Source organism: Fictibacillus fluitans, assembly GCF_030418125.1.
Taxonomy (GTDB): Bacteria; Bacillota; Bacilli; order Bacillales; family Fictibacillaceae; genus Fictibacillus_C; species Fictibacillus_C fluitans.
Genome location: NZ_JAUHTR010000019.1, coordinates 1 through 55,628, shown reverse-complemented (window position 1 = coordinate 55,628; position 55,628 = coordinate 1). Strand labels below are relative to the sequence as shown.

General features: G+C 45.6%; 73 protein-coding genes and 2 other annotated features (1 of these 75 running past the window's edge). Of the genes, 71 read left to right on the top strand and 2 right to left on the bottom strand.

Annotated features, from left to right (window positions below; all coding sequences use genetic code 11):
• The 69 genes from clpC to QYB97_RS21970 all read left to right on the top strand — a co-directional run.
• A protein-coding gene (gene clpC / locus QYB97_RS22310) for an ATP-dependent protease ATP-binding subunit ClpC (RefSeq protein WP_301168221.1) crosses the window boundary here: on the top strand, positions 1–1,124 show its final stretch. It extends 1,315 nt beyond the left edge of the window; the window shows 1,124 of its 2,439 coding nt (coding positions 1,316–2,439); its start codon lies off the left edge, out of view; its stop codon occupies positions 1,122–1,124.
• A gap of 185 nt (positions 1,125–1,309) precedes the next feature.
• A complete protein-coding gene (gene radA / locus QYB97_RS22305; RefSeq protein WP_301168220.1) occupies positions 1,310–2,686 on the top strand; it encodes a DNA repair protein RadA in 1,377 nt (458 codons plus the stop codon).
• Between the two features lie 3 nt (positions 2,687–2,689).
• Positions 2,690–3,763, top strand: coding sequence for a DNA integrity scanning diadenylate cyclase DisA (gene disA, locus QYB97_RS22300; protein ID WP_301168219.1), 1,074 nt, complete (start codon positions 2,690–2,692; stop codon positions 3,761–3,763).
• An 84-nt stretch (positions 3,764–3,847) separates the two neighbouring features.
• Positions 3,848–4,939, top strand: coding sequence for a PIN/TRAM domain-containing protein (locus QYB97_RS22295; RefSeq protein WP_301168218.1), 1,092 nt, complete (start codon positions 3,848–3,850; stop codon positions 4,937–4,939).
• 62 nt (positions 4,940–5,001) lie between these two features.
• Complete coding sequence (gene ispD, locus QYB97_RS22290; RefSeq protein WP_301168217.1) at positions 5,002–5,715, top strand: 2-C-methyl-D-erythritol 4-phosphate cytidylyltransferase; 714 nt, start codon at positions 5,002–5,004, stop codon at positions 5,713–5,715.
• A complete protein-coding gene (gene ispF, locus QYB97_RS22285) occupies positions 5,690–6,166 on the top strand; it encodes a 2-C-methyl-D-erythritol 2,4-cyclodiphosphate synthase (RefSeq protein WP_301168216.1) in 477 nt (158 codons plus the stop codon). The genes ispD and ispF overlap by 26 nt, the downstream gene beginning before the upstream one ends.
• 52 nt (positions 6,167–6,218) lie before the next feature.
• Entirely contained in the window at positions 6,219–7,685 is a 1,467-nt protein-coding gene (gltX, locus tag QYB97_RS22280) for a glutamate--tRNA ligase (RefSeq protein WP_301168215.1), read from the top strand.
• 64 nt (positions 7,686–7,749) lie between these two features.
• Positions 7,750–7,995 (top strand) — a binding site (T-box leader).
• 179 nt (positions 7,996–8,174) lie between these two features.
• Positions 8,175–8,825, top strand: a complete 651-nt coding sequence (gene epsC / locus QYB97_RS22275) for a serine O-acetyltransferase EpsC (protein ID WP_301168214.1) — start codon at positions 8,175–8,177, stop codon at positions 8,823–8,825.
• Positions 8,822–10,222: a cysteine--tRNA ligase gene (cysS, locus tag QYB97_RS22270; RefSeq protein WP_301168213.1), complete on the top strand. Its 1,401-nt coding sequence runs from the start codon at positions 8,822–8,824 to the stop codon at positions 10,220–10,222. Before epsC ends, cysS begins: the two co-directional genes overlap by 4 nt.
• On the top strand, positions 10,223–10,648 hold the full coding sequence (locus tag QYB97_RS22265) for a Mini-ribonuclease 3 (RefSeq protein WP_301168212.1): 426 nt from the start codon (positions 10,223–10,225) through the stop codon (positions 10,646–10,648).
• Entirely contained in the window at positions 10,645–11,391 is a 747-nt protein-coding gene (rlmB, locus tag QYB97_RS22260) for a 23S rRNA (guanosine(2251)-2'-O)-methyltransferase RlmB (protein ID WP_301168211.1), read from the top strand. The genes QYB97_RS22265 and rlmB overlap by 4 nt, the downstream gene beginning before the upstream one ends.
• Complete coding sequence (locus QYB97_RS22255) at positions 11,391–11,900, top strand: NYN domain-containing protein (RefSeq protein WP_301168210.1); 510 nt, start codon at positions 11,391–11,393, stop codon at positions 11,898–11,900. The genes rlmB and QYB97_RS22255 overlap by 1 nt, the downstream gene beginning before the upstream one ends.
• Before the next feature lie 83 nt (positions 11,901–11,983).
• Complete coding sequence (gene sigH, locus QYB97_RS22250) at positions 11,984–12,634, top strand: RNA polymerase sporulation sigma factor SigH (RefSeq protein WP_301168209.1); 651 nt, start codon at positions 11,984–11,986, stop codon at positions 12,632–12,634.
• A gap of 151 nt (positions 12,635–12,785) precedes the next feature.
• Positions 12,786–12,935: a 50S ribosomal protein L33 gene (gene rpmG / locus QYB97_RS22245; RefSeq protein WP_301168208.1), complete on the top strand. Its 150-nt coding sequence runs from the start codon at positions 12,786–12,788 to the stop codon at positions 12,933–12,935.
• Between the two features lie 56 nt (positions 12,936–12,991).
• The gene (gene secE / locus QYB97_RS22240) at positions 12,992–13,201 is read left to right on the top strand and encodes a preprotein translocase subunit SecE (RefSeq protein WP_356948202.1); all 210 of its coding nucleotides are present in this window, start codon (positions 12,992–12,994) and stop codon (positions 13,199–13,201) included.
• Between the two features lie 84 nt (positions 13,202–13,285).
• Positions 13,286–13,819, top strand: coding sequence for a transcription termination/antitermination protein NusG (gene nusG / locus QYB97_RS22235; protein ID WP_301168207.1), 534 nt, complete (start codon positions 13,286–13,288; stop codon positions 13,817–13,819).
• A gap of 169 nt (positions 13,820–13,988) precedes the next feature.
• Positions 13,989–14,414: a 50S ribosomal protein L11 gene (gene rplK, locus QYB97_RS22230; protein ID WP_053356210.1), complete on the top strand. Its 426-nt coding sequence runs from the start codon at positions 13,989–13,991 to the stop codon at positions 14,412–14,414.
• A 198-nt stretch (positions 14,415–14,612) separates the two neighbouring features.
• Complete coding sequence (gene rplA / locus QYB97_RS22225) at positions 14,613–15,314, top strand: 50S ribosomal protein L1 (protein ID WP_301168206.1); 702 nt, start codon at positions 14,613–14,615, stop codon at positions 15,312–15,314.
• Between the two features lie 43 nt (positions 15,315–15,357).
• Positions 15,358–15,504 (top strand) — a sequence feature (ribosomal protein L10 leader region).
• Positions 15,505–15,544: 40 nt separating this feature from the next.
• Positions 15,545–16,045 (top strand): 50S ribosomal protein L10, encoded by a 501-nt coding sequence (gene rplJ / locus QYB97_RS22220; protein WP_301168205.1) that lies wholly within the window; start codon positions 15,545–15,547, stop codon positions 16,043–16,045.
• A gap of 51 nt (positions 16,046–16,096) precedes the next feature.
• Complete coding sequence (gene rplL, locus QYB97_RS22215) at positions 16,097–16,459, top strand: 50S ribosomal protein L7/L12 (protein WP_301168204.1); 363 nt, start codon at positions 16,097–16,099, stop codon at positions 16,457–16,459.
• Between the two features lie 102 nt (positions 16,460–16,561).
• A complete protein-coding gene (locus QYB97_RS22210) occupies positions 16,562–17,164 on the top strand; it encodes a class I SAM-dependent methyltransferase (protein ID WP_301168203.1) in 603 nt (200 codons plus the stop codon).
• 267 nt (positions 17,165–17,431) lie between these two features.
• Complete coding sequence (gene rpoB, locus QYB97_RS22205) at positions 17,432–20,974, top strand: DNA-directed RNA polymerase subunit beta (RefSeq protein ID WP_301168202.1); 3,543 nt, start codon at positions 17,432–17,434, stop codon at positions 20,972–20,974.
• A gap of 30 nt (positions 20,975–21,004) precedes the next feature.
• Entirely contained in the window at positions 21,005–24,625 is a 3,621-nt protein-coding gene (gene rpoC, locus QYB97_RS22200; protein WP_301168201.1) for a DNA-directed RNA polymerase subunit beta', read from the top strand.
• Between the two features lie 83 nt (positions 24,626–24,708).
• Positions 24,709–24,957 (top strand): 50S ribosomal protein L7ae-like protein, encoded by a 249-nt coding sequence (locus tag QYB97_RS22195; protein ID WP_061975660.1) that lies wholly within the window; start codon positions 24,709–24,711, stop codon positions 24,955–24,957.
• Between the two features lie 118 nt (positions 24,958–25,075).
• Positions 25,076–25,498, top strand: a complete 423-nt coding sequence (gene rpsL / locus QYB97_RS22190; RefSeq protein WP_053356202.1) for a 30S ribosomal protein S12 — start codon at positions 25,076–25,078, stop codon at positions 25,496–25,498.
• A 44-nt stretch (positions 25,499–25,542) separates the two neighbouring features.
• Positions 25,543–26,013: a 30S ribosomal protein S7 gene (rpsG, locus tag QYB97_RS22185; RefSeq protein WP_301168200.1), complete on the top strand. Its 471-nt coding sequence runs from the start codon at positions 25,543–25,545 to the stop codon at positions 26,011–26,013.
• Positions 26,014–26,093: 80 nt separating this feature from the next.
• The gene (gene fusA / locus QYB97_RS22180; RefSeq protein ID WP_301168199.1) at positions 26,094–28,172 is read left to right on the top strand and encodes an elongation factor G; all 2,079 of its coding nucleotides are present in this window, start codon (positions 26,094–26,096) and stop codon (positions 28,170–28,172) included.
• A 115-nt stretch (positions 28,173–28,287) separates the two neighbouring features.
• Entirely contained in the window at positions 28,288–29,478 is a 1,191-nt protein-coding gene (gene tuf, locus QYB97_RS22175) for an elongation factor Tu (RefSeq protein WP_301168198.1), read from the top strand.
• Positions 29,479–29,927: 449 nt separating this feature from the next.
• A complete protein-coding gene (gene rpsJ / locus QYB97_RS22170) occupies positions 29,928–30,236 on the top strand; it encodes a 30S ribosomal protein S10 (RefSeq protein WP_007203552.1) in 309 nt (102 codons plus the stop codon).
• A 59-nt stretch (positions 30,237–30,295) separates the two neighbouring features.
• Positions 30,296–30,934 carry a 50S ribosomal protein L3 gene (gene rplC / locus QYB97_RS22165; RefSeq protein WP_301168197.1) on the top strand — a complete coding sequence of 213 codons (639 nt, stop codon included), beginning with the start codon at positions 30,296–30,298 and terminating at the stop codon, positions 30,932–30,934.
• Between the two features lie 17 nt (positions 30,935–30,951).
• On the top strand, positions 30,952–31,575 hold the full coding sequence (gene rplD, locus QYB97_RS22160; RefSeq protein WP_301168196.1) for a 50S ribosomal protein L4: 624 nt from the start codon (positions 30,952–30,954) through the stop codon (positions 31,573–31,575).
• Entirely contained in the window at positions 31,575–31,862 is a 288-nt protein-coding gene (gene rplW / locus QYB97_RS22155; RefSeq protein WP_301168195.1) for a 50S ribosomal protein L23, read from the top strand. Before rplD ends, rplW begins: the two co-directional genes overlap by 1 nt.
• A gap of 31 nt (positions 31,863–31,893) precedes the next feature.
• Positions 31,894–32,724: a 50S ribosomal protein L2 gene (gene rplB / locus QYB97_RS22150; RefSeq protein WP_301168194.1), complete on the top strand. Its 831-nt coding sequence runs from the start codon at positions 31,894–31,896 to the stop codon at positions 32,722–32,724.
• Positions 32,725–32,781: 57 nt separating this feature from the next.
• Positions 32,782–33,060, top strand: a complete 279-nt coding sequence (gene rpsS, locus QYB97_RS22145; protein WP_301168193.1) for a 30S ribosomal protein S19 — start codon at positions 32,782–32,784, stop codon at positions 33,058–33,060.
• Between the two features lie 19 nt (positions 33,061–33,079).
• Positions 33,080–33,421: a 50S ribosomal protein L22 gene (rplV, locus tag QYB97_RS22140; RefSeq protein ID WP_301168192.1), complete on the top strand. Its 342-nt coding sequence runs from the start codon at positions 33,080–33,082 to the stop codon at positions 33,419–33,421.
• Positions 33,422–33,424: 3 nt separating this feature from the next.
• Positions 33,425–34,084 carry a 30S ribosomal protein S3 gene (gene rpsC, locus QYB97_RS22135; protein WP_301168191.1) on the top strand — a complete coding sequence of 220 codons (660 nt, stop codon included), beginning with the start codon at positions 33,425–33,427 and terminating at the stop codon, positions 34,082–34,084.
• Position 34,085: 1 nt separating this feature from the next.
• Positions 34,086–34,520: a 50S ribosomal protein L16 gene (gene rplP, locus QYB97_RS22130; protein WP_283891880.1), complete on the top strand. Its 435-nt coding sequence runs from the start codon at positions 34,086–34,088 to the stop codon at positions 34,518–34,520.
• Positions 34,510–34,713, top strand: coding sequence for a 50S ribosomal protein L29 (rpmC, locus tag QYB97_RS22125; RefSeq protein ID WP_061975685.1), 204 nt, complete (start codon positions 34,510–34,512; stop codon positions 34,711–34,713). The genes rplP and rpmC overlap by 11 nt, the downstream gene beginning before the upstream one ends.
• Positions 34,714–34,734: 21 nt before the next feature.
• Positions 34,735–34,998, top strand: a complete 264-nt coding sequence (rpsQ, locus tag QYB97_RS22120) for a 30S ribosomal protein S17 (protein WP_301168190.1) — start codon at positions 34,735–34,737, stop codon at positions 34,996–34,998.
• A 44-nt stretch (positions 34,999–35,042) separates the two neighbouring features.
• Complete coding sequence (rplN, locus tag QYB97_RS22115; RefSeq protein WP_061975689.1) at positions 35,043–35,411, top strand: 50S ribosomal protein L14; 369 nt, start codon at positions 35,043–35,045, stop codon at positions 35,409–35,411.
• A gap of 62 nt (positions 35,412–35,473) precedes the next feature.
• Entirely contained in the window at positions 35,474–35,782 is a 309-nt protein-coding gene (rplX, locus tag QYB97_RS22110; RefSeq protein ID WP_301168228.1) for a 50S ribosomal protein L24, read from the top strand.
• Positions 35,783–35,806: 24 nt separating this feature from the next.
• Positions 35,807–36,346 carry a 50S ribosomal protein L5 gene (rplE, locus tag QYB97_RS22105; RefSeq protein ID WP_301168189.1) on the top strand — a complete coding sequence of 180 codons (540 nt, stop codon included), beginning with the start codon at positions 35,807–35,809 and terminating at the stop codon, positions 36,344–36,346.
• 25 nt (positions 36,347–36,371) lie between these two features.
• Positions 36,372–36,557, top strand: a complete 186-nt coding sequence (gene rpsN / locus QYB97_RS22100; RefSeq protein ID WP_007203538.1) for a 30S ribosomal protein S14 — start codon at positions 36,372–36,374, stop codon at positions 36,555–36,557.
• Between the two features lie 31 nt (positions 36,558–36,588).
• The gene (rpsH, locus tag QYB97_RS22095; RefSeq protein WP_061975693.1) at positions 36,589–36,987 is read left to right on the top strand and encodes a 30S ribosomal protein S8; all 399 of its coding nucleotides are present in this window, start codon (positions 36,589–36,591) and stop codon (positions 36,985–36,987) included.
• Between the two features lie 28 nt (positions 36,988–37,015).
• Positions 37,016–37,552 carry a 50S ribosomal protein L6 gene (rplF, locus tag QYB97_RS22090; RefSeq protein WP_301168188.1) on the top strand — a complete coding sequence of 179 codons (537 nt, stop codon included), beginning with the start codon at positions 37,016–37,018 and terminating at the stop codon, positions 37,550–37,552.
• Positions 37,553–37,587: 35 nt separating this feature from the next.
• Positions 37,588–37,950, top strand: a complete 363-nt coding sequence (rplR, locus tag QYB97_RS22085; protein ID WP_301168187.1) for a 50S ribosomal protein L18 — start codon at positions 37,588–37,590, stop codon at positions 37,948–37,950.
• Between the two features lie 14 nt (positions 37,951–37,964).
• Positions 37,965–38,465 carry a 30S ribosomal protein S5 gene (gene rpsE / locus QYB97_RS22080; protein WP_074440648.1) on the top strand — a complete coding sequence of 167 codons (501 nt, stop codon included), beginning with the start codon at positions 37,965–37,967 and terminating at the stop codon, positions 38,463–38,465.
• Positions 38,466–38,478: 13 nt separating this feature from the next.
• Entirely contained in the window at positions 38,479–38,667 is a 189-nt protein-coding gene (gene rpmD / locus QYB97_RS22075; RefSeq protein WP_061975703.1) for a 50S ribosomal protein L30, read from the top strand.
• A 31-nt stretch (positions 38,668–38,698) separates the two neighbouring features.
• The gene (rplO, locus tag QYB97_RS22070; protein ID WP_301168186.1) at positions 38,699–39,139 is read left to right on the top strand and encodes a 50S ribosomal protein L15; all 441 of its coding nucleotides are present in this window, start codon (positions 38,699–38,701) and stop codon (positions 39,137–39,139) included.
• Positions 39,139–40,440, top strand: a complete 1,302-nt coding sequence (gene secY, locus QYB97_RS22065; RefSeq protein ID WP_301168185.1) for a preprotein translocase subunit SecY — start codon at positions 39,139–39,141, stop codon at positions 40,438–40,440. The genes rplO and secY overlap by 1 nt, the downstream gene beginning before the upstream one ends.
• Positions 40,441–40,512: 72 nt before the next feature.
• Positions 40,513–41,166, top strand: a complete 654-nt coding sequence (locus QYB97_RS22060; protein WP_301168184.1) for an adenylate kinase — start codon at positions 40,513–40,515, stop codon at positions 41,164–41,166.
• Positions 41,163–41,909, top strand: a complete 747-nt coding sequence (map, locus tag QYB97_RS22055) for a type I methionyl aminopeptidase (protein ID WP_301168183.1) — start codon at positions 41,163–41,165, stop codon at positions 41,907–41,909. The genes QYB97_RS22060 and map overlap by 4 nt, the downstream gene beginning before the upstream one ends.
• Before the next feature lie 35 nt (positions 41,910–41,944).
• A complete protein-coding gene (locus tag QYB97_RS22050; RefSeq protein WP_301168182.1) occupies positions 41,945–42,247 on the top strand; it encodes a KOW domain-containing RNA-binding protein in 303 nt (100 codons plus the stop codon).
• On the top strand, positions 42,240–42,458 hold the full coding sequence (infA, locus tag QYB97_RS22045; RefSeq protein WP_007203527.1) for a translation initiation factor IF-1: 219 nt from the start codon (positions 42,240–42,242) through the stop codon (positions 42,456–42,458). Before QYB97_RS22050 ends, infA begins: the two co-directional genes overlap by 8 nt.
• A gap of 36 nt (positions 42,459–42,494) precedes the next feature.
• Positions 42,495–42,608 carry a 50S ribosomal protein L36 gene (gene rpmJ / locus QYB97_RS22040; RefSeq protein ID WP_007203526.1) on the top strand — a complete coding sequence of 38 codons (114 nt, stop codon included), beginning with the start codon at positions 42,495–42,497 and terminating at the stop codon, positions 42,606–42,608.
• A gap of 19 nt (positions 42,609–42,627) precedes the next feature.
• Positions 42,628–42,993 carry a 30S ribosomal protein S13 gene (rpsM, locus tag QYB97_RS22035; protein WP_301168181.1) on the top strand — a complete coding sequence of 122 codons (366 nt, stop codon included), beginning with the start codon at positions 42,628–42,630 and terminating at the stop codon, positions 42,991–42,993.
• Between the two features lie 19 nt (positions 42,994–43,012).
• A complete protein-coding gene (rpsK, locus tag QYB97_RS22030) occupies positions 43,013–43,411 on the top strand; it encodes a 30S ribosomal protein S11 (RefSeq protein WP_301168180.1) in 399 nt (132 codons plus the stop codon).
• A gap of 177 nt (positions 43,412–43,588) precedes the next feature.
• A complete protein-coding gene (locus QYB97_RS22025) occupies positions 43,589–44,533 on the top strand; it encodes a DNA-directed RNA polymerase subunit alpha (RefSeq protein ID WP_053356174.1) in 945 nt (314 codons plus the stop codon).
• A gap of 89 nt (positions 44,534–44,622) precedes the next feature.
• Entirely contained in the window at positions 44,623–44,985 is a 363-nt protein-coding gene (rplQ, locus tag QYB97_RS22020; RefSeq protein WP_301168179.1) for a 50S ribosomal protein L17, read from the top strand.
• Between the two features lie 103 nt (positions 44,986–45,088).
• On the top strand, positions 45,089–45,928 hold the full coding sequence (locus QYB97_RS22015; RefSeq protein WP_301168178.1) for an energy-coupling factor ABC transporter ATP-binding protein: 840 nt from the start codon (positions 45,089–45,091) through the stop codon (positions 45,926–45,928).
• Positions 45,904–46,776: an energy-coupling factor ABC transporter ATP-binding protein gene (locus QYB97_RS22010; RefSeq protein WP_301168177.1), complete on the top strand. Its 873-nt coding sequence runs from the start codon at positions 45,904–45,906 to the stop codon at positions 46,774–46,776. Before QYB97_RS22015 ends, QYB97_RS22010 begins: the two co-directional genes overlap by 25 nt.
• Positions 46,770–47,573 (top strand): energy-coupling factor transporter transmembrane component T family protein, encoded by an 804-nt coding sequence (locus QYB97_RS22005; protein WP_301168176.1) that lies wholly within the window; start codon positions 46,770–46,772, stop codon positions 47,571–47,573. The genes QYB97_RS22010 and QYB97_RS22005 overlap by 7 nt, the downstream gene beginning before the upstream one ends.
• Positions 47,574–47,589: 16 nt before the next feature.
• Positions 47,590–48,330 (top strand): tRNA pseudouridine(38-40) synthase TruA, encoded by a 741-nt coding sequence (gene truA / locus QYB97_RS22000; RefSeq protein WP_301168175.1) that lies wholly within the window; start codon positions 47,590–47,592, stop codon positions 48,328–48,330.
• A 224-nt stretch (positions 48,331–48,554) separates the two neighbouring features.
• Positions 48,555–48,992: a 50S ribosomal protein L13 gene (gene rplM, locus QYB97_RS21995; RefSeq protein ID WP_007203517.1), complete on the top strand. Its 438-nt coding sequence runs from the start codon at positions 48,555–48,557 to the stop codon at positions 48,990–48,992.
• An 18-nt stretch (positions 48,993–49,010) separates the two neighbouring features.
• Positions 49,011–49,403, top strand: a complete 393-nt coding sequence (gene rpsI, locus QYB97_RS21990) for a 30S ribosomal protein S9 (RefSeq protein WP_053356167.1) — start codon at positions 49,011–49,013, stop codon at positions 49,401–49,403.
• 121 nt (positions 49,404–49,524) lie between these two features.
• Positions 49,525–50,235, top strand: coding sequence for a DUF421 domain-containing protein (locus tag QYB97_RS21985; protein ID WP_301168174.1), 711 nt, complete (start codon positions 49,525–49,527; stop codon positions 50,233–50,235).
• A 211-nt stretch (positions 50,236–50,446) separates the two neighbouring features.
• On the top strand, positions 50,447–50,890 hold the full coding sequence (locus QYB97_RS21980; protein WP_301168173.1) for a DUF2521 family protein: 444 nt from the start codon (positions 50,447–50,449) through the stop codon (positions 50,888–50,890).
• 63 nt (positions 50,891–50,953) lie between these two features.
• Entirely contained in the window at positions 50,954–51,667 is a 714-nt protein-coding gene (gene cwlD, locus QYB97_RS21975; RefSeq protein ID WP_301168172.1) for an N-acetylmuramoyl-L-alanine amidase CwlD, read from the top strand.
• A gap of 112 nt (positions 51,668–51,779) precedes the next feature.
• Positions 51,780–52,820, top strand: coding sequence for an Mrp/NBP35 family ATP-binding protein (locus QYB97_RS21970; protein WP_301168171.1), 1,041 nt, complete (start codon positions 51,780–51,782; stop codon positions 52,818–52,820).
• 49 nt (positions 52,821–52,869) lie between these two features.
• Here the strand turns inward: QYB97_RS21970 and gerD are convergent, their stop codons facing one another.
• Entirely contained in the window at positions 52,870–53,502 is a 633-nt protein-coding gene (gene gerD, locus QYB97_RS21965) for a spore germination lipoprotein GerD (protein WP_301168170.1), read from the bottom strand.
• A gap of 153 nt (positions 53,503–53,655) precedes the next feature.
• Here gerD and QYB97_RS21960 point away from each other — a divergent pair, with 153 nt between their 5' ends.
• Positions 53,656–54,264 (top strand): KinB-signaling pathway activation protein, encoded by a 609-nt coding sequence (locus QYB97_RS21960; RefSeq protein ID WP_301168169.1) that lies wholly within the window; start codon positions 53,656–53,658, stop codon positions 54,262–54,264.
• A 29-nt stretch (positions 54,265–54,293) separates the two neighbouring features.
• On the opposite strand, the gene pdaB is transcribed toward QYB97_RS21960, so the two are convergent.
• Positions 54,294–55,055: a polysaccharide deacetylase family sporulation protein PdaB gene (gene pdaB, locus QYB97_RS21955; protein ID WP_301168168.1), complete on the bottom strand. Its 762-nt coding sequence runs from the start codon at positions 55,053–55,055 to the stop codon at positions 54,294–54,296.
• Between the two features lie 160 nt (positions 55,056–55,215).
• On the opposite strand from pdaB, the gene QYB97_RS21950 reads away from it, so the two are divergent.
• Positions 55,216–55,440 carry a hypothetical protein gene (locus QYB97_RS21950; RefSeq protein WP_425589837.1) on the top strand — a complete coding sequence of 75 codons (225 nt, stop codon included), beginning with the start codon at positions 55,216–55,218 and terminating at the stop codon, positions 55,438–55,440.
• Positions 55,441–55,628: the final 188 nt, after the last annotated feature.

The following is a 55,628-nucleotide window of genomic DNA, read 5'->3' as shown; positions in this document are numbered from 1 at the left end:
CGGCGTCCCTCCGCGATACGGAGCAGCGTTTGCGCGAAGAGCTGGAGAAAACCAAAAATGTATGGAAAGAAAAGCAGGGCCAGGAAAATACCGAAGTGACTCCGGAAGACATCGCCCAGGTGGTGTCCAGCTGGACGGGAGTACCGGTTTCCAAACTGGCTGAAGAAGAAACTGAGCGTCTGTTGAAATTGGAGGAAATCCTTCATAACCGGGTGATCGGGCAGCACGAAGCCGTTCAGTCGATTTCAAAAGCCATCCGCCGTGCGCGTGCCGGACTAAAAGATCCTAAGCGTCCGATCGGTTCATTCATTTTCCTTGGACCAACTGGTGTCGGTAAGACGGAATTGGCCCGTGCCGTGGCAGAGTCCCTGTTCGGTGATGAAGATGCGATTATCCGCATCGACATGTCTGAATATATGGAGAAACACACGACTTCCCGATTGGTTGGTTCACCTCCGGGATATGTCGGACACGAGGAAGGCGGACAGCTGACTGAAAAAGTCCGCCGCAAGCCTTACTCTGTTATCCTGCTTGATGAAATCGAAAAAGCGCATCCTGAGGTATTCAACATTTTGCTTCAAGTGCTTGAAGATGGCCGCCTAACCGACTCAAAAGGCCGTACCGTCGACTTCCGCAACACAGTCGTCATCATGACGTCCAATGTGGGTGCGAGCACGCTCAAGCGAAACAGCTCACTCGGATTCACTGTTCATACGGAAGACCAGCAATACAATGACATGAAAACGAAAGTAATGGCTGAGCTGAAAAAAGCGTTCCGTCCAGAGTTCCTGAACCGTATCGATGAGATCATCGTGTTCCATTCCCTTGAGAAAACACATCTCAAGCAGATTGTTACACTGATGGCAGATTCGTTAATCAAGCGGCTCAGGGATCAGGGCATCGAAATCGAGCTTACCGATGCTGCACTGGATAAGATTACGGAGGAAGGCTACGATCCGGACTATGGAGCACGTCCATTGCGCCGCGCCTTACAGCGTAAAATTGAAGACCGCTTATCTGAGGAACTGCTAAGAGGAAACATCAGCAAAGGCAACACGGTTAAAATCGACATCGACAATAATGACTTTGTTGTAGAGACCGTCGGAGCTTCTTCACAGTCATAAGCCGTTAACAGAACCCGGAAGACACATGTCTTCCGGGTTTTTTGTCCATCTGTTACCGATTTGTCAGAATTCCAAATGCCCCCAATGGAAAGAGAGGTATGATGTTTGCTAAAATAAAGACATAGAGATAAAAAGAAAGAATCGTTTGCTGTCAAATACGGCAGTTGAACATAGAGGAGAACGTAATGGCCAAAAGCAAATCTGTTTTTATGTGCCAGGAATGTGGTTATGAATCACCTAAATGGATGGGGAAATGCCCGGGCTGCCACCAATGGAACACCATGGTGGAAGAAGTCATCAAGAAAGACACTCCAACCAGGGGATTATCGACCTCTTCCGCTTCCGGCACACAGCAAAAGCCTCAATCCATCGTTTCTGTAAAAAGTGAGCAGGAGCCGCGGATCAATACACATACAATGGAGCTGAACCGTGTACTCGGAGGCGGCATTGTACCGGGCTCACTCGTATTGGTGGGAGGCGACCCCGGTATCGGAAAGTCTACACTTCTGCTGCAGACTTCTGCAAAATTGGCAGATCACGGGCAAAAGGTGCTGTATATTTCGGGAGAGGAATCCGTCAAGCAGACGAAGCTTCGTTCGGACCGCCTGAACATCGCGGCCCAAGAACTGTTTGTTTTGGCAGAGACGGACCTGGATCTTATTGAAAAAGCGGTGACCGAAATTAATCCGTCGGTCGTCATCATTGACTCGATCCAGACGGTTTACCGTCCCGAAGTGACAAGCGCTCCGGGAAGTGTCTCACAGGTAAGAGAGTGTACTTCGCATTTTATGCGGATTGCCAAAACAAAAGGCATCGCCATTTTTATCGTGGGCCATGTTACAAAAGAAGGCGCGATTGCCGGTCCGAGGATGCTTGAGCATATGGTGGATGCTGTGCTTTACTTTGAAGGAGAGCGCCATCATACGTACCGTATTCTACGGGCGGTTAAAAACCGTTTCGGCTCAACCAATGAAATCGGCGTATTTGAAATGAAGGAGCTGGGCCTTGCAGAGGTGCTCAATCCGTCGGAAATATTCCTGGAGGAGCGTTCCAAAGGTGTAGCCGGATCAACTGTTGTGGCCTCATTAGAAGGAACCAGGCCCATGCTTGTAGAAATACAGGCATTAGTATCTCCTACAAGTTTTGGAAATCCAAGAAGGATGGCTACCGGCATTGATCATAACCGGGTTTCACTCTTGATGGCAGTCCTTGAAAAAAGGGTTGGACTTCTGCTTCAAAATCAGGACGCCTACTTGAATGTTGCAGGCGGGGTACGGCTGGATGAGCCGGCTGTAGACCTTTCCGTGGCTGTCAGCATCGCTTCAAGCTTTCGCGATGCGCCGACACGTCCGACCGATGTGATCATTGGCGAAGTCGGATTAACAGGCGAGGTCAGGCGGGTATCGAGGATTGACCAGCGAATCCATGAAGCAGCCAAGCTTGGCTTTGAGAGGGCCATCATTCCGGATAAAAACCTTGGGGGCTGGACGATCCCTAAAGGAATTAAAGTTATCGGTGTATCTACTGTCGAAGAGACATTGCACCATACTTTGGGAGGATAACGTATGGATCATATTTTAAAAGAAGCAATCATCAGCAACATGCTGCAGCTTGTTGCGCCAGGAACGCCCCTCAGAGAGGGTATAGACAATGTGCTCCGTGCAAACACCGGCGGCCTTATCGTTGTCGGCTATAATGATAAAGTCACACAGCTCGTTGACGGGGGATTCTCCATCAACTGTAAATACTCGCCGGCTTCACTCTACGAGCTGGCAAAAATGGATGGAGCGATCATCTTGAGCGAGGATGCGTCACGCATCCTGTATGCCAATACACAGCTCGTACCGGATACCTCCATCCCTTCAACAGAAACGGGAATCCGTCACAGGACGGCTGAGCGGGTGGCGCGCCAGACCGGAAACCTTGTCATATCCATTTCACAGCGCCGGAACGTCATCACGCTGTATCAGGGCGTGATCCGCTACTCGCTGAAAGATATTGGTGTTATTTTAACGAAGGCCAATCAGGCCATCCAGACCCTTGAAAAGTACAAGGTCGTCTTTGACCAGAGCGTTACCAACCTCGGTGCCCTTGAATTTGAGGAACTGGTAACATTCCAGGAAGTATCCCAGGTCATTCATCGCATTGAAATGGTTCTAAGAATAAAGAATGAAATCATAAAATATGTTAATGAGTTAGGCGTAGAGGGAAGATTAATACGTATGCAGATGGAAGAACTTGTCGCTAACATAGAAGATGAGGCGGTTCTTTTGATCAAGGATTACGTAAAAGACAGAAAGCATGATCCGGCCCATATCCTGCGGCAGCTGAAGAAGCTGTCGAGCGATGAACTGTTTGACGAGAATGTCATCGTTAAGCTGCTGGGGCATTCGCCTTCATCCAACGTGCAGGAGGAAACGGTTCATCCGCGCGGATACAGAATACTTTCAAAGATTCCGAGACTTCCTACCCTGATTGTAGAAAATTTGATTGGCACGTTCGACAGTCTTCCCAGCATTCTCCGGGCTTCCATCAAGGAGCTGGATGAAGTGGAAGGCATCGGGGAAATCCGGGCCAAAAAAATCAAGGAAGGCTTGAAACGGATTCAGGAACAGCTTTTTGTAGACAGGCATATTTAAATGACGAAAATTTTATGGAAATTCTCACATGAACATGTTTCAAAACAGACTTTCTGTAAATAATGGTTAAGGGAGGTGAAGTGCATGCTAAAAAGATTTGTACAGCTGTTTTTTGTTGTTGTCGGCGGCATGCTTGGTTTTATCTATGTCCCTGACGTGATCCGTATACTCAATCTGGGTGATTTGCCCAGTGAATTAACGTCTTCTTATGCGGGAGCGGTTTTGGGGGCACTTATATTCTTTTTATCTACCTTTTGGGTAACAGATTACATCGTGGGGCTGATTCGTTGGGTGGAAGAAACCGTCGTTAAAGCACCGGTCACGGATGTACTCTTTGGAACAATCGGACTTATTTTTGGACTTATAGTAGCATTTTTTGTGCAGCTTCCGCTTAATAACATCAATGTCGTAGTCTTCAGTTCTATTCTTCCTATTTTTCTTACCCTTTTGCTCGGGTACCTCGGGTTTCAGGTGGGCTTTAAAAAGCGAGATGAGTTAATCGCTCTTTTTTCCATTAACCGGGCCGGCAAAGAACGTAAAAAGGATGCTGAGGAAGAGAAGCTGAAAGGAAAATACAAAATCCTCGATACCAGTGTCATCATTGACGGCAGGGTAGCGGATATTTGCCAGACCGGCTTTTTGGAAGGTCCGCTGATTATTCCCCGCTTTGTGCTTGAAGAGCTTCAGCACATTGCCGATTCCTCCGATGTCCTGAAACGGAACAGGGGCCGCCGCGGGCTGGATATTTTGAACCGCATCCAAAAAGAGCTTTCCATCAAGGTGGAAATATACGAAGGAGACTTTGAAGAGGTCAGCGAGGTTGACAGCAAATTGGTGAAGCTTGCCCAGCTGCTGTCCGGTGTTGTCGTGACCAATGATTTTAACCTGAACAAAGTCTGCGAGCTTCAAAATGTGTTAGTATTGAACATAAATGACCTTGCCAATGCAGTAAAACCTGTCGTTCTTCCAGGTGAGGAATTAATCGTTCAGGTCATTAAAGATGGCAAGGAGCACAACCAGGGAGTCGGCTATTTGGATGACGGCACCATGATCGTTGTCGAAGAAGGCAGAAACTATATCGGCAAGACCATTGACGTCTTGGTGACCAGCGTGCTGCAGACATCCGCCGGACGGATGATTTTTGCCAAGCCGAAGCTGCTGGAAAAAGCTTTATAACTACAAGCATACAGGGTAGCGGTTATTTCTCTGTACGCAGTCTAGAGTGGTGGAGAAGGTTGTTGAAGTATAGTATGGTAATCCCTGCAGCAGGACAGGGGAAAAGGATGAATGCAGGCAAGAACAAACAATGGATCGAACTGAAGGGAAAGCCTCTGATTGCCCATACTCTGTCTGTCTTCGAGGAAGACCCGTGGTGCCGTGAAATTATTCTCGTCGTCAACGAGGCGGAGAAGGAACAATTTCATGAGCTGATTGACCGCTTTTCTTTTCAAAAGGTCACCAAGGTTGTCCCTGGGGGAGCGGAGCGGCAGCACAGCGTATTTGCGGGACTGAAGGCGGTAGCAGAGACGGATCTTGCGTTGGTCCATGACGGTGCGCGTCCTTTTGTCCAGCGTGACAACATCCATGAACTCGTGGTAAAAGCAACTGAAACAGGAGCCGCTATTCTGGCGGTTCCGTTAAAAGATACGGTAAAAAAAGCAAAGGGCGAAACCGTGACGGAAACGGTAGACCGTGCGAGCTTGTGGGCTGTCCAAACACCACAAGCTTTTCGTCTGCCTGTCGTTTTACAGGCCCACCGGCAAGCGGCAGAGGCAGGCTATCTCGGCACCGATGACGCCAGCCTGGTGGAGCAGACAGGGTACCCGGTTTCCATCGTTGAGGGAGATTATTTAAATATCAAATTAACGACCGTTCACGATCTGATTTTTGCCAATGCCATTTTGGAACAAAGGGAGAGAGAAACATATGATTCGAGTGGGACAAGGCTATGATGTGCACCAGCTGGTGGAAGGGCGGCCGCTGATTATCGGGGGAATCACAATTCCTTACGAAAAAGGCCTGCTTGGACATTCTGATGCCGATGTGCTTTTGCATGCCGTGACGGATGCGTTGCTCGGTGCTGCAGGAGAAGGGGACATCGGCAAGCACTTTCCGGATACAGATGAGGCCTTTAAGGATGCCGATTCTAAAAAACTTCTTCAGGAATCCTGGGAGTTTGTGCAGAAAAAGGGATATGAACTTGGCAATGTGGATTGCACCATCATTGCCCAAAAGCCAAAAATGGCGCCATACATCGAGGAGATGCGCGGTGTCATTGCCGGCATTTTTGGAGCGGAAACCGACCAGATCAACGTAAAGGCGACGACCACCGAAAAGCTGGGCTTCGCAGGCCGCAGTGAGGGAATTGCCGCCAACGCAGTGATCCTGATTACAAAAAAGTAGACGAAAGTGTTACAATGGACGAAGCATAAAAATGAACGAGGTGGACGTTAAAATGTCAAACGACGTAAGGGTGCGGTATGCGCCAAGCCCAACAGGACATTTACATATAGGGAATGCAAGAACGGCGCTGTTTAATTATTTGTTTGCCCGCCATCATAACGGCAAACTCATCATCCGTATTGAAGATACAGACCAGAAGCGAAACATCCAGGGCGGCGTGGAAAGCCAGCTGACGTATTTAAAATGGCTCGGCATCGACTGGGATGAAAGCATTGATGTTGGCGGAGAGTACGGTCCATACACACAAATGGAGCGCCTCGACATCTATAAAGAGCATTATCAGGATCTGCTTGACCGCGGTCTTGCTTATCCATGCTACTGCACCGAGGAAGAACTTGAAGCTTCCCGTGAAGAGCAGGTGGCACGAAATGAAACGCCGCACTACTCCGGGAAATGCCGGCACCTGACCGACGGCGAGCGCAAGGCGCTTGAAGCGGAAGGACGTAAGCCGAGCGTTCGCTTTGCCGTGCCGGCTGATCACACCTATGCCTTTTCCGATATGGTAAAAGGAGATGTATCGTTCGACTCCAATGGGATTGGCGATTACGTCATTGTGAAAAAAGATGGCATCCCAACGTACAACTTTGCGGTAGCCGTCGATGATCACTTGATGGAGATTTCGCATGTGCTGCGCGGGGATGATCATATCTCCAACACGCCAAAACAGCTGATGATCTATGAAGCATTCGGCTGGGAACCGCCGGTGTTTGGCCACATGACGCTGATTTTTAACGAAAACCGCAAAAAGCTCAGCAAGCGCGACGAGTCGATCATCCAGTTTATTGAACAATATGAGCAGCTTGGCTACATTCCAGAAGCGCTGTTTAACTTCATTACGCTGCTTGGCTGGTCTCCGGTTGGAGAGGAAGAAATCTTTACGAAGGATGAGTTCATCGATATTTTTGATGCTTCCCGCCTTTCTAAAGCTCCGGCTATTTTCGATAAGCAAAAGCTGCTTTGGGTGAATAACCAGTACATGAAAAAACAAGACCTCGAAACGGTCATGGAGCTCACGCTTCCGCATCTGGTGGAAGCGGGACGCTTAAAAGAGGACATGTCAGCAGAGGAACGTGAATGGGCAGCCAAGCTTGTGGCTCTTTACCAGGAAAAACTCAGCTACGGTGCCGAAATCGTTGAACAGACTGACGTGTTTTTCAAAAAACAGATTGAGTATGAAGAAGAAGCGCTTGAAGTGCTGAAAGGCGAAACCGTTCCTGAAGTTGTTGCTTCCTTCAAAGGACATGTTGAAGCGATTACCGATTTCTCTCCGGAGGAAGTAAAGGCGGCAATTAAGGCAACCCAAAAGGAAACAAAGCAAAAAGGTAAAAATCTCTTTATGCCGATCCGCGTGGCCACAACAGGCCAAACGCACGGACCGGACCTTCCGCAGGCCATTTCCTTGTTTGGAAAAGAAGAGATTTTGAAGCGCCTGGATCACACCGCATCGCGCCTCGTTTAAATTTATAGGCAATATTAGTTAACATTTCGCACGCAATGTAATATATTAAAAGAAATTAATTACAACAACAGCAAGGATGAGGAGAGTAGGTTTCTCATTTTCATACCAGAGAGGACCACCCTGGCTGAAAGTGGTTTATGAAAAAGGAAACTGAAGTGCACCTCGGAGCCTTTTATCGAAACATACAGTAGATAAAAGCGGCCCTCCACGTTACGGAGTATAAGGGAAGAGCAAAAATACCGAATTTCTTCGTTGTTTTTCGTATTTTTGCTGTTAAACAGAGTGGAACCGCGCCAAAAGCGTCTCTGTGCATACGCACAGGGCGCTTTTTTTAATGCCCAAGCATTGCTGGGCAGGGTTTACAAGCGGAAATGAAGATTTACCGGCGGGAATTGAGAATTTACCGGCCAAAATGGAGGATTTACCCGCCGAAATCGAACATTTACCCGCCAAAACAGGATTATGGTTAACTACCAGGGGGGGATTTCCATGTGGAAGCGCATGAGGGAGGATATACAGGCAGTTTTTGATAATGATCCGGCGGCACGCAGCAAGCTGGAGGTCATTTTAACGTATTCGGGCGTGCATGCGGTGTGGGCCCACCGGGTGGCTCACAAGCTGTTCAGGAACAATTTCTTGTTTCTCGCGCGTGTGGTTTCACAGATCAGCCGCTTTTTTACAGGGATTGAAATTCATCCGGGGGCGCAGATCGGGCGCCGGTTATTTATAGATCATGGGATGGGAGTCGTTATTGGGGAAACCTGTATTATCGGCAACAATGTTACCTTGTATCAAGGAGTAACACTTGGTGGTACTGGTAAGGAAAAAGGAAAACGGCATCCAACGCTTGAAGACCACACCCTGGTTGCTTCGGGCGCCAAAGTATTGGGATCCATCACAATTGGGAAACATTCTAAGATAGGGGCCGGTTCGGTTGTGCTTCGGGATGTGCCGCCGAACTCGACGGTAGTCGGGATTCCCGGGCGGGTCGTTGTCCAGGATGGCGTGAAAGTCGGCCAGGAGCTGGATCACTGCAACCTTCCGGATCCGGTGGCTGCCCAATTCCGCGAGCTGCAGGCGGAGATTGAACGACTGCAGGAAGATATGGAACGTTTACGAAAGGGAAGTGAAGTGCGATGAGCTTAGTTATTTATAATACGTTAACCCGTCAAAAAGAGGTATTCAAACCCCTTGAGGAAGGGAAAGTAAAAATGTATGTATGCGGACCGACCGTCTACAACTACATTCATATCGGAAATGCCCGTCCGGCTATCGTATTTGATACGGTACGCCGTTATCTTGAATACCGCGGCTATGATGTGAATTTTATTTCCAACTTTACTGATGTGGACGACAAACTCATCAGGGCGGCAAAAGAGCTCGGCACGGATGTTCCCACCGTAGCAGAACGTTTTATCCAGTCGTATCATGAGGATGTTTGCGCACTTGGTGTACAGGAAGCGGACTATCACCCGCGGGTAACCGAAACCATGCCGGAAATTATTGATTTTATCAGCAAGCTGGTTGAAAAAGGCTATGCCTATGAAGCAAAAGGCGATGTGTATTTTAAAACAAGGGCATTTGAGGGATACGGGAAGCTTTCCCATCAATCCATTGACGATCTCCGATCCGGGGCACGGATTGAAGTAGGCGACATCAAAAAGGATCCGCTTGATTTTGCACTTTGGAAATCGGCAAAAGAGGGAGAAATCTCCTGGGAGAGCCCATGGGGCAAAGGCCGTCCCGGCTGGCACATTGAGTGCTCGGCCATGGCGAAAAAGTACCTTGGAGACTCCATTGATATTCATGGAGGAGGACAGGACTTGACGTTCCCTCACCACGAGAATGAAATTGCCCAGTCAGAAGCATTAAACGAAGCTCCAATGGCAAAATATTGGATGCATAACGGGTATATTAATATTAATAACGAAAAGATGTCCAAATCACTCGGGAACTTTGTGCTTGTTCACGATATGATGAAAGAGTTCGATCCGCAGGTCATCCGCTTTTTCATGATGGCCGTTCATTACCGCAACCCGATTAATTTCAGTAATGAATTGCTTGAAAGCGCACATGTCAGCTTGAACCGGATCCGGACGGCTTACGGAAATCTCAAGCACCGTCTGGAAGTCAGTGCCGATCTTGCTTCTGACAGCGATCAATGGAACGAAAAAATAGAGCAATTCAAACAAAGCTTCACCACTGCAATGGATGATGACTTCAATACCGCAAATGCGATCGCCGTTCTGTTTGATATGGCAAGAGAGGCAAATGTCTACCTGCAGTCGGAAAATACTTCAACAGCGGTGCTTGCCAAATTCATCGGTCTTTTCGAAGAGCTGGCCGGTGTGCTCGGCCTGACGATGACAGAAGAGAAAGAGCTGCTGGATGAAGACATTGAAGCACTGATTGAAGAGCGGAACACAGCAAGGAAGGAACGGAATTTCGCTCGTGCGGATGAAATTCGTGACCAGCTGCGTGACATGAATATTGTTTTGGAAGATACGCCTCAGGGTGTTCGCTGGAAGAGGCAGTAAATGAGCAGACAAATCACTGATGCTGATGTTAAACAATTAAATGGAATGACCCTTGCGTATATGGGAGATGCCGTGCTGGAGAATTTTGTGCGGCATCACCTCATTCACTCAGGGCAGGTAAAACCGAACAAGCTTCATACCCTTGCCACCAAATATGTTTCCGCAAAAGCGCAGGCGTCGGTGGTTATACGGCTGCTTGAAGAGGGCTTTTTTGACGAAGAGGAAACCGCGGTAATCATGCGGGGCAGAAACGCAAACCAGGGCTCAGTCCCCAAGAACACTGATGTCCAAACGTACCGGTACGGGACAGGCTTTGAAGCAATTATTGGCTATCACTATCTTCTGGGCCGCCAGGAGCGGCTGGATATGATTTTTGAAAAAGTAGTGTCTTTCGTTGAACAGGCGGAAGAGGGAGGAAAACAATGAGCGAAGAATTTATTATCGGAAGAAATCCTGTACTGGAAGTGCTCCGTGCAGGCAGAGATATCAATAAAATTTTTGTAGGTGAAGGCTCTCAAAAAGGGCCGGTAAGCCAGGTCGTCCACATGGCCAGGGAAAACAACGTGATCGTTCAGGTTGTTCCGAAAAAAAAGCTGGATTTGCTGAGTGATGGAGGAAACCATCAGGGTGTTATTGCAGCCGTCGCGGCCTATGAGTATTCAGAGATCGACGATTTATTTCAAAAGGCAGAAGAAAAGGGTGAAGATCCTTTTTTCATCATTCTTGATGAGATCGAGGATCCCCACAATCTTGGGTCGATCATGAGAACGGCTGACGCGGTCGGTGCCCATGGTGTTATTATTCCCAAGCGGCGGGCGGTAGGCCTTACAGCGGCTGTTGCCAAAGCGTCCACGGGAGCCATCGAATACATCCCGGTTGTCCGGGTAACCAATATTGTTCAAACGATGAAGGAATTGAAGGAGCGCGGCCTGTGGTTTGTGGGAGCTGATATGAAGGGGCAGGAAGACTACAGGGAAGCCAAGCTGGATTTGCCGATTGGCCTTGTCATTGGAAGTGAAGGCAAGGGAATGGGCCGCCTGGTAAAGGATACATGCGACTTTCTTGTACGGCTGCCGATGGAAGGGAAGGTTACTTCTCTTAATGCATCTGTGGCAGCAGGTCTGCTCTTATACGAGGTTTACCGCAAACGCCATCCGCAATCATCATAATGGAGAATATCCTGATCGTTGACGGATACAATGTGATTGGTGCCTGGCCGGAGCTGAGATCCCTGAAAGATTTGGATTTCGCGAAGGCCAGGGATATTCTCATTGAAAAAATGGCGGAATATCAGGCATTTACCGGCTACAGAGTGATCGTTGTTTTTGACGCCCACATGGTGCCCGGCATTGAAAAGAAATCGAAGAATTTTAAGGTCGAAGTCATTTTCACAAAAGAGAATGAAACGGCAGATGAACGGATTGAAAAACTGGCCTCAGAGTTTAAGAATGTGAATACCCGGATTTTCGTGGCGACTTCAGACTATACCGAACAATGGGTGGTTTTTGCCAAGGGAGCTCTTCGGAAGTCTTCAAGGGAATTGAAAATTGAAATGGAAGATATCGAGAGGCGGATTGACCGAAAAGTAAAGTCGGCCAAGGAACGCAACTTTTCGAGTATCTCTTTGTCTGAAGAAATCGCTGAAATATTCGAAAAATGGAGAAGAGGCCAAAAATAAACAATCTTGACGCTATTTCCTGTCATGCTGTATAATATTGTTATATTTTGCCTTGCATTCAGGCTCTGACCGGGGGGATTGTCGTGAGCATTTACCTCAAAGAAATGACGGTTCTGGATTATGAACAGATTGAAGACGAAAGTCTGGTAGAACATGTCCATGTAGGAGACAGTGCTGCGCTGGAATTTTTGATTAACAAATACAAGAATTTCGTGCGCGCCAAAGCAAGGTCCTATTTTTTAATTGGAGCTGACCGGGAAGATATTATCCAGGAAGGCATGATTGGCCTTTATAAAGCCATTCGAGATTATAAAGAGGACAAGCTTTCATCCTTTAAGGCTTTTGCCGAACTGTGCATCACACGGCAAATGATAACGGCCATTAAGACCGCAACAAGGCAGAAACACATACCGCTGAATTCGTATGTCTCGCTGGACAAGCCGATTTATGATGAAGAATCGGACAGGACATTGATGGATGTGATATGTGGAACAAAGGTAACCGATCCGGAGGAACTCATCATCAACCAGGAAGAGTTCGATGATATCGAGCTGAAAATGGGCGAGATATTAAGCGACCTCGAGCGGAAAGTGCTGATGCTCTATCTGGATGGAAGATCCTATCAGGAGATATCCGTTGACCTGGACAGGCACGTCAAGTCGATAGACAATGCGCTTCAGCGCGTAAAAAGAAAACTTGAACGATATCTTGAATTACGGGAAATAACATTATAAGCAGGGGGACCTCCCCTGTTTTTCTTTTTGCGTTCAAAAGGCCAGAGCGGCTTCCGACCTTTATTGACAAGCCTTTTGCCCTGTGATAATGTGGTAAAAGTAATATAGATATCGTGGATGAGTGGGTCTAAACAGCACGGAAGGTGTTTTTATGCGAAAAAAAGTTATTTTAGCCTGCGAGCAATGCAACAGCCGGAACTATACCACCATGAAAAATCAGGAAGCAAATCCTGAACGCATCGAGGTTAAGAAATTTTGCAGTCATTGCAATGCACACACTACCCACAAAGAAACGAAATAAGATGCCGGCTTGCCGGCTGTTTGCACATATATTAACTTTTAGCTAATGGGGGTAACATGATGGCTGACATTGCAGAAAAAACAAGAAAGTCGCCTGCAAAGTTTTTATCCGACGTTAAAAAGGAAATGAAGAAAGTTAGCTGGCCAAAGCGCGAGGAACTGATTCGCTATACAACGGTTACACTTGCGACTGTTATTTTGATGGCGATCTTCTTCTGGGTAATTGACCTTGGCATTTCAAAGCTTGTTGAACTCATTGTAGACTAATTTGTTTATATAGAAAGATAACTGGATACACTGCTTAGAGTATATCCGCTTAGGAGGGAAAGGACACGGGTTGTCCCGATAAATATGGAAAAAAACTGGTATGTCGTTCATACGTATTCAGGGTATGAAAACAAAGTCAAAACGAACCTGGAAAAGCGCGTGGAATCAATGGGGATGTCGGACAAGATCTTCCGTGTACTCGTTCCTGTCGAAGAAGAAACGGAAGTAAAGAACGGCAAAACAAAAACAGCCATGAAAAAGGTTTTCCCTGGTTATGTTTTGACTGAAATGGTCATGACTGACGACTCATGGTATGTGGTTCGAAATACTCCGGGTGTCACAGGATTCGTCGGATCTGCAGGAGCAGGTTCCAAGCCGACCCCGCTTTTGCCTGAAGAGGTTGAGCACATTCTTAAAGGCATGGGCATGGAAGAGCCTCGCATCGAAGTGGACTATGAGCTTAAGGAATCCGTGAAAGTGAAAGAAGGTCCGTTCGCTGACTTTGTCGGTACCATCGAAGAGATCGATCCGACCAAGCGGAAGCTTAAGGTTCATGTCAACATGTTTGGCCGTGAAACGCCGGTAGAACTGGATTTCACCCAGGTTGTTAAGCTCTAGTTTCAAAGTAATTTCAAAAACGCTTGTAATCGAGCTTGAAAAGTGATAGACTTTTTAATGTTTGATATTTCTAAACAACTGCTTTCTCCTAAGCATGGAGGAAGCGTATTTTTGAGTGGGAGGGTATTGCACCCATATACCACATCACGGACTTAAGGAGGTGTGTCGCGTGGCTAAAAAGGTTATTAAAATGGTAAAGCTTCAGATCCCTGCTGGTAAAGCAAATCCGGCACCACCGGTTGGACCTGCACTAGGACAAGCTGGTGTTAACATCATGGGATTCTGTAAAGAGTTTAACGCTCGTACTGCTGATCAAGCTGGTTTAATCATTCCGGTTGAAATCACGGTTTTCGAAGACCGTTCATTTACATTCATTACTAAAACCCCTCCAGCTGCTGTATTACTTAAAGTAGCTGCTGGTATCGAGTCTGGTTCTGGTGAGCCAAACAAGAAAAAGGTTGCAACTGTAAAACGTGATAAAGTTCGCGAAATTGCAGAATCAAAAATGCCTGACCTAAACGCTGCAAACGTTGAGTCTGCAATGCGTATGGTTGAAGGTACAGCACGCAGCATGGGAATTGTTATCGAAGACTAATCCTGATGCGTCAAACGGGTTGCGAGTAAAGGAGACATCCTACCGGTAACGGTTCGCAACCTTTATTAATGAAACAAAGCCTGGAAGCCCCGGCATTTATTCCCGCGGCAAAAAAGGCGCAGCGGCCCTTCAAAATCTCGGAGGCCGTTTAAGTGGGAGGTATATCCGCTAAACCACAAAAGGGAGGAAATTTTTACAATGGCTAAAAAAGGTAAGAAATACCAAGAGGCGTCTAAATTAGTAGACCGCCAAAAAGCTTATGAAGCTGCACAAGCGATTGAGCTTGTTAAAAAGACTGCAACAGCTAAGTTTGACGAGTCTGTTGAAGTAGCAGTACGTCTTGGGGTAGACCCTAAGAAAGCGGACCAACAAATCCGTGGTGCTGTCGTGCTTCCACACGGTACTGGTAAAACTCAACGTGTATTGGTATTCGCTAAAGGCGAAAAAGCAAAAGAAGCAGAAGCTGCTGGAGCTGATTTCGTAGGCGATACTGACTACATCAACAAAATCCAACAAGGATGGTTCGACTTTGATGTGATCGTGGCAACACCTGACATGATGGCTGAAGTTGGTCGCCTTGGACGTGTTTTAGGACCTAAAGGCTTAATGCCAAACCCTAAAACAGGTACAGTAACATTTGAAGTTGAAAAAGCAGTTAACGATATTAAAGCTGGTAAAGTGGAATACCGTGTTGACAAAGCCGGTAACATTCACGTGCCGATCGGAAAAGTTTCTTTCGAAGACAGCAAGTTGTCCGAGAACCTTGGAACTATTGTCGATACGCTTATTAAAGTTAAGCCTGCTGCTGCAAAGGGGACTTATATCCGCAACGTAGCAATCTCTTCTACAATGGGACCTGGGATTAAAGTTAACCCGTCTAACTTTTCTCTTAAAAAATAGTTGACAAACATTTTATAAGCTGATATAGTTTGGAATGTTGAAAATAAATATCTATGTCATGCCGTAGACAGCGGGGGCTTTATGCTTAATTATCCTGCCGAGGTGTGTAGCACAGAATAAATCAATTTTTAATTGCTGATTTCTGAATCTACGCCTTCATGTCTTACATGAAGGCTTTTCTTATGGCTACGGTGTGAAGATGACTAGACTATTCTACAGGAGGTGTAAAGATGAGCAGTATTCTTGATACTAAGAAGCAACTGGTTTCTGATATCGCTGGACAATTGCGCGAAAGCAAATCAACAATTCTTGTTGACTATCGCGGTTTGACAGTAGCGGCAGTAACTGAGCTTCGTAAACAACTTCGTGAAGCTGGAATCGAGTTTAAAGTTTACAAAAACTCAATGACTCGACGTGCAGCTGACGAAACTGGCTTATCTGAGCTTAACGAGCATTTGGTTGGTCCTACAGCGATTGCATTCAGCAATGACGACGTAGTGGCTCCGGCTAAAATCCTTAACGACTTTGCTAAGGATCATGAAGCTCTTGAGATCAAAGCTGGTGTAATTGAAGGCCGTATCGCAACACTTGAGGAAGTTAAAGCTCTTGCAGTACTTCCATCACGCGAAGGACTTCTTTCTATGGTACTCAGCGTGCTTCAAGCGCCAATCCGCAACTTTGCGTTGGTTACTAAAGCCGTTGCTGAACAAAAAGAAGAACAAGGCGCATAAGCCTTTCGTTTTAAATCAAATCAGATTTAACTAACTAAGGAGGAAATTATAATGTCTAAAGAAATCATTGAAAGCCTAAAAAGCATGACAGTTTTAGAACTTAACGACCTAGTTAAGGCAATTGAAGAAGAGTTTGGTGTAACTGCAGCTGCTCCTGTAGCTGTTGGTGGCGGAGCTGCTGGTGCAGACGCTGCTGCTGAGCAAACTGAATTTGATGTAGTTCTTACAAGCGCTGGCGCTTCTAAGATCAAAGTTATCAAAGTAGTTCGTGAGCTTACTGGACTTGGTCTTAAAGAAGCTAAAGAACTAGTTGACGGAGCTCCAAGCAATGTTAAAGAAGGCGTTGCTAAAGAAGAAGCTGAAGAAGTTAAAGCTAAACTTGAAGAAGCTGGTGCTTCTGTAGAAGTTAAGTAATTTTAAATCTAAAAAGGGTTCGCCAACAGGCGGACCTTTTTATTTGAAATCATTTGGGTAATACTGTTACCAGGAATTCCTTTGGATGAAAGGGAGAAAAACATGAGTGGCCATTATTATTCAGAAAATCCTGATGCAAAAAGCAATCCGAAAACCTGGACGTTTGTTCTGAGAGACCGCGAATTGAAATTCACATCGGATGCCGGTGTGTTCTCCAAAAAAGAAGTGGATTTTGGAAGCAGGCTGCTGATCGAAGAATTTGTCTTCCCGTCCATCAGTGGAGATTGTTTGGATGTGGGCTGCGGGTACGGGCCGATCGGGCTGGCGCTCGCCAAAGAAGAAGAAAGCCGTCGCTTCCTGATGGTGGATGTGAACGAACGGGCGCTCGAATTGACCCGGGAGAATGCAAAGAAAAACGGAATCACCAATGTTGAAGCACGAAAGAGCAATCTTTTTGACGGTGTTCAGGAGTCGGAATTTGCGGCTATACTCACCAATCCGCCCATACGCGCTGGGAAAAAGGTTGTCCATCAGCTTTTCGAAGATTCCTATGGGAAATTGCAAACCAATGGAGAACTGTGGATCGTGATTCAAAAGAAGCAGGGGGCTCCTTCTGCCATCGATAAACTCGAGAGTGTTTTCGATGAAGTGGAGACCGTCTCGAAAAGCAAAGGGTACTTTATCATACGCGCAAAAAAGTGTTGACTCAGCTTGGAGTCTATGCTATTATTGTAAAATGCCAATGAATTCACATTTTCTGCCTTTGTGCGCAAATGCAGAAAAAACCTCGATATAACAACCAATTTAGGTATATCAAGAGAAGAATTTGGACAAAATTATATAATCTGTTGCTCGATAGAAATTGTGGTTTTGTAAGAAAACCCTTTTTCTTTTTGTCTTTCTGACATTCGATAGTAGAATGTTAGAGTATATAGGAACAAGAAAAAACGCTGGATTTGAGGGGTGAATCAGTTGACAGGTCAACTAGTTCAGTTTGGACGCCACCGCCAACGAAGAAGTTACGCAAGAATTAGCGAAGTGCTTGAATTACCGAACTTAATCGAAATTCAAACAGCTTCGTATCAGTGGTTTCTTGATGAGGGACTGCGTGAAATGTTCCAGGACATTTCGCCGATTGAAGATTTTACAGGAAATCTAGTGCTAGAGTTTATTGACTATAGCCTGGGTGAACCAAAATATCCTGTAGAAGAATCAAAAGAGCGTGATGTAACTTATGCTGCGCCGCTTCGTGTAAAGGTGCGTCTCATTAATAAAGAGACTGGCGAAGTGAAAGAGCAAGAAGTATTTATGGGAGATTTCCCGTTAATGACAGATACAGGCACGTTTGTGATCAACGGTGCTGAACGTGTAATTGTTTCCCAGCTTGTTCGTTCACCAAGTGTCTACTACAGTGAAAAGATTGATAAAAACGGTAAAAAGGGTTTCACTGCCACTGTTATACCAAACCGGGGTGCCTGGCTTGAGTTCGAAACAGACGCCAAGGACATCGTGTATGTGCGCATTGACCGCACTAGGAAAATACCTATTACCGTATTGCTTCGTGCGTTAGGGTTTGGTTCTGATCAAGAAATCATCGACCTTCTTGGCGAAGACGAGTATTTAAGAAACACTCTTGACAAAGACAATACAGAAGGTACGGAAAAAGCACTCCTTGAAATCTATGAGCGCCTTCGCCCCGGTGAACCGCCTACTGTTGATAATGCCAAGAGTTTGTTAGACTCACGCTTCTTTGATCCAAAGCGTTATGACCTAGCAAGTGTGGGCCGTTATAAAATCAACAAAAAGCTTCATATCAAAAACCGCTTATTCAACCAAAAGCTGGCTGAAACCCTGGCAGATCCGGAAACAGGAGAAGTGCTTGCAGAAGCAGGTACTCTGCTCGACCGACGTACGCTGGACAAGGTGCTTCCGTACCTTGAAAACGGCATTGGGTTCCGTCATGTGACTCCGGCAGGCGGGGTAGCTGAAGACCAGGATATTCCGCTTCAGTCTATTAACATTTATGCGCCGGACGATCCAGACGGTGAGCGCGTCATCAAAGTAATTGGTAATGCGTACGTGGAGAAAACTGTAAAGAACATTACAGTCTCTGACATTATCGCTTCTATTAATTACTTCTTCAACCTGCTTCACAGTGTGGGTAACACCGACGATATTGACCACCTTGGAAACCGCCGCTTGCGTTCTGTAGGCGAACTTCTCCAAAACCAGTTCCGTATTGGTCTTTCACGTATGGAGCGTGTGGTTCGTGAGCGTATGTCCATTCAGGATACCAACGCCATTACACCACAGGCATTAATCAATATCCGTCCTGTGATCGCAGCTATCAAAGAGTTCTTCGGAAGCTCTCAGCTATCTCAATTTATGGACCAAACCAACCCGCTGGCAGAACTTACACATAAGCGCCGTCTATCCGCATTAGGACCCGGCGGACTTACGCGTGAGCGTGCAGGATTTGAGGTTCGTGACGTTCACTATTCCCACTATGGGCGTATGTGTCCGATTGAAACACCTGAGGGACCGAACATTGGTTTGATCAACTCCCTTTCCAGCTATGCGAAGGTAAACGAGTATGGATTCATTGAAACACCATACCGCCGAGTCGACCCTGAAACTGGTAAAGTAACAGGCCGAATCGACTACCTTACTGCGGATGAGGAAGATAACTATGTGGTTGCACAGGCGAATTCACTTCTTGGTGATGACGGTTCGTTCCTGAACGAAGATGTTATTGCCCGTTTCCGCGGTGAAAACACGATTGTCCGCCGTGATCGAATTGATTACATGGACGTTTCTCCGAAGCAGGTTGTATCCGCTGCTACAGCGTGTATCCCGTTCCTTGAAAACGATGACTCCAACCGTGCCCTCATGGGTGCGAACATGCAGCGTCAAGCGGTTCCTTTGATGGTTCCGGAAGCGCCGGTCGTCGGAACAGGAATGGAGCACGTGTCTGCAAAAGACTCTGGTGCAGCTGTTATCTGCAAGTACGAGGGAATCGTTGAAAAAGTAACTGCGAAACAAGTCCAGGTGCGACGAATTGAAGTCGTGGATGGAAAAGAAGTAGAAGGTCAGCTTGACCGCTACAACTGTCTTAAATTTATCCGTTCCAACCAGGGAACGTGCTATAACCAGCGCCCGATCGTCTCTAAAGGCGACCGCGTAGTAAAAGGAGAAATCCTTGCAGACGGACCATCCATGGAAAAAGGAGAGCTTGCGCTTGGCCGTAACGTTCTTGTCGGATTCATGACATGGGAAGGCTACAACTACGAGGATGCCGTTATCATGAGCGAGCGTCTGGTAAAAGATGATGTATATACATCCATTCACATCGAGGAATACGAGTCTGAAGCACGTGATACAAAACTCGGGCCTGAAGAGATTACAAGAGACATTCCGAACGTTGGGGAAGAAGCTCTTCGCAATCTGGATGACCGCGGTATTATCCGTGTTGGTGCCGAAGTAAAAGACGGAGATATTCTTGTAGGTAAAGTAACACCTAAAGGGGTTACAGAGCTTACAGCCGAAGAACGTCTTCTTCACGCCATCTTTGGTGAGAAGGCACGTGAAGTCCGTGATACATCCCTTCGGGTGCCTCACGGAGGCGACGGGATTATCCTCGACGTAAAAGTATTTAACCGTGAAGACGGCGATGAGCTGCCTCCTGGTGTGAATCAGCTTGTACGTGCGTATATCGTGCAAAAGCGTAAGATTCATGAAGGGGATAAAATGGCCGGCCGTCACGGTAACAAAGGTGTTATCTCCCGCATTATGCCGGAAGAAGATATGCCGTACCTTCCAGATGGAACGCCAATCGATATCATGTTGAACCCACTGGGTGTACCATCCCGTATGAACATCGGGCAAGTGCTCGAACTTCACTTGGGAATGGCTGCCAGACAGTTGGGTGTTCATATGGCAACGCCGGTATTTGACGGAGCCCGTGAGGAAGATGTTTGGGCAACCATTGAAGAAGCTGGAATGGCCCGTGATGGTAAAACCGTCCTTTATGATGGAAGAACCGGAGTTCCATTCGACAACCGTGTGTCTGTCGGTGTCATGTATATGATCAAACTGGCTCACATGGTTGATGACAAACTTCATGCCCGTTCAACCGGACCATACTCTCTTGTTACCCAGCAGCCGCTTGGTGGTAAAGCACAGTTTGGTGGACAGCGTTTTGGTGAGATGGAGGTTTGGGCCCTTGAAGCATATGGTGCCGCTTATACCCTTCAGGAAATTCTTACCGTCAAGTCCGATGACGTGGTCGGCCGTGTGAAAACATACGAAGCGATCGTCAAAGGCGAGAACGTGCCGGAACCAGGAGTTCCTGAATCATTCAAAGTATTGATCAAAGAACTCCAGTCACTCGGAATGGACGTTAAGATTATGTCCGGTGACGATAAAGAAATTGAAATGCGCGAGCTTGATGATGAAGAAGATCAAGCGAACGAAAAGCTTAATCTAAATCTTGAATCTTACACTGTGAGTGAATAAAAACAGGATATCATAAGGGAGGTTTGCTCCTTGATAGACGTAAACAATTTTGAGTATATGAAAATAGGCCTCGCTTCTCCAGACAAGATCCGTTCTTGGTCAAGAGGAGAAGTGAAAAAACCAGAAACGATCAACTATCGTACATTAAAGCCTGAAAAGGACGGTTTGTTCTGTGAGCGCATCTTTGGTCCCCAAAAGGACTGGGAATGTCATTGCGGTAAATACAAACGCGTCCGTTATAAAGGCGTTGTATGTGATCGCTGTGGCGTAGAAGTAACTCGTGCTAAAGTTCGACGTGACCGTATGGGTCACATCGAGCTTGCTGCACCTGTTTCGCACATTTGGTATTTCAAAGGAATACCAAGCCGTATGGGTCTTGTACTCGATATGTCTCCAAGAGCACTGGAAGAAGTCATTTACTTTGCATCTTACGTGGTGACAGATACGGGTGAAACGCCGCTGGAGAAAAAACAGCTGCTTTCTGAAAAAGAATACCGGTCATACCGTGAAAAATACGGTCAGGGCTTTTCTGCACAAATGGGAGCGGAAGCGATCCGCCGTCTTCTTGAAGACATCGACCTTGTAAAAGAAGTCGACCAGCTGAAAGAAGAGTTGAAAACTGCACAAGGACAACGCCGTACCCGTGCGATCAAACGTCTTGAAGTACTGGAAGCATTCCGTCACTCAGGAAACGAGCCGCATTGGATGATCCTGGATGTTCTTCCTGTTATTCCGCCTGAGCTTCGCCCGATGGTGCAGCTTGACGGAGGACGTTTTGCAACATCCGATTTGAACGACTTGTACCGCCGTGTGATTAACCGTAACAACCGTTTGAAGCGTCTTTTGGATTTGGGTGCGCCGAACATTATCGTACAAAATGAAAAACGTATGCTTCAGGAAGCGGTTGATGCACTAATCGACAACGGCCGCCGCGGCCGTCCTGTTACAGGACCGGGTAACCGTCCGTTAAAATCACTTTCTCATATGCTAAAAGGGAAACAAGGCCGTTTCCGTCAAAACCTTCTTGGTAAGCGTGTTGACTATTCTGGCCGTTCCGTTATCGTAGTAGGTCCTCACCTTAAGATGTACCAATGTGGTCTTCCTAAGGAAATGGCCCTTGAGCTTTTCAAACCGTTTGTGATGAAAGAGCTCGTGGCTAAAGGTCTTGCTCATAATATTAAGAGTGCGAAGCGCAAGGTAGAGCGCGTTCAGCCTGAAGTATGGGATGTGCTTGAAGATGTAATCAGAGAGCACCCGGTACTCTTGAACCGTGCCCCTACGCTTCACAGACTGGGTATCCAGGCATTCGAACCTACACTTGTTGAAGGCCGTGCAATTCGTCTTCACCCGCTCGTATGTACAGCATACAACGCTGACTTCGATGGTGACCAAATGGCGGTTCACGTACCTTTATCCGCTGAAGCGCAAGCTGAAGCACGCCTGCTCATGCTGGCTGCACAAAACATCCTAAATCCGAAAGACGGCAAACCGGTTGTTACACCGTCACAGGATATGGTATTGGGTAACTATTACCTTACAATGGAGCGTGCAGGTGCGATTGGTGAAGGATCTGTCTTTAAAGATGCAAACGAAGCGATCGTGGCTTATGAAAATGGCTATGTCCATCTTCATACCCGTATTGCAGTACCGGTTTCAACTTTAAACAAACCTTCATTCAAAGAACACCAGCAAAACATGATGCTGATGACAACTGTCGGAAAGCTTCTCTTCAACGAGATTCTTCCGGAGTCATTCCCATACATCAATGAGCCGACAACAGCCAACCTGCAAATTGAAACACCGGAGAAATATTTCCTTCCTCAAGCTGCGAATATTAGAGAAGAAATCGCTAAGCATGATGAAGTGGATCCGTTCAAAAAAGGTATCCTCGGGAAAATCATTGCAGAAGTATTCAAACGATTCAAGATTACCGAGACATCCAAGATGCTTGACCGCATGAAAGAGCTTGGATTCAAATATTCTACACGAGCTGGTATTACCGTTGGTGTTTCCGACATCGTCGTATTGCCGGAAAAACAGGTTATCCTTGAAAAAGCGGAAGAAAAGGTTACAACCGTAATGAAGCAGTTCCGCCGCGGTCTGATTACAGAAGACGAGCGATATGAGCGCGTCATCAACATCTGGAGCCAGGCGAAGGATGAAATCCAGCAAAAACTAATGCTTACCCTTGATAAGAGAAACCCGATCTTCATGATGAGTGACTCTGGTGCCCGTGGTAACGCATCTAACTTTACACAGCTTGCCGGTATGCGTGGTCTCATGGCCAACCCGGCTGGTAAAATCATTGAGTTGCCGATCAAGTCCAGTTTCCGTGAGGGTCTGACGGTACTCGAATACTTTATCTCTACGCATGGTGCGCGTAAAGGTCTTGCCGATACCGCACTGAAAACAGCTGACTCAGGTTACTTGACACGCCGTCTCGTTGACGTTGCACAGGACGTTATTGTCCGTGAGGATGACTGCGGAACTGACCGCGGCCTTAAAGTGGCAGCGATCAAAGAAGGCAATGAAGTGATTGAGAACCTATACGAGCGTCTGGTTGGGCGTACAGCTTTCAGAACGTTGCTCCATCCGGAAACGAACGAGGTTCTTGTCAGCAAAAACGAACAAATTACGGAAGATTCCGCTCAAGCTGTTGTTGATGCCGGAGTGGAAGAAGTAACCCTTCGTTCCGTATTCACATGTGATACCCGTCACGGTGTTTGTAAGAAATGTTACGGCCGTAACCTGGCAACAGGCTCTGACGTTGAAGTCGGCGAAGCGGTTGGTATCATTGCTGCACAATCCATCGGGGAGCCGGGAACACAGCTTACAATGCGTACATTCCATACAGGTGGTGTAGCAGGAGACGATATCACACAAGGTTTACCGCGTATCCAGGAATTGTTTGAAGCACGTAACCCGAAAGGTCAGGCATTGATTTCTGAGCTTGAAGGTACCGTGATCAACATCAACGAATCCAAAGAGAAGCGTGAGATCCTTGTTCAAGGTGAAATTGAAACCCGTTCATACACTGTTCCATACGGTGCCCGCATTAAAGTGGCAGAAGGCGATGTTGTAACTGCCGGTCAGGTACTGACTGAAGGTTCAATTGACCCGAAAGAATTAATCAAAGTTCGTGGAGCAGAAGGTGTTCAGGAATACTTGCTGCGTGAAGTTCAAAAAGTATACCGTATGCAAGGGGTAGAAATTGGTGACAAGCACGTGGAAGTAATGGTTCGCCAAATGCTTCGCAAAGTCCGTATCATCGATGCCGGCCATACAGATGTATTGCCTGGCGCATTGGTCGATATTCATACCTTTACCGATGCAAACAGAAAGATTCTTATCGAAGGCGGAATTCCGGCAACAGGACGTCCTGTATTGCTTGGTATTACCAAAGCCTCTCTTGAAACAGAATCCTTCCTGTCAGCAGCATCCTTCCAGGAAACAACTCGTGTCCTGACAGATGCGGCGATCAAAGGTAAGCGTGATGAATTGCTCGGATTGAAAGAGAATGTAATCATCGGTAAGCTGATCCCTGCAGGTACTGGTATGTCCCAATACCGCAACGTCGGAATGGATTCTCCGGTCTCCACTGACGAAGAAACTGTAGGATCGGAAGCAACTGAGCTGGTCCCACAAGATTAACAAGAGAAGTGTTGACATTGGGAGCACAAGAGTGATATTATATCTGGGTGCTCCTAAGAAATGTTACTTTGGAGGATATAACGATGTCTTATGAAAAAGTGACACAGGCTTCTGATTTTATCGTAGGAACTAAGCAAACCATTAAGGCTTTGCAAAACGGGGAAGTTAGAGAGCTCGTCGTTGCCGATGATGCTGACCCTCGTGTAACCGGTAAAGTATTGCAGATTGCACAGGAAAGACTTGTCCCGATTACGAGAGTCGATTCCATGAAAAAGCTTGGCAAAGCTTGCGGAATTGATGTTGGAGCCGCAACTGTTGCGATAAAAGGATAAATTAAATGTTTTTGCGACGCCGCCTGCGTGGCCTCTCGCAAAAACTTTCTTTTGTCCAAAGATGAACCACCTGGTTCAGTGGTCTTAGAAAAAAGGATAAGAAGGGAGGAAAAACAAAATGCCTACAATTAATCAATTAGTTCGTAAAGGCCGTGAGTCAAAAGGCAAGAAATCTGACTCTCCAGCACTAAACAAGGGTTACAACAGCTTCAAGAAAGCTCAAACCAATGTTTCATCTCCGCAAAAACGTGGGGTATGTACTCGTGTTGGTACAATGACACCGAAGAAACCGAACTCGGCTCTTCGTAAATATGCTCGTGTACGTCTAACTAACGGAATTGAAGTGACTGCTTACATCCCTGGGATCGGGCACAACCTTCAAGAACACAGTGTTGTGTTGATTCGTGGCGGACGTGTAAAAGACTTACCGGGGGTACGTTACCACATCGTTCGTGGTGCGCTTGATACTGCTGGTGTTAACAACCGTATGCAAGGACGTTCCAAATACGGAACTAAGCGTCCTAAAGCTGCTAAAAAGTAAGTTTTAAATAAATAAGAAATCAATAGGAGAAAGGAGGGGACACAATGCCTCGTAAAGGACCTGTATCTCGTCGTGATGTGTTACCTGATCCAATTTACAAGTCTAAGCTTGTAACTCGTCTAATCAACAAAATTATGATTGACGGTAAAAGAGGAGTAGCACAAACCATTCTTTATAATGCATTTGACATTATCAGAGAACGCACAAACACAGAGCCAATGGAAGTTTTCGAACAAGCTCTTAAAAACATCATGCCAGTTCTTGAAGTTCGCGCACGCCGTGTGGGTGGAGCTAACTACCAAGTACCGGTTGAAGTTCGCCCGGAGCGCCGTACGACTCTAGGACTTCGTTGGTTGACAAACTACGCTCGACTTCGTGGTGAAAAGACAATGGAAGAACGTCTTGCCAACGAAATCATGGATGCTGCCAACAATGCTGGAGCTTCCGTTAAAAAGCGTGAAGATATGCACAAAATGGCGGAAGCAAACAAAGCGTTTGCTCACTACCGCTGGTAGAAAACACAAGAGACAGTTTAACGGCTGTCTCTATCCCACTATAAAAAATAATTTCCTATGTATAGGAAGGAGAGAAATTCATGGCACGAGAATTCTCCTTAAAAAATACGCGTAACATCGGGATCATGGCTCATATCGATGCCGGTAAAACGACAACAACTGAACGTGTACTTTACTATACAGGTCGTATCCACAAAATTGGTGAAACTCACGAAGGTGCTTCACAAATGGACTGGATGGAGCAGGAACAAGAGCGCGGAATTACAATCACTTCCGCTGCAACAACTGCTCAGTGGAAAGGTCACCGTATCAACATCATTGATACTCCTGGACACGTAGACTTTACAGTAGAAGTAGAACGCTCATTGCGTGTATTAGACGGAGCTGTAGCTGTACTAGATGCACAGTCTGGGGTAGAGCCTCAAACTGAAACTGTATGGCGTCAAGCAACAACTTACGGGGTTCCCCGTGTAGTTTTCGTAAACAAAATGGACAAGATTGGTGCTGATTTCCTTTACTCTGTAAAGACACTTCATGACCGTCTTGGTGCAAATGCACATCCAATTCAGCTTCCTATCGGTGCTGAAGATCAATTCGAAGCGATCATCGACCTTATCGAGATGAAAGCTGTATTCTACGGTAACGACCTTGGAACTGATATCACAGTAGGGGAAATTCCTTCTGAATATCAAGAACAAGCAGAAGAGTACCGTGGCAAGCTTGTTGAAGCTGTTGCTGAGCTTGATGAAGAATTGATGATGAAATACTTAGAAGGCGAAGAGCTAACTAACGATGAAATCAAAGCCGCAATCCGTCAGGGTACTGTAAACGTTGAGTTCTACCCTGTAATCTGTGGATCTGCTTTCAAAAACAAAGGTGTTCAGCTTATGCTGGATGCAGTTCTTGACTACTTGCCGGCTCCAGTTGATGTAGAAGCAATCAAAGGACATCTTCCGGATTCTGAAGAAGAAGTTTCCCGCGCATCAAGCGACGAAGCTCCTTTCTCAGCATTGGCATTTAAAGTTATGACTGACCCTTACGTTGGTAAACTTACATTCTTCCGTGTGTATTCCGGTACATTGAACTCAGGTTCATACGTACAGAACTCTACAAAAGGCAAGCGTGAGCGCGTTGGACGTATCCTTCAAATGCACGCAAACCACCGTGAAGAGATCTCTACTGTATACGCTGGAGATATCGCGGCAGCTGTAGGTTTGAAAGATACTACAACTGGTGATACTCTTTGTGATGAAAAGGAACAAGTTATCCTTGAATCCATGGTATTCCCTGAGCCGGTAATCCACTTGTCCATCGAGCCTAAATCTAAGGCCGACCAAGACAAAATGGGTATGGCTCTTGCGAAACTTGCTGAAGAGGATCCAACGTTCCGAACTGAAACTGATGAAGAAACAGGACAAACGATCATCGGCGGTATGGGTGAACTTCACCTTGATATCCTTGTTGACCGTATGAAGCGTGAATTCAAAGTTGAAGCAAACGTAGGTGCTCCTCAGGTTGCTTACCGTGAAACTATCCGCCAGGCGGCTAAGGTTGAAGGTAAGTTCGTACGTCAATCCGGTGGTCGTGGTCAATATGGTCACGTTTGGATCGAGTTCGAACCAGGTGAAGAAGGATCTGGATTCGTATTTGAAAACAAAATCGTCGGTGGTGTTGTTCCTCGTGAATACATCCCAGCGGTACAAAACGGTATTGAAGAATCAATGAAAAATGGTATGCTTGCCGGATTCCCATTGCTTGATCTTAAAGCAAGAATCGTTGACGGTTCTTACCATGACGTTGACTCCAACGAAATGGCGTTTAAGATTGCCGGATCAATGGCACTTAAAAACGCTAAAGCAAAATGTGACCCTGCAATTCTTGAGCCGATCATGAAAGTTGAAGTAACGGTTCCTGAAGAGTACATGGGAGACATCATGGGTGACGTAACTTCCCGACGCGGACGCGTTGAAGGTATGGAAGCCCGCGGTAACGCTCAAATCGTTAAAGCGATGGTACCACTTGCTGAAATGTTTGGTTATGCAACATCTCTTCGTTCTCGTACACAAGGACGTGGAACTTATTCCATGCACTTTGATCACTACGAAGAGGTTCCAAAATCAATTTCAGAAGAAATCATCAAAAAATCAACTGGACAATAATGGTTGCCAGTTGTAACAAGCTTGCTTTTCATGTAAGCTAGAATAGGCAGACAATCTGTCTGTTTATATAAATAAATCAACTAACTTTCACACATAATAAGGAGGAATCTTTCTCATGGCTAAAGAGAAATTTGATCGTTCCAAAACGCATGCCAATATTGGCACAATTGGTCACGTTGACCATGGTAAAACAACTTTAACAGCTGCTATCACATCTGTACTTGCTAAAAGAAGCGGTAAAGGTGCTGCAATGGCATACGACCAAATCGACGGTGCTCCAGAAGAGCGCGAACGCGGAATCACAATCTCAACTGCACACGTTGAGTACGAAACTGACAAGCGTCACTATGCACACGTTGACTGCCCGGGACATGCTGACTATGTTAAAAACATGATCACTGGTGCTGCACAAATGGACGGAGGAATCCTAGTAGTATCTGCTGCTGACGGTCCAATGCCACAAACTCGTGAGCACATCCTTCTTTCTCGTCAAGTAGGTGTTCCTTACCTAGTTGTATTCTTGAACAAATGTGACATGGTAGATGACGAAGAACTTCTTGAACTAGTTGAAATGGAAGTTCGTGACCTTCTTTCCGAGTACGATTTCCCAGGAGATGATGTTCCTGTAATCAAAGGTTCTGCTCTTAAAGCTCTTGAAGGAGATGCTGAGTGGGAAGAAAAAATCATCGAACTTATGGACGCAGTTGACGAGTACATCCCAACTCCTCCACGTGACACTGAAAAGCCATTCATGATGCCTGTTGAGGATGTATTCTCAATCACTGGCCGTGGTACAGTTGCTACTGGACGTGTTGAGCGTGGACAAGTTAAAGTCGGTGACGTTGTTGAGATCCTTGGTCTTACTGAAGAGCCAAAATCAACTACTGTAACTGGTGTTGAAATGTTCCGTAAGCTTCTTGACTATGCTGAAGCTGGTGACAACATTGGCGCACTTCTTCGCGGTGTATCCCGTGACGATGTTGAGCGTGGACAAGTTCTTGCTAAGCCAGGAACTGTAAAAGCTCACACTAAGTTCAAATCTGAAGTTTATGTTCTTTCAAAAGAAGAGGGTGGACGTCACACTCCATTCTTCTCTAACTACCGTCCTCAGTTCTACTTCCGTACAACTGACGTAACTGGTATCATTCAGCTTCCAGAAGGAACTGAAATGGTTATGCCTGGAGACAACATCGAAATGACTGTTGAACTAATCGCTCCAATCGCGATCGAAGAAGGAACTAAGTTCTCTATTCGTGAAGGTGGACGTACAGTAGGTGCTGGAGTAGTAGCAACTATCACTGAATAGTCTTTCATATAAAAAAGCATCCCGATTGCCGGGATGCTTTTTTGTTTGTCTGAAGTCTTATTTTCGAGTAGTTCCGCACCTTGCACTACAATCAATTTTTGATAGAGACAATCATTCAGCTATATGCCGAGCCAGCCACTCTTTTTATAAGAGCACATTACTATAGAAGAAACACGTCATTGGCTTTATTCAAGTTTGTGTTTATCCTTGATTTTACGCGGGTTTCCCCCTATAATAGAAAAAGTGCGCAAGCGAGAAAAATATTTATAAGAATAGCTTGCAATGGGCGGCTGTTTTTACTATAATAAGTAATGTTGGTCATTCATTTGCGATGATCCGGAAGGTTGCTGACACACCTGGCCCCATTGCCATGGCGGATGTCTGTCAGGTTAAATTTCCGTGGGAGTAATGTCTGTTTATCAAAATGGGCGAATAAAGGAGGGAAAATAATGGCAAAGCAAAAGATTCGTATTCGATTAAAAGCATATGATCACAGAATTCTTGATCAGTCTGCTGAGAAAATTGTTGAGACAGCAAAACGTTCTGGTGCAAAAGTATCCGGACCAATTCCGCTTCCAACTGAGAAAGCTGTATACACAATCCTACGTGCGGTGCACAAATATAAGGATTCTCGTGAGCAGTTCGAAATGCGTACACATAAGCGCTTGATCGATATCATCGAACCAACGCCGCAAACTGTGGATTCATTAATGCGTTTGGATCTTCCATCTGGCGTGGACATTGAAATCAAACTTTAATTCGTGTGAATTCAATATATATAAAAACAACATTTAATATTCAATAGGAGGTGTGACTAATGACCAAAGGAATCTTAGGTAAAAAAGTTGGAATGACTCAAGTGTTTGCAGAAAACGGTGATCTTATCCCAGTTACTGTGGTAGAAGTTACTCCAAACGTTGTTCTTCAAAAGAAAACTGCTGAAAACGACGGATACGAAGCAATCCAATTAGGATTTGATGACAAGAAAGAAAGCCGTGTGAACAAGCCTGCTAAAGGGCATGCCGCTAAAGCTAACACAAACCCTAAGCGCTTCGTTAAAGAATTCCGCAATGTAGAAGGCGCGGAATATGAGGTTGGTCAGGAAGTCAAGGTAGATATTTTCGCAGAAGGTGACGTTGTAGACGTAACCGGCACATCAAAAGGTAAAGGATTCCAAGGTGTTATCAAACGCCACGGACAATCCCGCGGACCGATGAGCCATGGTTCCCGTTACCACCGTCGTCCTGGTTCCATGGGTGCAGTTGACCCTAACCGTGTATTCAAAGGTAAAAACCTACCTGGACGTACAGGCGGAGATACTATTACTGTTCAAAACTTAGAAGTAGTTAAAGTTGACGCTGAGCGTAACTTGCTTCTAATCAAAGGTAACGTACCTGGTGCGAAGAAAAGCTACGTTACAATCAATGCTGCTGTAAAAGCACAAGAAGCTAAATAAGAAGGGAGGATACATCGATGCCTAAAGTAGCTATTTACAAACAAGATGGTTCTCAAGCAGGCGACCTAGAGCTTAATGCTTCCGTTTTCGGTATTGAACCAAACCAAAATGTGTTATTTGATGCTGTTGTAATGCAGCAAGCGTCTCAACGCCAAGGTAACCATGACGTGAAAAACCGTTCTGAAGTTGCTGGTGGTGGACGCAAGCCATGGAGACAAAAAGGAACTGGACGTGCTCGTCAAGGTTCAATCCGCTCTCCACAATGGGTTGGCGGTGGAGTGGTTTTCGGACCGACACCAAGAAGCTATTCCTACAAATTACCTAAGAAAGTACGCCGTTTAGCGATTAAATCCGCACTTTCTTCAAAGGTTATCGATAATAACCTAGTTGTACTTGATGCTATTTCTTTTGACGCTCCTAAGACAAAAGACATGAAGCAAGTACTGACAAATCTATCCGCAGATCGCAAAGCACTTGTTGTGACAGGTGACTTTAACGAATTCGTTGCGTTATCTGCTCGTAACATCCCTGGTGTAACAGTCGTTACAGCAAGCGGTGTAAACGTGCTTGATGTGCTTAACCACGACAAGCTTGTTATGACAAGAGACGCTGTGGAAAAAGTAGAGGAGGTGCTTGCATAATGGATGCACGAGATATTATTAAGCGCCCCGTAATTACAGAGCGTTCTACTGAAATTATGGCTGATGGTAAATACACTTTTGAAGTTGACACTCGCGCAACAAAGACTCAAATCAAGTCTTCTCTTGAAGAAATCTTCGGAATTAAAGTTGCATCAGTTAACACTGTAAACTCCAAAGGGAAATTCAAGCGTGTTGGTCGTCATTCTGGTTACACTTCAAAGCGTAAGAAGGCGATTATTACACTAACTCCAGAAAGCAAAGAACTAGACTTCTTTGAGGGAGTATAAACCGAGAAACAAGTAAAGGAGGGAAACACTCATGGGTATCAAAAAGTTTAAACCGATCACTAACGGTCGCCGTAATATGACTCAGTTGGACTTTGCTGAGATTACAACAGACCAACCGGAAAAATCATTGCTTGCTCCACTAAGCAAAAAGGCTGGACGTAACAACCAAGGTAAACTTACTGTTCGTCACCAAGGCGGAGGACACAAGCGTAAATACAGAATCATCGACTTTAAACGTAACAAAGATGGAATACCAGGACGCGTTGCTACGATCGAATATGATCCGAACCGTACGGCTAACATCGCGCTAATCAACTATGTTGATGGTGAAAAACGTTACATTCTTGCTCCTAAAGGAATTAAAGTTGGTCAAGAAATCATGTCCGGCCCTGAGGCTGACATTAAAGTAGGGAATGCACTTCCACTTGCGAACATTCCTGTAGGTTCTACAATCCACAACATCGAGCTTAAACCTGGTAAAGGCGGTCAGTTGGTTCGTTCTGCAGGTACTGAAGCTCAGCTTCTTGGTAAAGAAGAGAAATACGCTCTTGTTCGTCTAGGTTCTGGCGAAGTTCGTATGATCCTTCTAACTTGCCGTGCAACAATCGGTCAAGTAGGAAACCTTGAACATGAACTAGTTAACGTAGGTAAAGCTGGTCGTTCTCGCTGGATGGGTATCCGTCCAACAGTTCGTGGTTCCGTAATGAACCCTAACGATCACCCACACGGTGGTGGTGAAGGACGCGCTCCAATCGGACGTAAATCACCAATGTCACCATGGGGCAAACCAACTCTTGGTTACAAAACTCGTAAGAAAAACAAAACAACTGACAAGTACATCGTACGTCGTCGTAAAAAATAACGTGTTTGTTCTACGGTTCGGTCGAACCGTAGCGCAATCGCGAAGGGAGGTTCACGTATGGGTCGCAGTTTGAAAAAAGGACCTTTTGTTGATGACCACTTAATGAAAAAAGTTGAAGGCTTGAACGAATCTAATGACAAAAAAGTTATTAAAACATGGTCTCGCCGTTCAACAATTTTCCCGGACTTCATCGGGCACACATTAGCTGTTTATGATGGTCGTAAGCATGTACCGGTTTATGTTACAGAAGACATGGTCGGACATAAGTTGGGTGAATTCGCACCAACACGTACTTACAAAGGTCATGCCGCTGATGATAAGAAAACAAGACGTTAATTGAGGGGAGGTACACAAAATGCAAGCAAAAGCTATTGCTAAACAAGTGCGTATTGCTCCTCGTAAAGCTAGAATTGTTATCGACTTGATTCGAGGTAAGCAAGTAGGCGAAGCACTTGCGATTCTGCGCCTTACACCAAAAGCTGCTTCTCCAGTGATTGAAAAGGTGTTAAAATCAGCTATCGCAAACGCGGAACACAACTATGAAATGGAACCAAACAACCTTGTGGTATCATCTGCATTCGTAGATGAAGGCATTACGTTAAAACGTTTCCGTCCTCGTGCTATGGGACGTGCAAGCCGTATTAACAAGCGTACTAGCCACATCACTATCGTTGTTTCTGAAAAGAAGGAGGGATAAGACGTGGGTCAAAAAGTAAATCCGATAGGACTACGCATTGGAATCATTCGTGACTGGGATTCAAAATGGTACGCTGATAAAGACTATGCTGATCTATTACACGAAGATCTTAAAATTCGTAAATATATCGAAAAACGACTTAAGGACGCGGCTGTATCCGGTGTTGAAATCGAACGTGCAGCAAACCGCGTAAATATCACAATCAAAACTGCTAAGCCTGGTATGGTTATCGGTAAGGGTGGTACTGAAGTGGAAGCACTTCGTAAAGCACTTAACGAACTAACTGGCAAGCGAGTACATGTAAACATTTTTGAAATCAAGCAAGCTGATGTTGACGCTAAACTTGTTGCTGAAAATATTGCCCGTCAATTGGAAAACCGTGTGTCTTTCCGTCGTGCAATGAAGCAATCAATCCAACGTTCTATGCGTGCTGGAGCAAAAGGTATCAAGACTGAAGTTTCCGGACGTCTTGGTGGCGCTGATATCGCTCGTTCAGAATCTTACAGTGAAGGAACTGTTCCTCTTCATACCCTTCGTGCAGACATCGATTACGGAACTGCAGAAGCTGACACAACATACGGTAAAATCGGTGTGAAAATCTGGATCTACCGTGGGGAAGTCCTTCCAACTAAAGGAACGAAAAAAGAGGAAGGAGGCAAATAATATGTTATTGCCAAAACGTGTTAAATACCGCCGTGAACACCGCGGAAAAATGCGCGGACGTGCAAAAGGCGGAGCTGAAGTAGCATTCGGCGAATATGGTTTGCAAGCTATTGAAGCATCTTGGATCACTAACCGTCAGATCGAAGCAGCTCGTATTGCGATGACTCGTTATATGAAGCGTGGCGGTAAAGTATGGATCAAAATTTTCCCGTCAAAACCTTACACAGCTAAGCCTCTAGAAGTTCGAATGGGTTCCGGTAAAGGTGCACCTGAAGGATGGGTAGCTGTAGTAAAACCAGGAAAAATTATGTTTGAAATCGCTGGTGTATCTGAAGAAGTAGCTCGTGAAGCACTTCGTCTTGCTGCACACAAGCTTCCAATCAAATGTAAATTTGTAAAACGCGAAGAAGTGGGTGGTGACACTAATGAAGGCTAATGATATCCGTAACATGACCACTGCTGAAGTCGAACAAAATGCAAAGTCTCTAAAAGAAGAGCTTTTCAATCTTCGTTTTCAACTCGCTACAGGTCAATTAGAAAACCCTGCCCGCATTCGTGAAGTTCGTAAAGCAATTGCCCGTGCAAAAACTGTTTTACGTGAAAGAGAGCTAGGGATTACTAACGCTTAATATTGAGAGGAGGTTCGCACAATGAGTGAACGAAATCAACGTAAAGTTTATCTTGGCCGTGTAGTATCTGACAAGATGGACAAAACAATCACTGTGCTTGTAGAGACTTACAAAACACACCCTTTATATAACAAGCGTGTTAAGTACTCTAAGAAGTTCAAAGCTCATGATGAAAGCAACACTGCAAAAGTTAATGATTTGGTAAGAATCATGGAAACTCGTCCGCTTTCTAAAGACAAGCGTTTCCGTTTGGTAGAAGTGGTTGAAGAAGCAGTAGTTATTTAATATATGTTCGGATCGAAAATGTATCCGAAAGGAGGTCAATTCGCATGATTCAACAAGAGACTCGTTTAAAAGTAGCTGACAACTCTGGTGCTCGTGAATTGCTTTGCATTAAAGTTCTTGGCGGCTCTGGACGCAAATACGCTAACGTTGGTGACATCATCGTCTGTTCTGTAAAATCTGCAACACCAGGCGGCGTTGTTAAGAAAGGTGACGTTGTTAAAGCGGTAGTTGTTCGTACGAAACGCGGAATGCACCGTAACGACGGATCCACTATCCGTTTTGACGAGAACGCAGCAGTAATCGTTCGTGATGACAAAGGTCCTCGTGGTACTCGTATCTTTGGACCGGTTGCTCGTGAACTTCGTGACAAGCAGTTCATGAAGATCGTTTCACTTGCTCCAGAAGTACTTTAATTATCAATAGAATGCAAGGCTCATAATGCAGGCTTGTAAGGAGGTGCAACACGCTCATGCCAATGCATGTTAAAAAAGGCGATAAAGTACAAGTGATTTCCGGTAAGGATAAAGGCAAGCAAGGAGTAATTCTTGAAGCTTTTCCGAAACAAAATCGTGTCCTTGTAGAAGGCGTTAATATCGTTAAGAAACACTCGAAACCATCTCAGGCTAATCCACAAGGTGGAATCGTAAGCCTCGAAGCTCCGGTTCACGTTTCTAACGTAATGCCTCTAGATCCAAAGACAAACGTTCCTACCCGTGTAGGATACAAAGAAGTCGATGGTCAAAAAGTTCGTGTAGCTAAATCAGGTGAAGTTTTAGATAAATAATAGCAGTGAAAGGAGGGCATCTTGATGAACCGTCTACAAGAGCGTTATAAAAGTGAGATTGTTCCTTCTCTAGTAGAGAAGTTTAACTACACTTCTGTAATGGAAGTTCCAAAGATCGAAAAAATCGTAATCAACATGGGTGTTGGTGACGCAGTTTCCAACTCTAAAGTGCTGGATACAGCTGTTGAAGAACTGACTACAATCGCTGGTCAAAAGCCAGTAATTACCCGTGCTAAGAAATCTATCGCAGGCTTCAAGCTTCGTGAAGGGATGCCAATCGGTACAAAAGTTACTCTTCGCGGAGAACGCATGTATGATTTCTTAGACAAACTAATCTCAGTTACACTTCCACGTGTACGTGACTTCCGTGGTATTTCAAAGAAATCTTTTGATGGCCGTGGCAACTACACTCTTGGTGTTAAAGAACAATTGATCTTCCCAGAGATCGATTACGATAAAGTAAACAAAGTTCGCGGTATGGACATCGTTATTGTAACGACTGCCAACTCGGACGAAGAGGCTCGTGAGCTATTGACTCAAGTAGGAATGCCTTTCCAAAAATAATCTTTAAGCCAAAGGAGGTAAACCCGTGGCAAAGAAATCTATGATTGCTAAGCAACAACGCCAGCAAAAGTTCAAAGTGCAGGAATACACTCGCTGTGAACGATGCGGGCGTCCTCATTCAGTCATCCGCAAGTTTAAACTCTGCCGTATTTGCTTTAGAGAACTTGCTTATAAAGGTCAAATTCCTGGCGTTAAAAAAGCCAGCTGGTAATACCCTGACAAAGGGAAGGAGGTAAATATCAATGGTCATGACAGATCCAATTGCAGATATGCTTACTCGTATTCGCAACGCCAATACTGTTCGTCACGATAAACTAGAGGTTCCTGGTTCTACAATTAAAAAAGAGATCGCAGAAATCCTCAAGCGTGAAGGTTTTGTACGCGATGTGGAATACATTGAAGATAATAAACAAGGGATGATTCGCATCTTCCTTAAATACGGTTCTAACAATGAGCGTGTAATTACTGGTCTTAAAAGAATCAGCAAGCCTGGTCTACGTGTATACGCAAAATCAACTGAACTTCCACGAGTACTTGGAGGATTGGGGATTGCGCTAGTATCCACTTCAAAAGGCATTCTAACTGACAAAGAAGCTCGCCAGCAACAAGTCGGCGGCGAAGTATTAGCTTACGTTTGGTAAAATTCAAGCAGCGAATGGAGGTGTCATTATGTCTCGCGTAGGTAATAAACCTGTAGAGATCCCAAGCGGCGTAACAGTTGATATGAAGGATAACTTCGTAACTGTTAAAGGGCCAAAGGGAGAACTAACTCGTCAATTCAGCAAAGATATTAAAATTACCGTGGCTGAAAGCACAATCACTTTTGAACGCCCGAGCGATCACAAAGAACATCGTGCTTTACACGGAACAACTAGAAGCGTACTTAACAACATGGTTATCGGTGTTACTAACGGCTACGAAAGAGCACTCGAAATCATTGGTGTAGGTTACCGTGCATCTAAATCTGGAAACAAACTGATCCTTAACGTTGGATACTCTCACCCAGTAGAAATCGTTCCTGAAAATGGAATCGACATCGATGTTCCTTCTAACACAAGAGTGGTAGTTAAAGGTATCGACAAGCAGCGTGTGGGTGAAGTTGCAGCAAACATCCGTTCAATCCGTTCTCCAGAGCCTTACAAAGGTAAAGGAATTCGTTATGAAGGTGAGTTTGTACGACGTAAAGAAGGTAAAACTGGTAAATAAGCCGGTTAAGAAGTTAGTGGAAAGGAGTGCATAGGATGATCACTAAAGCGGATAAAAATGTCGCTCGTAAAAAAAGACATGCTCGTGTTCGCCGCTCTGTAATCGGAACAGCAGAACGTCCTCGTTTGAACGTATTCCGTTCCAGCAAGCATATTTATGCTCAGCTGATCGATGATGTGAACGGAGTTACAATCGCATCTGCCTCTTCTATGGATAAAGAAGCAGGCCTCGAGAACGGCGGTAACGTTGAAGCTGCTAAAGCAATCGGCGAAGCGATTGCTAAGCGCGGTACAGAAAAAGGCGTTAAAGTAGTAGTATTCGACCGTGGCGGTTATTTATATCATGGACGTGTAAAAGCATTAGCTGATGCAGCCCGTGAGGCTGGGTTAGAATTTTAATAGAAGGAGGGAAACTGATGCGTATCGACCCTAATAAACTTGAACTTGAAGAACGTGTCGTAACGGTCAACCGTGTAGCGAAGGTTGTAAAAGGTGGACGTCGTTTCCGCTTTGCTGCAGTTGTTGTCGTTGGTGACAAGAATGGTCATGTCGGATTTGGTACTGGTAAAGCCCAAGAGGTTCCAGACGCGATCCGAAAAGCAATTGAAGACGCTAAGAAAAATCTTATTACAGTACCAGTTGTTCGTACAACAATCCCTCACCAAATTACAGGACAATTTGGCGCAGGAAAAGTATTGCTTAAGCCTGCTTCCGAGGGTACTGGAGTTATCGCAGGTGGACCTGTCCGTGCGGTACTCGAACTTGCTGGAGTAGCTGATATTCTTTCTAAATCACTTGGATCTAACAACCCTATCAACATGGTGCGTGCTACGATCGAAGGATTAAGAAATCTTAAACGCGCTGAGGATGTTGCGAAACTTCGCGGCAAATCAGTCGAAGAGCTTTTAGGTTAAGGAGGGAACAGAGATGGCTAAGAAATTAGAAATCACCCTCACACGCAGTGTTATCGGACGTCCTGAGAATCAGCGTGTAACTGTTAAGACTTTAGGTCTTAGAAAAATGCATCAAACGGTTGTTCACGAAGACAACCAAGCTATCCGTGGTATGGTTAACAAGGTATCTCACCTTGTAACTGTAAACGAAATCGACGCGTAAAACGCTAATTAAATCATGAGGAGGTGCTCAGATGAAACTTCATGAGTTGAAACCAGCTGAAGGATCCCGTTCAACACGCAACCGCGTAGGACGTGGTATCGGTTCAGGAAATGGTAAAACAAGTGGTCGTGGACACAAAGGTCAAAAAGCACGTTCTGGTGGAGGAGTTCGTCCTGGATTTGAGGGTGGACAAAATCCATTAGCACGTCGTTTGCCTAAACGTGGCTTCACAAACCCTACTCGTAAAGAGTACTCAATTGTTAATCTTGAAAAGCTTGCACGTTTTGAAGAAGGTACAGAGGTAACTCCGGAACTTCTTATCGAAACTGGTGTGGTAAGCAAAGAAAACAGCGGCATTAAAGTGTTAGGAAATGGCACGTTAGGAGTTAAGCTTACAGTTAAGGCCCATAAATTCTCAGCTTCTGCGAAAGAAGCGATTGAATCGGCCGGCGGAAAAACTGAGGTGATTTAATGTTCCGGACAATCTCCAACATTATGCGTGTGGGTGATCTGAGAAACAAGATCCTGTTTACACTTTTGATGCTGATCGTTTTCAGGATCGGAACGTTTATTCCTGTTCCAGGTGTGAATCGCGAGGTTCTTAAGTTTGGTACTGAAAATAACGCAAGTATTTTTGGATTCTTGAACACGTTCGGTGGTGGAGCATTAAAAAACTTCTCCATCTTTGCAATGGGTATCATGCCATACATTACAGCATCAATCATTGTTCAGCTGCTTCAGATGGATGTGGTTCCTAAGTTCACCGAGTGGAGTAAACAAGGGGAAGTGGGCCGACGCAAGCTGGCTCAGTTCACCAGATACGGAACGATTGTCCTTGGTTTTATCCAGGCTGTCGGGATGTCCATTGGGTTTAACAACCTGTTCCCAGGACTGATTGCAAACCCAGGAATCATGACGTATTTGTTTATTGCGTTAGTGTTAACTGCCGGAACTGCCTTTTTGATGTGGTTAGGTGAGCAGATTACCCTAAAGGGAATTGGAAATGGGATTTCCGTTCTCATTTTCGCGGGGATTGTCGCAGCTATTCCTACAGCTGTTAACCAGATATATGCAGCGCAATTCAAAGGCGCAAGCGATCAGCTGTTTATGCATATTGTAACTGTACTTCTGTTACTGGTCGCTATTATTTTAATCGTTGTCGGCGTTATCTACATTCAACAAGGTTTGCGCAAGATCCCGATCCAGTATGCTAAACGCGTCGTCGGAACAAATCCTGTTGGCGGCCAATCCACTCATTTGCCGATTAAAGTCAACGCAGCAGGAGTAATCCCGGTTATCTTTGCGATTTCCTTGATTATCACTCCACGCACCATTGCCGGCTTCTTCGAGCAAAATGATGTAACAAAGTGGATTGTCAGCACGTTTGACTACACCCAGCCAGTCGGAATGATTTTATATGCGCTTTTAATTATTGGATTTTCGTACTTCTACACGTTCATTCAGGTCAATCCAGAGCAAATGGCTGACAACTTGAGGAAACAGGGTGGATACATCCCAGGCATTCGTCCGGGAGCAAACACCCAATCGTATATTACGAAAATTTTATATCGATTAACTTTTGTAGGATCTCTATTCCTTGCGTTTATCGCTATTCTCCCGGTAATCTTTACAGCAATTCCAGGGCTCAACCTTCCGTCTTCGATTCAGATTGGCGGCACGAGCTTACTGATTGTTGTAGGTGTGGCATTAGACACAATGAAGCAAATTGAAAGCCAGTTGATCAAACGGCATTACAAGGGCTTCATTAAGTAGAGGTAAGGGAAGACAATCTCTTCCCTCAAACCCTCGGTCTATTGGCAAGATTAGTGAGTATGGAGGGATTAGATGTATCTTGTATTAATGGGATTGCCTGGTGCCGGAAAAGGGACACAGGCAGAACAAATTGTTGAGCAGTACGGCATTCCGCATATCTCAACAGGAGATATGTTCAGGGCTGCAATCAAGGAAGGAACCCCTCTTGGTCTGAAGGCAAAGTCATATATGGATTCCGGTAACTTGGTTCCGGATGATGTAACGATCGGAATTGTCCGTGAACGTCTTGCCAAAGATGACTGTGAGAAAGGCTACCTGCTTGATGGTTTTCCTCGGACTGTTGCTCAGGCCGAAGCGCTTGAGGACATCACGTCTGAGCTGGACCGCCGAATCGATTTTGTACTCAACATCTCTGTAGAAAAAGATCAGTTGATGCAGCGATTGACCGGCCGCCGGATTTGTCCGGTATGCGGAACCACCTATCACGTAGTTTTCAATCCGCCAAAAGTGGATGGGAAATGTGACAAGGATGGAGCTGAATTGATCCAGCGTGAAGATGACAACGAAGAAACCGTTCGTACTCGCTTGGAAGTAAACATGGAGCAATCCAAACCTTTATTGGATTTCTATAAAGATAAAGGCTACCTCAAGAATATTGACGGTGACCAGGAAATCAATAAAGTCTATGCAGACATCAATAAACTTATCGGAGGGCTGGCAAAATGATTATCTGCAAAACGCCGCGGGAGATCGATCTCATGCGGGAAGCAGGGAGAATCGTTGCCCTAACTCACGAAGAGTTAAAGAAACACATAAAACCTGGTGTGACAACAAAAGAGCTGGATAACATTGCTGAAAAGTTTATTCGCAGCCAGGGTGCAATCCCTTCATTCAAGGATTATAATGGATTTACGGGAAGCATCTGTACTTCCGTGAATGAAGAGCTTGTACATGGAATTCCGGGAAAGCGTGTATTGAACCATGGCGACATTATCTCTTTGGATATAGGGGCGAAATACAAAGGCTACCACGGTGATTCTGCCTGGACTTACGGAGTTGGAGAGATCTCGGAAGAGTCTCAAAAGCTTCTTGATGTAACTGAGCAATCTCTTTTCAAAGGATTGGAGAAAGCGAAGGCAGGTGCCAGACTTACTGACATCTCCCATGAAATTCAAGTATATGCAGAGGCTGAAGGGTTTTCTGTAGTACGGGAATACGTGGGGCATGGAGTCGGCCAGGAATTGCATGAAGATCCGCAAATTCCCCATTACGGACCGCCCGGCAAAGGGCCGATTCTGAAAAAAGGAATGGTCTTGGCCATTGAGCCGATGATCAATGCGGGATCTCGTTATGTTAGAACTTTATCCGATAACTGGACGGTTGTGACAACGGATGGCAAATGGTGTGCTCATTTTGAACATACTGTGGCCATTACGGAGGAAGGATACGAAATCCTAACAAAGATCTAGGTGAAGGTGATATAATGGTTAGCGATTCTGAATCGATGCCCCAGATAGGACAAATGGTTCGAATCATTAAGGGAAGAGACGCAGAGAAATTGGGTGTCATCGTTAATATCCTGGATGATCGCTTTGTACTTATCGCAGATGGCGATAAGCGCAAATATGATCGCGCCAAACGTAAGAACCTGATTCACTTAGAACTACTAGATTTTGTTTCTCCGGAAGTTGCAAGAAGCATTCTTGAAACAGGCCGTGTAACTAATGGCAAACTACGGTACGCAGTAGCGAAGTTTTCCGACGAGAAAGTCATTGCTCTGAAGAAGGGAGACCATATCGATGGCTAAAGACGATGTAATTGAGGTAGAAGGTACGGTTATCGAACCACTGCCAAACGCCATGTTCCGTGTGGAGCTTGAGAATGGACATAAAATTCTGGCACATGTTTCCGGGAAGATCCGCATGCACTACATTCGGATTTTACCAGGAGATAAAGTTACCGTAGAATTGTCTCCATATGACTTATCACGTGGTCGTATAACGTATCGCTTTAAATAAAAAATCGTACTCCGTGAACATAAGGAGGTTTAAAAAATGAAGGTTCGACCATCAGTCAAACCCATTTGTGAAAAGTGTAAAGTTATTCGTCGTAGAGGAACTGTAATGGTGATCTGCGAAAACCCTAAACACAAGCAAAAACAAGGTTAATCTAAGGAGGTGCTACATTATGGCACGTATTGCAGGAGTCGACGTTCCACGCGATAAGCGAGTTGTCATTTCACTAACTTACATCTTCGGAATTGGTAAAACGAAAGCACAGCAAGTTCTTGCTGAAGCTGGTGTATCCGAAGAAACTCGCGTTCGTGATCTTACTGAAGATGAATTGAATAAAATCCGTGAAGCAATCGACAAGATTAAAGTTGAAGGTGACCTTCGTCGTGAAGTATCCCTTAACATCAAGCGTCTGATCGAGATCGGCAGCTTCCGTGGAATCCGCCACCGTCGCGGCCTTCCGGTTCGTGGTCAAAATACGAAGAACAACTCTCGTACTCGTAAAGGACCTCGTCGTACAGTAGCGAATAAGAAAAAGTAAGTAAAGGAGGTAAACTCTAATGGCGAAGCAACAACGTAAAACAAACACTCGTAAGCGTCGTGTGAAAAAGAATATTGAGACTGGTATCGCGCATATCCGCTCTACATTCAACAACACGATTATTACGATCACTGATACACACGGGAATGCAATCTCTTGGGCTACATCTGGCCACATGGGATTCAAAGGTTCTCGTAAATCAACTCCATTCGCAGCACAAATGGCAGCTGAAACTGCTGGTAAGACTGCAATGGAAAATGGCATGAAAACACTAGAGGTTTCTGTTAAAGGCCCTGGTGCTGGCCGTGAAGCTGCAATTCGTGCCCTTCAAGCGGTAGGTCTAGAAGTAACAGCTATTCGCGATGTTACACCTGTTCCTCATAACGGATGCCGTCCTCCAAAACGCCGCCGCGTGTAACTTTAGTTACACTCTGCGGTATATTATATGTATAACCTGTCTATAATGGGTATGTATAATATATGTTTTGGTGAAGAACACTAATTAGTTGTTTTAGTCGGAAATGCCATTGGGGAATTTCGGCAGGGCGATTCAGCCCAAAGTCGAGGTTCGACGTTTGAAGGAGGGTTTAGTTGAATGATCGAAATCGAAAAGCCAAGAATTGAAACGGTTGAAATCAGCGACGATGCCACATATGGAAAGTTTGTTGTTGAACCACTTGAACGTGGATATGGTACTACACTGGGCAACTCCTTACGTCGTATCCTATTATCCTCACTGCCTGGTGCAGCTGTTACATCCATTCAGATTAATGGCGTGTTGCATGAGTTCTCTACAGTAGAAGGTGTGGTGGAAGATGTAACTACCATCATCCTTAACCTGAAGAAGCTTGCAATGAAGATTTATTCTGATGAAGATAAGACATTGGAAATAGATGTACAGGGTGAGGGAGTCGTTACAGCTGGTGATATTACACATGATAGTGATGTAGAGATTCTGAATCCGGATCTTCACATTGCCACTCTTGCAGAAGGCGCTCATTTCCAAATGAAGCTGAATGCAAAACGAGGCCGCGGTTATGTACAGGCGGAAGGCAATAAGTCTGAAGATCTTCCAATCGGGGTTATTCCTGTGGATTCTATCTACACACCAATCTCCCGTGTGAACTACCAGGTTGAAAATACTCGCGTTGGACAAGTGACCAACTATGATAAACTCACATTTGACATTTGGACAGATGGAAGCATCCGTCCTGAAGAGGCAGTTTCTCTTGGAGCGAAGATCATTACCGAACATTTGAATATCTTTGTCGGACTGACCGATCAAGCGCAAAAAGCTGAAATTATGGTTGAAAAAGAAGAAGACCAAAAAGAAAAAGTTCTGGAAATGACAATTGAGGAACTTGATCTTTCTGTGCGTTCTTACAACTGCCTCAAACGCGCTGGTATTAATACAGTTCAAGAACTTGCTAATAAATCAGAAGAAGACATGATGAAAGTACGCAACCTCGGTAAGAAGTCTCTTGAAGAAGTTCAGGAGAAACTTGACGAGCTTGGACTTTCCTTACGTGCTGACGATTAATCTGACAGACTAGAATTCGCTTTTTCACAGGTGACTGTTACTCGTAACAGCCTCCCTGTCTGCAAAAAGCACAGAAGGAGGGAATAGACATGGGTTACCAAAAGTTGGGTCGTGTGTCAGCTGTTCGCCGCGCAATGCTGCGTGACTTGGCAACAGACTTAATTATTAATGATCGTATCGAAACAACAGAAGCGCGTGCTAAGGAAGTACGTAAATTTGTTGAGAAGATGATCACTCTTGGTAAGCGTGGAGACCTTCACGCACGCCGTCAAGCTGCAAGCTTCGTTCGTAACGAAGTAGCTAACGAAGAATCTGGACAAAAGGCGCTTCAAAAGCTATTTAGTGACCTTGGACCTCGTTATGCAGAGCGTAATGGTGGTTACACTCGTATCGCTAAGATCGGTCCTCGCCGTGGTGACGGTGCACCAATGGTCATCATCGAATTAGTTTAATAATGAATAAAGGGCGGGACAGGGTCATTGCGATCGTTTCTTGCCCTTTTTTTATGTTTTAAACGGAATTTATCAATAGAGCTGAGCTGAGGGGGAGAAAAACGTGAAGGAACTCATTAAAGTTAACAACGTTTCCTTCCAGTACCCGAGTGAGGAAAACCTGACTCTGGCAGGTTTGAGCCTCTCGGTGTACAAAGGAGAATGGCTGGCGGTCGTCGGCCATAACGGTTCTGGGAAATCTACACTGGCTAAGCTGCTCAATGGACTTCTTCTGCCTGGTTCAGGAGAAGTTAAGGTAGAAGACTACACAACCGCAAATGAAGAAGAGCTTTGGGAGATCAGAAGGCGGGTCGGCATCGTTTTTCAAAATCCGGACAACCAGTTTGTCGGGACAAGCGTGAGGGATGATGTGGCCTTCGGTCTTGAGAACTTTGGAGTTCCCCGTGAGGAAATGATCAAGCGCATTGAAACGAGTATTGCCCGTGTGAACATGCAGGACTTCATCGAGAGTGAGCCTCATCATCTTTCTGGAGGGCAAAAACAGCGCGTGGCCATCGCGGGTATCATCGCTCAAAAGCCATCTATTATTATTCTGGATGAAGCGACGTCCATGCTGGATCCGATGGGCCGCAAGGAAGTAATTGATACTGTGAAGCAGCTGAATGAGGAAGAAGGAATTACTGTCATTTCCATTACCCATGATCTGGAGGAAGCCGTACGGGCCGACAGAGTCATTGTGATGAAGCAGGGTGCTATTCTAACTGCCGGCAGCCCGCGGGAAGTGTTTCAAAACGAAGCGCTGCTGCTGGATGCAGGGCTTGATCTTCCATTTTCGCTCAAACTTGGGGTGGCGCTCCGGGACTACGGCGTCAGCCTGAAAGAACAACATTTGACACAGGAAGAATTGGTGGATGCATTATGGACATTAAAATCAGCGGACTAACCCATCGCTACAAAGCAGGAACGCCTTTTGAGCGGCTTGCCCTCCATGATGTCAGCCTTTCTGTTCCTTCCGGGACGTTCCTTGCTGTCATCGGACATACCGGCTCCGGCAAATCAACCCTGATTCAGCATTTGAACGGGTTATTGAAGCCATCGGAAGGCACCATTACGGTGGGGGACCTCACGATTGCTGCCGGAGGGAAGAAAAAACAGCTGAAGGCGCTCCGCAAACGGGTGGGAATCGTTTTTCAATATCCTGAACATCAGCTGTTTGACGAAACGGTGGAAAAGGACGTTATGTTCGGGCCGATGAATTTTGGTCAAAGCGAAGAGGCGGCCAGAAGGGTTGCTCATGAGATGATTAAGCTTGTCGGACTTCCTGTCGAGGTGCTTCAGAAGTCACCCTTTGATCTCAGCGGAGGACAGATGCGCCGGGTAGCTATAGCCGGAGTGCTCGCCATGGAGCCTGACGTCTTGATTCTGGATGAACCGACAGCGGGCCTTGATCCGCGGGGAAGAAAAGAAATCATGGATTTGTTCCGCACGCTTCATGATCAAAGGAATATGACGACGATCCTTGTCACCCATTCCATGGAGGATGCTGCATATTACGCGGACCGGATTCTTGTGATGGAGAAAGGATCTACCTATCTGGAAGGAACGCCGGCTGAGATCTTTGCCAAAAGGGGAGAGCTGCAGGCGGTGGGCCTTGATGTTCCGGAAACGGTTCAGTTTTTGCTTAAGTGGCAGGAGAAAACCGGTAAACCGGCAGAGATGTCGTCCTTTACCATTGAAGATACAGCCAGGGCCATCTCTGCCGACTTTGGCAAAGGAGGGTCCACATGCTAGATAATGTGATCATCGGCCAGTATATACCGGGCACTTCGGTTCTTCATAAAATGGATCCGCGGGCGAAGCTGCTTGGCATTTTTGTATTCATTTTTGTTGTATTTTTGGCCAATAACTGGCTGACCTACGGAATCCTTGGCGTGTTTGCAGTCGCTGCGGTCCTGTTGTCGCAAGTCTCACTCCGCTACATGTATAAAGGCTTAAAGCCGATCTTTTTCATTGTGATCTTCACCTTCATCCTGCACATCCTTATGACCAAGCAGGGGGAGGTCGTCTATGATCTTGGCTGGTTTAAGATCTATGACGGCGGTTTGCGGCAGGGGGCTTTCATTTCCCTCCGGCTGGTGTATCTTGTCCTTGTCACATCTCTTTTGACATTGACGACCACGCCAATTGATATTACGGACGGACTTGAATACCTGCTTGGACCTTTTAAAAAAGTTAAGCTGCCTGTTCATGAATTTGCTCTTATGATGTCAATCTCTCTCCGCTTTATTCCAACGCTGCTTCAGGAGACAGAGAAGATCATGAAGGCCCAGATGGCCCGTGGTGCCGAATTCACCGCAGGACCTGTCAAAGAGCGGATTAAAGCCTTTGTGCCGCTTCTGGTGCCCTTATTCATCTCCTCATTTAAGCGGGCGGAAGACCTGGCTCTTGCTATGGAAGCACGCGGCTACCGAGGAGGAGAAGGCAGGACAAGGCTCCGTGTACTGCACTGGAGATTCAGGGACACCGGAGCGCTTTTCCTGCTGTTGATCCTGGCGGCCGTTCTCTTTATGTTAAGGACGCATGGATAAAGGAGAGTTTAAAGGTATGCAGCGCTGGAAAGCGACAGTAAGTTACGATGGCACACAATTTGCCGGGTATCAGGTGCAGCCCGGGGCCCGCACGGTTCAGCGGGAGATTGAAAGAAGCCTGGCCAAGATGCATAAAGGCACCTCTGTAAGGATTTCTGCTTCCGGAAGAACGGACGCAGGGGTACATGCCATCGGGCAGGTGGTTCACTTTGACAGCCCGCTTGCCATTGTGGCAGAACGATGGCAGAGGGCGCTGAATGCCCTGTTGCCGGCAGACATCCGCATCATGGATGTGGAGGCTGTGGCTTCGGACTTTCATGCGCGGTATAGCGTGGAAGAGAAAGAATATCATTACCGGCTGATGACAGGGAGCGAACCCGATGTTTTTCGGCGGAACTATGCCACTCACTTCCCTCATCCACTGAATCATGCGGCAATACAGGAAGCCATGGCGATCTTCACGGGCACCCATGATTTTACGTCGTTTTCCTCCGCACGTTCGGAAGTGGAAGACAAGGTAAGGACGATCTCCATGTTCAAGCTGGAAACAGCGGGAGATGAGCTTATTTTTAAAGTCCGGGGCAACGGGTTTTTATACAACATGGTCCGGATTATGGCGGGCACCCTGCTCGATGCAGGCCAGGGCAGAATTCAGCCTGATGACATCCGGTCCATGCTGGCGGAAAAAGACAGAAGCACGGCAGGCAAAACGGCACCTCCGCACGGCTTGTATTTATATCGAGTCACCTATAAATAATGCGAAAAATACATGCGGTAAATTTTGTGACACACTTGACATCGTTGTTTATATGTTATAAGATATTCTTTGGTATTTCTAAGATTATCTCCCTGCCCCGGAAGGTAATCCGGTGAAATGTTTAGTAACTAGAAATGTTCATCTGACCGTACTTTACAGTGAGTGAACAGCACCTATAAAAAAATTAAGCGATTTAGCGAATGAAGATACAGGAGGGAAAATTCATGCGTACAACATTCATGGCGAAAGCTTCTGAAGTAGAACGTAAGTGGTTGTTGATCGACGCTGAAGGAAAGACTTTAGGTCGTCTTGCAAGTGAAGTTGCAGCAATCCTTCGCGGAAAACACAAACCAACTTTTACACCACACGTTGACACTGGGGATCATGTAATCCTAATCAACGCTGAGAAAATTCATCTAACAGGTAAGAAGTTAAGTGACAAGATTTATTACCGTCACACTGGACATCCAGGTGGACTTCGTACAAGAACAGCATTAGAAATGCGTACAACTCGTTCTGAGCAAATGCTTGAACTGGCGATCAAAGGTATGCTTCCAAAGAACAGCCTTGGCCGTCAAATGATCAAAAAGCTTCACGTATATGCTGGAGCTGAGCACCAACATCAAGCACAAAAGCCAGAAAAATACGAATTACGCGGATAATAAAAGGGAGGTATTCACGTGGCACAAGTACAATATTATGGTACTGGGCGTCGTAAGCACTCCGTTGCTCGCGTACGTTTAGTTCCTGGTGATGGCCGTATCGTAATCAACGGTCGCAGCATTGACGAATATTTTGGTTTGGAAACACTAAAGCTTATCGTAAGACAACCACTTAACGAAACAGCAACAGAAGGTAACTACGACGTTCTTGTTACTGTTCAAGGTGGAGGATATACTGGACAAGCAGGAGCGATCCGTCATGGTATCTCGCGCGCTCTTCTACAAGCTGATCCTGAATTCCGTGGCAACCTAAAATCTGCTGGATTCTTGACTCGTGACGCTCGTATGAAAGAACGTAAGAAATACGGTCTTAAAGGCGCTCGTCGTGCACCTCAGTTCTCAAAACGTTAATCTTTACGTTTCAAAAGGCTCTCAAGCATTTGCTTGGGGGTCTTTTTTGTGCTTTGACTCATGTTCCTTGGAAGATTCGCAAACAATAGGGACAACGCCATTGGCCAAAAGGAGGAACAAAATGTCTGAGATCTTGGAAGTGTTTTGGCGGACCGTGCTGGCTTTTGTTTTGTTTATTGGAATTGCGCGTCTCCTCGGCAAACAGACCATGTCCTATTTAACGCTGAATCATTTCATTGCCGCCGCCACGCTCGGGTCCATTACAGGGAACCTGGCTTTTAACCTGAATATCAAAACCTGGCATGCTGTCTTTGCGATGCTGACCTTTTTTATTACCTCCATTTTGGTCCTGGTCTTTACGGTGAAAAGCAGAAAAGCCCGCCGCTGGATATCAGGTGAACCTACAGTACTGATTGAAGACGGACACATTCTAGAGAAGAACATGGGAAAAGCAAAATTCACAATCGATAACTTAAACCAGCTTCTCAGGGAAAAGGGGATTTTTGATATATATGAAGTGCAATATGCCATCCTTGAAACAAACGGCGGAATCTCCATTCAAAAAAAGCCGCCGTTCCGCTTAATTACCCGCCAGGATTTAAACCTGTCCTTCCAAAAAGACTCGCAGTTTCCGGTCGAACTCATCATGGAAAAAGAAATCCTGAACGATAATTTGAAGGAGAACAATCTTACCAAAGCCTGGCTGCAGCAGGAGCTCAACAACAGAGGCCTCGCTCTTGAAGATGTGTATTATGCGGTTCAGGGGACAAACGGCAATTTATACTTTGATTCCTATTCCGACCGCCTGAAGTCACCCATCGATAAAGAATAAGTTAAACGACCGTTTAAGTATGCACGTTTAAACGGTCGTTTAATTTTTTGGCCCCTCCAATGCTTATCGTCTCTAAACAGGCGTTTCAGCATTTCATATTTATTCCCATCATTTACGCAGGATGATGCTCCTTCCTTTTGCAAAAGATGTAGGTAAGGGTGTACCCACTATATAGATATGTGATTGGCGCATTCGCGCGGGAAGAGGATAAATGATGGCGATAGTAATTACAACATTTAGGGAGAAACAGCGTACGAAAAAAGCGGAGTACGAAAGAAAAGTGCTGAGGGATCTTTCGTTAGGGAAAATCAAAAAGGAAATTCAGTCCCTGTACCAGCCTTTTTTTCAGTATTCGCTCTTGTATCAGCAGGACATTGAGGATGCCTGTATTGATCTTGCCATAGATGCTTATTTACTCGGCGCGGCATACAGCCGGTTCGCTTACCATGGGGAAGCATTGGAAGACATCAAAAGACGGAGCCGGCAGGCCGAAATGGAACTGACGGAAAGCTTGTTCGATTATTGGCAGTTCTGGTGCTGGGGCACCGAGCAGATGATGGAATCCCTGCAATTGTGCTGCGAAGTGTATATCGAACGCTGGTGGCTTGAAGGATACTGGAATGGTGAGAAAAGATACAGAATGAAGCTCCATTAAGTACTAATTGGCTTCTTGTCCCATATATATAGACATATACGTCTGTTGATTAGGGGGCAAGGAATGAAAAGACGGGTAAAGCAAGTCGCCTTTGTCTTGGGATTTACCCTTTTACTATTTATATTTACGTATCATTTTTCGGAAAAAGGAACCTGGAAACCGTGGAGCCTTCCACTTTCGGGAAGGGTGATTGTGCTTGATCCCGGGCATGGCGGAATGGATGGCGGGGCGGTAGGCAGGGACGGGGTGCTGGAAAAGGATATTTCGTTGGATATCTCCTTAAAGCTCAGGGATTATTTGCAGGAAGCAGGAGCCCTTGTCATTATGACCAGAGAGCGGGATATGGACTTAAGCGGCAGGGACAGCGGGAGGATACGGGCCCGGAAATGGGACGATCTCAGGAAACGAAGAGAAATCATTAATCAATCCAATGGTGATTTGTATGTGAGCATTCATCTGAATGCCCTGCCTTCCACCCGCTGGCGGGGAGCCCAGGTGTTTTATTCACCTACCGATAAAAAGGGCGAGGCTGCTTCCAAATTCATTCAGAGTGAACTCAAGCGAAACCTGCAGAATACAGACCGGATTGCCAAATCCATCGAGGGCATTTATTTGCTTCGGACGAGCAAGCTTCCCGGCACATTGGTGGAGGTCGGGTTTCTGTCCAATCCGAGCGAAAGAGAATTGCTGAAAACTAAATCGTATCAGCATAAAATATCCGCCTCCGTCTATCAGGGGATTTTACGCTATTATACAAATGAAAAAGTACCAAATTGAGGTGCAGGCCCATCGGCTTGCACCTTGGGTCGTCTCAGTCAACGATTAAGCCCAACTGTGCTATACTTGGTATGGAATGAAATCGAATACATGCAAAGGAAGTGTCTTTTCCATGACCGAAGAAAAAGTAATCGAACTTTTATCTCGAATACAAGACCCTTTTTTACATAAAAGCCTTGTCGAGTCTGGAGCGATTCAGGAACTGAAAGTAAAAGAAGGATATGTCAGCCTGAAGGTGGCACTGCCACAAACAGGCTCACAGGAGCAAATGATGCTTCAGCAGGAGATCGTCAATACCCTTAAAGGCGCGGGAGTTGAATCTGTCGGCCTGCGTTTCGAGGAGAGAAAACCGGTTCAGGGAAGCCAGCAGCAGGCTGCAGCACCGGGTGTTCCCCCGTTGCTTGCACCAGGGAGCAAAACCCAGTTTATCTCGATCGCCAGCGGAAAAGGCGGAGTAGGGAAGTCAACCGTCTCTGTAAACCTTGCGGTGGCATTAGCCCGGCTCGGCAAAAAAGTCGGATTGATTGATGCCGATATTTACGGTTTCAGTGTACCGGATATGATGGGGATTACTGAGCGTCCGAAAGTAGTTGGAGAGACCATCCAGCCAGTTGAGCGGTTTGGGGTAAAAGTTATTTCCATGGCCTTCTTCGTGGAGGACAATGCACCTGTCATCTGGCGCGGGCCAATGCTCGGTAAAATGCTTATGAACTTCTTCAGTGAAGTGAACTGGGGAGATCTTGATTATGTTCTGCTCGATCTGCCGCCAGGAACAGGGGACGTGGCCCTCGATGTTCATAAAATGCTGCCGAAGTCCAAAGAAATCATTGTGACTACACCGCATGCGACAGCTGCCTTTGTTGCAGCAAGAGCGGGAAGCATGGCTCTAAAGACAGATCATGAAATCCTTGGGGTTATTGAAAACATGGCCTTCTTTGAAAGCAAAATTACAGGCGAGAAAGAATATGTATTTGGTAAAGGCGGAGGAGAACGCCTCTCAGATGAGCTCGGAGTTCCAATGCTCGGACAGTTGCCTCTCGGACAGCCTGACATCAATAAAGATGATTTTGCGCCAAGCGTTTATGCTCGTGACCATCGCCTGGGACAAGCGTATGAAGACATTGCCCAAAAGGTAATTGAACATTTAAATTAAACAAAACGAGACCTCGTACAGTTGAAGTACGAGGTTTTTTTATTTATTCTTATTGTCCGCCGCCAGCTTGCTGCTGGCCTTGCTGCTGTTGTCCCTGCTGAGAGCCTTTTTTAGAGGCCGACTGATCGATTTCATCATGAGCGGCTTTTTGCAGCATCTCTGACAATTGGGCCCGTACAAGTGGACTGTCGAAGGTTTCCATCATGACTTTCTTTACTTCTTTGCGGTATTGAGGCGAATTCGCCAGGTCCAGCACTTCCTTGCCCATTTCCGGGTTTTTCAGGATATTCATCATAAGCTGCTGATATGCGGGATCTTTCATCAGGTCTTTCATCAGTTTTTCATGCTCGGGCTTCATGCTTTTTGCATAGGCTGCAGCAAATTTAGGATCTTTAAAGGCCTGCTTCCAGAACTTCTCGCCTTTTGGTGACAGCAGTTCTTTTTCAATCGTTTGTTTGATGAGTGCCTGATCAAGCAAAAGCTGTTCCTTCATCTTCTCGTCAGACAATACATCGGTAATCGCTTTTTTTCCATCATCTGTTTTTAAAATATCCACCAGCATTTTTTTGGTGGCGTCATAATCCATGTTCTGAGGACTGCTTCCCTGTGCTTCCTTTTGTGCACAGCCGCTTACGGCTAAAAGAAGAAAACAGAAGAGGCATGGGATCCACGTTTTTCTCATCACGTCTGCTCCTTCTCCTTTCTTTGAGTTCTTACCTTTAGGGTGGGTGATTTCCGGAGATTTATGCAGGACAAATATAGGAAAACTGTATGGCTTTTTTTGGTTAGGATTGGTACAATCGATAACGGTTACATTTGGATTGGAGGCAATCATGTGAAGTCAAGGAACTGGGTCTTTTTATTTGTCACGACGTTACTTATTGGGATTGGCTGTGCCATTGTTGCAGGTTTAATTTCACAATTTCCCGAAACCGGGGGCGTGAAAGAATTTCTTATCTATATACTCGGTCTTGTTGGCTTTGGCGCTTTGTTTAGCGTGTTCAGCCAGATGGGCTTCTTTGCCTACTTGACGGTTCACCGTTTTGGTCTCGGGATTTTCAGGTCACAGTCCCTGTGGAACGGTGTTCAGATTGTCCTTATTATTGTTGTTCTTTTTGACTTGTTCTACTTGCGGTATTCCGCATTTCATAAAGCGGGGCAAAGCCTTGCCTCTTACAGCTTAATTCCTGCCGGGGTTTTTGTCCTTGGTTTGCTGGTGGCGTACATTAAGCAGAAACAAACGAATAAGGGAGCTTTTATACCCACCTTGTTTTTTATGATTGTGGTGACCACAATGGAATGGGTGCCCGTCTTAAAAACGAATGCCCCAAGCGCCATGTGGATGGCATTTGCGTCTCTTGGTGTGTGCAACCTTTATCAGATTCTTATGCTTCACCGGCTGATCCAGCCGAAGTCCGCTGCCAAATCAAAAACTTCCGCCTAAAATGGCGGAAGTTTTTTTTATTTATCGTTTTAATGAACTTCCTGGCTGTGTGCCTGTGTGTTTGCGATCATTTCGCCGACACTGACAAAAGAAAAGCCATCTGATTTTAATTTGCCGATAATTTCAGGCAATGCTTTATGGGTTTGCTTCACGGAGTCGGAAGCATGAAGGAGGAGTATGTCTCCCGGTTTCACATGATTGGTTGCATTCGATACAATGTTGTTTACTCCTGGGTTCTTCCAGTCTTTTGTATCGATGCTCCAATGCACAATAGAATGATGCGTACCTTCTGAAACCTCAAGCACCCGTTTATCAAAACTTCCATTTGGCGGACGAAGCAAGGAGGTTGTCTTGCCAGAAACTTTTTTGATCTTTTCCTGTGCGGTTAAAATGTCACGGCGGATCTGCGGGTCCTTCCAGTCTGTATAATCCTTGTATTGGTATCCAAGGCTCGCCAGTTCATGCCCATCCTTTACGATGCGCTCTACAATTTCAGGGTGGCGCTCTGCCCAGGCTGCTGAGACGAAGAACGTGCAGTTTTTGATGCCCTGCTTTTTCAAGATATCCAATATAGGCAGAGCCCGCTTATCTCCCCAGCTGATATCAAACGTCAAAGCCACTTTATTTCCTTTCTCCTCACCTTTATAAATGGCACGCGGTCCTTCTTTGGATGAAAACACAGATAATTGCTCTTGTCCCATAAAGGCAAGTGAAGCTGCAAAAAAAGCAGCAAACACAACAACCATGTATTGCTTGGCCTTTCTGCCATTAACCACCATAAAGAATTTCATGCCGTTCCCCCTGTTTCCAATGAATTTGGTGATCCTGATCTCTGTAAATGCTGTCTAAAGAGATGTATATGAAACGAGGGGACAAGATATAACTCCATACATAGAAAATACAGGGAGCGGGAATCCTACCACAAAAAACGGATATAGAAGGTTGCGGTGTATGATGATAGGGATTATGCTCAACAAAAGTGAAGCGAAGGAAATTGAATATCTGATTAAAAAAGAACTCGAGGAGCTTTTGTCCGATTTTAAAGATGATCAGATCGAGCCGATGGTAAAATCAGTGCTTGAAGAACGGTATCATGCGCTTTTCCGGCTTTTTACCCTGCTTGCCTCCCCGGCAGAATGCACACGCTTCTGCAGAAGGAAACAAGAGTACCAGTAAGGGGAAATTGAAAATCATATCTTTTTCGAAAAAAGTGTTGACTCTAAAAACAAGTACGTGGTATATTATTTCTTGTCGCTGCTGACACAGTGACTTGCAACAAAAAATCAACAAAAAAGTTGTTGACATGATGGTTGCTAAGATGTTATATTATAAAGGTCGCCAAAACGAGCGGCGCTAACAAAAAT

Coding starts and splice junctions, on each gene's coding strand:
- infA (WP_007203527.1), top strand. CDS start 42,240: ATGGCTAAAGACGATGTAATTGAGGTAGAAGGTACGGTTATCGAACCA.
- QYB97_RS21950 (WP_425589837.1), top strand. CDS start 55,216: ATGATGATAGGGATTATGCTCAACAAAAGTGAAGCGAAGGAAATTGAA.
- rpmJ (WP_007203526.1), top strand. CDS start 42,495: ATGAAGGTTCGACCATCAGTCAAACCCATTTGTGAAAAGTGTAAAGTT.
- rpmC (WP_061975685.1), top strand. CDS start 34,510: ATGAAGGCTAATGATATCCGTAACATGACCACTGCTGAAGTCGAACAA.
- QYB97_RS22295 (WP_301168218.1), top strand. CDS start 3,848: ATGCTAAAAAGATTTGTACAGCTGTTTTTTGTTGTTGTCGGCGGCATG.
- rplB (WP_301168194.1), top strand. CDS start 31,894: ATGGGTATCAAAAAGTTTAAACCGATCACTAACGGTCGCCGTAATATG.
- tuf (WP_301168198.1), top strand. CDS start 28,288: ATGGCTAAAGAGAAATTTGATCGTTCCAAAACGCATGCCAATATTGGC.
- rplC (WP_301168197.1), top strand. CDS start 30,296: ATGACCAAAGGAATCTTAGGTAAAAAAGTTGGAATGACTCAAGTGTTT.
- gltX (WP_301168215.1), top strand. CDS start 6,219: ATGTCAAACGACGTAAGGGTGCGGTATGCGCCAAGCCCAACAGGACAT.
- rpsS (WP_301168193.1), top strand. CDS start 32,782: ATGGGTCGCAGTTTGAAAAAAGGACCTTTTGTTGATGACCACTTAATG.
- rpsQ (WP_301168190.1), top strand. CDS start 34,735: ATGAGTGAACGAAATCAACGTAAAGTTTATCTTGGCCGTGTAGTATCT.
- radA (WP_301168220.1), top strand. CDS start 1,310: ATGGCCAAAAGCAAATCTGTTTTTATGTGCCAGGAATGTGGTTATGAA.
- QYB97_RS21980 (WP_301168173.1), top strand. CDS start 50,447: ATGATGGCGATAGTAATTACAACATTTAGGGAGAAACAGCGTACGAAA.
- pdaB (WP_301168168.1), bottom strand. CDS start 55,055: ATGAAATTCTTTATGGTGGTTAATGGCAGAAAGGCCAAGCAATACATG.
- rpsM (WP_301168181.1), top strand. CDS start 42,628: ATGGCACGTATTGCAGGAGTCGACGTTCCACGCGATAAGCGAGTTGTC.
- QYB97_RS22210 (WP_301168203.1), top strand. CDS start 16,562: ATGAGTGGCCATTATTATTCAGAAAATCCTGATGCAAAAAGCAATCCG.
- rplJ (WP_301168205.1), top strand. CDS start 15,545: ATGAGCAGTATTCTTGATACTAAGAAGCAACTGGTTTCTGATATCGCT.
- QYB97_RS22005 (WP_301168176.1), top strand. CDS start 46,770: ATGCTAGATAATGTGATCATCGGCCAGTATATACCGGGCACTTCGGTT.
- rplL (WP_301168204.1), top strand. CDS start 16,097: ATGTCTAAAGAAATCATTGAAAGCCTAAAAAGCATGACAGTTTTAGAA.
- gerD (WP_301168170.1), bottom strand. CDS start 53,502: ATGAGAAAAACGTGGATCCCATGCCTCTTCTGTTTTCTTCTTTTAGCC.
- rplA (WP_301168206.1), top strand. CDS start 14,613: ATGGCTAAAAAAGGTAAGAAATACCAAGAGGCGTCTAAATTAGTAGAC.
- rplR (WP_301168187.1), top strand. CDS start 37,588: ATGATCACTAAAGCGGATAAAAATGTCGCTCGTAAAAAAAGACATGCT.
- QYB97_RS22060 (WP_301168184.1), top strand. CDS start 40,513: ATGTATCTTGTATTAATGGGATTGCCTGGTGCCGGAAAAGGGACACAG.
- rplE (WP_301168189.1), top strand. CDS start 35,807: ATGAACCGTCTACAAGAGCGTTATAAAAGTGAGATTGTTCCTTCTCTA.
- rplX (WP_301168228.1), top strand. CDS start 35,474: ATGCATGTTAAAAAAGGCGATAAAGTACAAGTGATTTCCGGTAAGGAT.
- truA (WP_301168175.1), top strand. CDS start 47,590: ATGCAGCGCTGGAAAGCGACAGTAAGTTACGATGGCACACAATTTGCC.
- map (WP_301168183.1), top strand. CDS start 41,163: ATGATTATCTGCAAAACGCCGCGGGAGATCGATCTCATGCGGGAAGCA.
- rplF (WP_301168188.1), top strand. CDS start 37,016: ATGTCTCGCGTAGGTAATAAACCTGTAGAGATCCCAAGCGGCGTAACA.
- QYB97_RS22195 (WP_061975660.1), top strand. CDS start 24,709: ATGTCTTATGAAAAAGTGACACAGGCTTCTGATTTTATCGTAGGAACT.
- secE (WP_356948202.1), top strand. CDS start 12,992: ATGATGGCTGACATTGCAGAAAAAACAAGAAAGTCGCCTGCAAAGTTT.
- rplD (WP_301168196.1), top strand. CDS start 30,952: ATGCCTAAAGTAGCTATTTACAAACAAGATGGTTCTCAAGCAGGCGAC.
- epsC (WP_301168214.1), top strand. CDS start 8,175: ATGTGGAAGCGCATGAGGGAGGATATACAGGCAGTTTTTGATAATGAT.
- secY (WP_301168185.1), top strand. CDS start 39,139: ATGTTCCGGACAATCTCCAACATTATGCGTGTGGGTGATCTGAGAAAC.
- rplV (WP_301168192.1), top strand. CDS start 33,080: ATGCAAGCAAAAGCTATTGCTAAACAAGTGCGTATTGCTCCTCGTAAA.
- rpsH (WP_061975693.1), top strand. CDS start 36,589: ATGGTCATGACAGATCCAATTGCAGATATGCTTACTCGTATTCGCAAC.
- nusG (WP_301168207.1), top strand. CDS start 13,286: ATGGAAAAAAACTGGTATGTCGTTCATACGTATTCAGGGTATGAAAAC.
- ispF (WP_301168216.1), top strand. CDS start 5,690: ATGATTCGAGTGGGACAAGGCTATGATGTGCACCAGCTGGTGGAAGGG.
- disA (WP_301168219.1), top strand. CDS start 2,690: ATGGATCATATTTTAAAAGAAGCAATCATCAGCAACATGCTGCAGCTT.
- QYB97_RS21970 (WP_301168171.1), top strand. CDS start 51,780: ATGACCGAAGAAAAAGTAATCGAACTTTTATCTCGAATACAAGACCCT.
- rpsK (WP_301168180.1), top strand. CDS start 43,013: ATGGCGAAGCAACAACGTAAAACAAACACTCGTAAGCGTCGTGTGAAA.
- QYB97_RS22255 (WP_301168210.1), top strand. CDS start 11,391: ATGGAGAATATCCTGATCGTTGACGGATACAATGTGATTGGTGCCTGG.
- rplQ (WP_301168179.1), top strand. CDS start 44,623: ATGGGTTACCAAAAGTTGGGTCGTGTGTCAGCTGTTCGCCGCGCAATG.
- rpsG (WP_301168200.1), top strand. CDS start 25,543: ATGCCTCGTAAAGGACCTGTATCTCGTCGTGATGTGTTACCTGATCCA.
- fusA (WP_301168199.1), top strand. CDS start 26,094: ATGGCACGAGAATTCTCCTTAAAAAATACGCGTAACATCGGGATCATG.
- rplN (WP_061975689.1), top strand. CDS start 35,043: ATGATTCAACAAGAGACTCGTTTAAAAGTAGCTGACAACTCTGGTGCT.
- rpsL (WP_053356202.1), top strand. CDS start 25,076: ATGCCTACAATTAATCAATTAGTTCGTAAAGGCCGTGAGTCAAAAGGC.
- rplM (WP_007203517.1), top strand. CDS start 48,555: ATGCGTACAACATTCATGGCGAAAGCTTCTGAAGTAGAACGTAAGTGG.
- rlmB (WP_301168211.1), top strand. CDS start 10,645: ATGAGCGAAGAATTTATTATCGGAAGAAATCCTGTACTGGAAGTGCTC.
- QYB97_RS22050 (WP_301168182.1), top strand. CDS start 41,945: ATGCCCCAGATAGGACAAATGGTTCGAATCATTAAGGGAAGAGACGCA.
- cysS (WP_301168213.1), top strand. CDS start 8,822: ATGAGCTTAGTTATTTATAATACGTTAACCCGTCAAAAAGAGGTATTC.
- rplP (WP_283891880.1), top strand. CDS start 34,086: ATGTTATTGCCAAAACGTGTTAAATACCGCCGTGAACACCGCGGAAAA.
- rpsJ (WP_007203552.1), top strand. CDS start 29,928: ATGGCAAAGCAAAAGATTCGTATTCGATTAAAAGCATATGATCACAGA.
- rpmG (WP_301168208.1), top strand. CDS start 12,786: ATGCGAAAAAAAGTTATTTTAGCCTGCGAGCAATGCAACAGCCGGAAC.
- QYB97_RS22265 (WP_301168212.1), top strand. CDS start 10,223: ATGAGCAGACAAATCACTGATGCTGATGTTAAACAATTAAATGGAATG.
- QYB97_RS21985 (WP_301168174.1), top strand. CDS start 49,525: ATGTCTGAGATCTTGGAAGTGTTTTGGCGGACCGTGCTGGCTTTTGTT.
- QYB97_RS22010 (WP_301168177.1), top strand. CDS start 45,904: ATGGACATTAAAATCAGCGGACTAACCCATCGCTACAAAGCAGGAACG.
- rplO (WP_301168186.1), top strand. CDS start 38,699: ATGAAACTTCATGAGTTGAAACCAGCTGAAGGATCCCGTTCAACACGC.
- QYB97_RS22025 (WP_053356174.1), top strand. CDS start 43,589: ATGATCGAAATCGAAAAGCCAAGAATTGAAACGGTTGAAATCAGCGAC.
- rplW (WP_301168195.1), top strand. CDS start 31,575: ATGGATGCACGAGATATTATTAAGCGCCCCGTAATTACAGAGCGTTCT.
- cwlD (WP_301168172.1), top strand. CDS start 50,954: ATGAAAAGACGGGTAAAGCAAGTCGCCTTTGTCTTGGGATTTACCCTT.
- rpmD (WP_061975703.1), top strand. CDS start 38,479: ATGGCTAAGAAATTAGAAATCACCCTCACACGCAGTGTTATCGGACGT.